Below are 57,671 nucleotides of genomic sequence, written 5' to 3' on the forward strand. Positions count from 1 at the left end.
ACTGATATTTTCTAGCAGCGATTTCGAGAAGCATAAGCTTCGAAAAATCATGTTTGGTGGCGATAGCGGAGGGGTTCCACACGTACCCATCCCGAACACGACCGTTAAGCCCTCCAGCGCCGATGGTACTTGGACCGCAGGGTCCTGGGAGAGTAGGACGTCGCCAAGCAGTCATCCTGAAATACATGTACATACACTTATGTAGGTCATGTTTTACAGAAAGCATTATAACACAATTGCTTATATTCCCTGATAGCTCAGTTGGTAGAGCACTCGACTGTTAATCGAGTTGTCACAGGTTCGAGCCCTGTTCGGGGAGCCATATAAGGCCCGTTGGTCAAGCGGTTAAGACACCTCCCTTTCACGGAGGTAACAGGGGTTCGATTCCCCTACGGGTCACCAATTATATTGTTTTACTCATATGGAGGCTTAGCTCAGCTGGGAGAGCATCTGCCTTACAAGCAGAGGGTCGGGGGTTCGATCCCCTCAGCCTCCACCATAATAATTTTATATGCTTATCAATGACGCGGGGTGGAGCAGCCCGGTAGCTCGTCGGGCTCATAACCCGAAGGCCGCAGGTTCAAATCCTGCCCCCGCAATTAATTTTATTCCATTAAGGAATAGATTACTATGGAACCGTGGTGTAGTTGGCCTAACATGCCTGCCTGTCACGCAGGAGATCGCGGGTTCGAATCCCGTCGGTTCCGCCATTTTTACAATATGAGTCATTAGCTCAGTCGGTAGAGCACCTGACTTTTAATCAGGGTGTCGAAGGTTCGAATCCTTCATGACTCACCATTTCTTTATCAGTGTGCGCGTGTGGCGGAATTGGCAGACGCACTAGACTTAGGATCTAGCGTTTCACGACGTGGGGGTTCAAGTCCCTCCACGCGCACCATATGTTTGCGGACGTGGCTCAGCGGTAGAGCATCGCCTTGCCAAGGCGAGGGTCGCGGGTTCGATTCCCGTCGTCCGCTCCATTTTTTATTCTTGTATTTGCGCCCTTAGCTCAGCTGGATAGAGCGTTTGACTACGAATCAAAAGGCCAGGAGTTCGAATCTCTTAGGGCGCACCATTTTTATTTAGTAAATACATATTCGCCGGTGTGGCGGAACTGGCAGACGCGCACGACTCAAAATCGTGAGGGAAACCGTGGGGGTTCGAGTCCCTTCACCGGCATACAACGGGACGTAGCTCAGCTTGGTAGAGCACCTGGTTTGGGTCCAGGGGGTCGCATGTTCAAATCGTGTCGTCCCGATAAATCTTAAAGACCATCGAAGTTATTCGATGGTCTTTTTGCTGTATAAATCTATCACTCTTCGGTCACAATAAAGAAAAGAAGGCAGATAGAAGGGGATCAATGTGAATGCTTCAAAACTAAAAAAGCAAATTAAAAAGAATTGGAAACAGTGGAAGCGACGTACTGGAACAACCGCATTGTGTGTGATCGTAGTTGGGATGGCTTGGTGGGGATTACATCTCTCTGAGAAAGTTCAATCTTTATTGAATTCAAAACCACAAATTGCGGTCGAAACTCTACAATACCTACAAAATACTAATACTTCGCTTGATGGGGAGTCTAATGACGATCTGTATTTTTTGCAAAGATTAAATGATTCCGATAAAGCTCATAAGGTTATGTTTAGGAGGAGTTATGTTTGTGGTCAAGAAGAACAAGTTCTAGGTAAGATGCGTTTTGAGAGGATCAGTGAGCTGATTCATAAGAACCCCACTTGGACAGGACATCTTGATCATAACGGGGATGTATGGCTAGTAGAATCGATCTCAGACTTATCTCCTGTCTGTAAACAGAAGGCATATATGAGTATGGATGCAGATGGAAATCTTACGTTGTATGAAGGACCACCGAATAAGGAAAAGGTATTAAAAACATTCTTTCAGCTTGATATCAATTCTATGGAATCGGCACTCCCTGAAGGCGTACTAAAAGAATTATACGATGGGATTCGAATTCAGGATATTGATGAGTATAACAGTGTTATATCAACCTTTAGTGACTATGCACGGGAACATAGCGCTAATGTTATGAAGAGAACGAATTAAAGATAAACTGAAGAGAACAAAAATAAATCCTTCTAGTGAACTAGAGGGATTTATTTTAATTACAATATATAATGTTAGACTTGAACTGTCCAATGAAGCGTATCCGGTATCAATCCAGTTTGAATACCAGTAATGGTATCATAGAGTTTCTGCGAAAGTTGACCAATATGCCCTTGATTAACGATCATTTGATGATTATTCCAGAATAATTCCCCAACTGGAGAAATTACGGCAGCGGTCCCGGTTCCAAAAACCTCTTCTAAAGTACCATTAAGGGATGCTTCGTAGACTTCTTCTATAGAAATCTGACGTTCCTCAACAGGAACTCCCCAATTGTTTAATAGCTCCATAATAGAATCTCGGGTTACACCTGCTAAAATGCTACCATTAAGTTCAGGGGTAATAACTTTGCCATTAATTTTAAAGAATATATTCATGCTGCCAACTTCTTCAATATATTTCTTCTCTATAGCATCTAGCCAAAGTACTTGAGAGTACCCTGCATCTTTGGCCTCCGTCTGAGCTTTGATACTGGCAGCATAATTACCTGCTGCTTTAGCAGTACCTAATCCACCACGAACCGCACGTGTATAGGAGCTTTCAACATTAATCTTAACAGGTTCTAATCCTTCGCTATAGTAAGCACCAACAGGTGATAGAATGACGAGAAGTTGATAAGTGTGGGAGGCACGTACACCTAGGCATGCTTCAGTTGCGATAATAAAAGGTCGAATATATAGTGAAGTACCTTTTCCGGAAGGAATCCATTCTTTGTCTACATTAACTAGTTTTTGAATGGCATGGATGATGAAATCGCCATCGATTTCTGGAATCTCAAGACGTCTATTCGATTGGTTGAAGCGCTCCATATTTTTATTGGGTCTGAACAAAAGAATTTGCTCATCCTTCGCTATGAATGCTTTCATGCCCTCAAAAACGGCTTGACCGTAGTGAAATACCATTGCTGCAGGATCTAACACTAAAGGAGCATAAGGAACAATACGAGGCTCATGCCACCCTTGTTCTAAATTGTAGTCTAGTAGAAACATATGGTCTGTAAAATAATGACCAAAAGGTAGATTACTTTGATCTGGTTTGGCTTTGCGGATGTCTGTTTGCTGAATTTTAATTTCTTCCATGTTCATAATCCTCCTATGTCTCAATGAAATATATTATCTTACATTATAAAGAATAAAAAAACAATTGGTCAATCCAATTATGCCATTAAATTAATAGTTACCAATATAGAGTTGAATAATACGTTACTCATAACGATTAGTTATCTTAATTCACTTTTTCAGATAGTCAACTAAATGATAGAAACAACATAATACGTATAAGTTTTATAACATATATAAGAAGAAAAGAGATTTATAATTGAGGAACTAGAGGTTTCATGTCATATAAACTAACGCAAACCGATAATAATTACCAATGATTTCGCTTACATTAGAGTATTTTACCCCTTTTATAGATAAACCTTACCTTGCGAGAATAGAATGCGCTTTCTATAATAAGAAGTGTAATAGAAATCATTATATATGGAGGGTCATAAAAATGAAAAAGAGCATCACAATGATTTTGTCCTTGATTTTCGTTACTTCAGCATTACTTACTGGTTGCGGAGGCAACAATAATGCTACGAACACAGCAAACAAGGGGAAAGATACCGACGTTAAAACAGAAGAGAAAGTAAGCGAAGAACCGTTTGAAATGACGATCCGCCATACACAGATAGGTGCGGACAAAGAGAAACGTTTTGCTATCCTTCAGGATGTTGTGAAAACGGTTCAAACGGAAGTTCCTGGATTGACATTCAAGCTTGATGGGGTAGATTCAGACGTAAACCGTAAAGAGAAACTTCGCGGGGAAATGGCTGCAGGAAGTACTCCTGAAATCTTTGAACTTTTCGGAAGCCCAGATTCCAAAATTTATGCTAAAGAAAACAAATTGCTTGATCTGACACCGATTCTTGCTGAACTAGGCATTGCAGACCAGTTCTCAAACCTAGATCCTTTCACGTACGAAGGAAAAGTATACGGATTGCCAATCGGTGGTTCTGGTGAGGGTTTCTTCTATAATAAAGGTTACTATGAAAGTAAAGGCTGGAAAGCACCAACTACATTTGCAGAGTTAGATCAACAACTAGCTGATATCAAAGCTGACGGTAAAGTACCAATGGCTGGAGCTTCTAAAGCTGGATGGGTACCTCTAATGCTTGCTAATCACTTGTGGTCTCGTTATGCAGGTCCAGACGTTACTAACAAGTTCGCTACAGGCGAAGCTAAATGGAGTGACGCTAACGTAGTTCAAGGTTTTGCTAAGTATAAAGAGTGGGTAGACAAAGGATATTTCAAAAAAGGCGAACTTGGCTTTGAGTATGCTGAGTACACAACTCAATTCACAAGTGGTGAAGCCATTCTTATGTATGACGGAACTTGGAAGTCTTCCGTATTCAAAGCTGGTCAATCCGGTGAAGGTTTGATCGGTAAAGTTGGATTCTTCAATCTTCCAGCAGTTGATGGCGGAGTTGGTGATCAAACTGCACTTATGCGTGATGTAAACAATGGTTACGGATTCTCGGCTACTGTTGCAAATGATCCACGTCAGTTAGCTGCTGTTACATCATTCATTAAGAATTTCTATAATGAACAAATTCAATTACGCGGACTTGTAGAAGATGGTGTTCTTCCTTCTATGAAAATTGATCAAGCTAAGCTTAACGAAAGTATTACAGATGATTTGATGAGTGAAATCGTTGCAGTTCTTAACACTTCCCAATCATCATTCCCTGCATTTGACTCACTTGTTCAAGCAGATGTTACAACTGAAATCAGTAATATTCAGATTCAAAGTTTGATCGGTGGTCAGACAACTCCTGAAAAAATGGGAGCAGCAATACAGAAAGTACAAGAAGAAGCTAACGCAGCAGTGGAATAAGGAGCAGTAAATTGAATGTATCCTGGTTCATTCATTGATCCAGGGTACGTTTTTAAAATCTCCTATTAAACACATCCGCTAATGTCCAACAATCGGAGGTAGTCATGAACAAAGCACTGAGAAATCCCTTGGCCTTTACCCTATTTGTTTTACCGGCACTATTTCTGTTTATGATGTTTTTTATTTATCCCATTTTTAGTTCGATATATTACAGCTTAACCAGCTGGAATGGTGTTTCAGATACGGTTAAATTTGCAGGTCTTGCCAATTTCAAAAAAGCGCTTGGAGATGAGCGTTTCTGGATATCAGCTAAAAACAACGGATTATTTATTTGTTTCTCCGTTTTTATACAAGTACCTTTAATTGTATTGTTTTCACTCTTGATTGCTAACGTTAAAAAACTGAAGGGGCTGTACAAGACAGCTGTATTTATGCCTTCAATTATGTCAACAGCAGTTATCGGTATTCTTTGGGGTTTCATTTATGAGCCAAATATCGGTCTACTTAATAAGTTGATTGGTCTGGTTGGTATAGAACCAATCTACTGGTTATCTGATGAAAGATTCGCAATGATCTCTATTCTGATCACGAATGCATGGCAGTGGACTGGATTTTACATTGTAATGGTATTGGCAGCAATTCTGTCGATTCCAGGTGAACTGAATGAAGCAGCGATGATTGACGGAGCTACTGGAGTTCAGCGTGCAACAAGAATAACACTTCCACTCATCATGCCGATTATAACTGTCGTTATTATGTTATCCATTGCAGGAGCTATGAAAGCTGCTGATATTGTTATCGTCATGACGAAGGGTGGACCAGCTGGTTCTACTGAAGTAATGGCAACTTACATGATTAAATATGCAATCACCAACTTTAAATATGGGTACGGCAATGCAATCGCCGTTCTAATCTTTATGTTTACGCTGTTGGTTACGGCTCTTTACCAGCTGTTGATTGCCAGACGTAACGAAAGGATTGAATACTGATGCTTCGTACCTTGAAAAAGTGTATCCCACATGTAGTTTTATTATCATATCTGCTCGTTATTCTCTTTCCTTTCCTGTTTGTGTTATTCTCATCAGTTAAGAAGAATAATCTTGAGATTGCCTTGAATCCTTTTGGTATTCCGAAGGAATTTGTCTTCGATAATTATATTGAAGCATGGGTAAATGCCAAGATTAGTACGTATTTCTTCAACAGTATGTACATAGCTATTTTTGCATCAGTAGTGACTATTTTGTTGGGTTCGATGTTCGCATTTGCCGTAACTCGTATGCGTCAAGGCAAATGGAACGGTATTCTTTTTTCCTTAGTTCTTATAGGAATGCTAATTCCTAATAATGCACTTATGCTACCTATTTATACTATAGTGCGTAAGCTAGGAATACTTAATACTCACTGGGCGCTAATTATTCCTTATATTGCTAATGCAATTCCATTTACTGTTATTATTTTGGCGGCATTTATGCGTATTCTTCCGAGAGAAATTGAAGAAGCAGCTGTAATGGATGGCTTGAATGCTCCAGGTATTTTTGCTAGAATTATTGTACCTTTAACGGTTCCAGCTATGGTTACAGTATTCATTGTTAATTTCCTGGGAAATTGGAATGAATTCTTACTTGCCAACTATTTCCTTTCCAATGATGAACTACGTACACTTCCGGTAGGAATGGTACAGTTCCGTGATCAATACCAGATGAACTACGCACAAATGTCAGCAGGTATCGTCTACAGTGTGTTACCAGTTGTAATTATCTATGCGTTCCTTCAGGAAAAGATTATCGAAGGTTTAACAGCGGGAAGCGTAAAAGGATAACGTTTCTTCGAAAGTTAGGAGCTTTAGCCCATGAATTTACGCTACAAATTGTTTGCTGCATTTTTGGGCCTAATCATCATCCCATTGTTTATTCTTGGGATGATTATGTTCTTTGTAACTTATAATTCAATTGAGAAGAAGTACAGTGAACAATCGGAGTATTCTCTCAAAGCGATTAGTTACAACATTTCAAATGTATTTAATGAGATGGATAACTTGACAGACAACGGGATTGCTACGTCGGTATTTCATATGGCGCTCAGTGCGGATGATCCCACAAATCAGGATCTGACTGATAGTGAGCAGCTAAGTCTGAATGCCAGTCAACGTAACTTTCGAAGTCTACTGTTTAACCACCCTTCAATCAGTTACGCTTTTTTGTACAACTTCAATGGAAAAGGCGGCTCGGAAATCGTATCGCTATTTAGTAAAGATAATTTCAGTACCCTTCCATATGATAAGTTCAAAGAGAGCGAAATGTACCGTGATGTTTTAACTATGAACGGAGTGCCAAAGTGGTTGGCTCCTCACGAATATCCTGAACTGACAGGAACTGAACCTGTTTTTACGCAAATCCGGCTTGTGAAAGAGCTAAGCTTCTTTCAGAACATCGGTATTCTCGTAGTGCAGATCAAAAATTGGGAGTTCGAATCGATATTTCGTAACCTGAAAGTAGGAGATAGCACTCAAAAGGTTTCTTTCATGCTCGTAAATGATGATGGAATGATTTTGTTCGATCCTGACAAAGATTTAAGTGGACAACATTTTCAATCATTTACGAATAAAGAAATTACCTTTAAGAAAGGCTTCCAAAGTTTCAAAACACAGTTTGAAGGGGAGAAGAGTATTGTCTCGATGTACCACCTGAAGGATCATCCGTGGAGCCTAGTATCTGTGACATCATGGGATTCATTATCACGGGAAGTTACGATTTTTGCTAGATGGTTCGTTTTTGTTATTTTTATCTGTTTTTTAGCAGCTTTGATTTTTAACCTATTCTTTATGAATCGGATTACTGGTGAAATAGCGGTCATTGTTCGGTTCATGCGTCGCGTAGAGGGTGGAGATCTCATTAGCCGAATGGAAGAAAAGGGTAATGATGAACTAACACTGCTGGCTAAAGGTTATAATGACCTCATGGATAAAATCAATAACCTATTTAATCGGATTCAATTGGAGCAACGAAGAAAGAATCAAGCAGAGATGCGTGTTTTGCAGGCCCAGATTAAACCGCACTTTTTATTTAATACGTTAGAATCAATCAATGTGTTAGCTGTGCAGAATGAAGGTCGTAAGGTAAGTGAGATGGTTTACAGACTCGCAAGTATCTTGCGTATCACCATTCAGGATAGGGACGAAATCACACTTGAAGAAGAAATTAAACATCTTCGTGACTATCTCGATATTCAAAAATTTCGTTTTGAGGATTTATTCGACTACGAAATAGATATTCCAAAAGAATTACACGGATGTGGAATTTTGAAGCTTACTCTTCAGCCACTGGTGGAGAATAGTATTCAGCATGGCTTTGAGGGTATTCCCTATAAAGGCAAGCTAAGTATTAAAGGCTTTGAAGAACGTGGTAATTTGATTCTTAGGATTGAAGATAACGGCATTGGCATGAACTCGTCCCAGTTGTCTATGTTTCAGTATATGGTAAGCGAGAGTGCCGATAATGAAGATCAGGGTCATAAGGATGAAGCGAAACGCGGTAACCGGGTTCATCTGGAACGCAGGGGCCTCGGAGTCCGAAGTGTAGCTGATCGTATCCGTATTGAATATGGCTTCAGATATGGAATCTTCATTTGTTCCAGCCAGGATTGCGGGACAATTATTCAATGTGTCATACCTATATACGAGCAGGGGGAAGATCACAATGCTAAAAGTATTATTGGTTGACGATGAGGCACCTATTCTTAATAACTTGAACAGAGTGCTTCCTTGGCAGGAAATGGGGATGACTGTTACCGGCATGGCGCGCAGTGGGATGGAGGCTCTGCTTATTGCAGAGGTGGAGCGTCCTGATCTCGTACTATGCGACATACGTATGCCTGTAATGGACGGATTAACGTTTGTCGGAAAGTTACGCGAGATGGGTCTGAACAGTGAGGTATTGTTAATTACAGGTTATCAGGAATTTGATTACGCACGTGAGGCTATACGACTTGGTGTAAAGGATTACATTTGTAAACCGATTCATTATGAGGAATTAGAAAATAAGATCAGAGATATCGGTGTACAGATCCGAAGTAAACAATTCAAAGATAAGTTGTATAATACAATTCCTCTGTTTAAAGAGGTCCCGACTGATGAGAATGAAAGTACTAAGAAAACAACGGAGCAGCTTATGAATACAGCTGTTCAGTATATTACTGAACGCCTGAATTCAGATATTGGTATCGAAGAGATGGCCGCCATGCTTGGAATTAGTTGTAGCTACTTTTGTTTGTTGTTTAAGAATCGCTTTTCCATGACTTTTGTGGAATATGTGACGCTCCAACGGATGACAGCCGCCAAATTCATGTTGGCTAACAGTGACAAAAGTATCTCAACCATCGGTTCTGGAGTAGGTTATCAGGAACGGCGTTATTTCACAAAGGTATTCCAGAAGCAGACAGGGATGTCTCCCAAAGAATACCGGGACCATAACCGTGCTGATGTTCGTTGAGTTATATGACGCTGAGAAATAGATCTAGTCTAATAGGAAGACTCCTTGTTCTTAGGTTCGAGGAAAGAGACGATTACCCTGTGCTTATGCATGAAGGATGATCGTCTCTTTTTTTTATAATAGAGAGAGCGATCATTAGTCTACATTTTATTAAATATATTTTTACTCAGAGACGGTATTTCTAGCAATCATAGACTTACCTATGAGTTTTTCATATAATAAAGAGACGAATACATATGTTCGCTTTATGATGAGGGAGAGATTGATTTTGCGCATTTTAGGAATTGACCCGGGTATTGCTATTGTCGGATTTGGTGTTGTTGACAAAGAGGGAAGCAAAATCACACCGGTTCAATATGGAAGTATTCAGACGGTAGCTCATACGCCAGAAGAAGATCGATTGTTACATGTGTACGAAGGTATGGTACAGTTGATAGATAAATATAAACCTGATACGGTCGCATTCGAGAAGTTATTCTTTAATCGAAATGTGACAACGGCAATGATCGTAAGTCAAGCACGTGGTGTGATGATTCTAGCGGCTGTGCAAAAAGGACTTCCAATTGGAGAGTATACGCCGTTACAGGTGAAACAAGCTGTTGTTGGATATGGAAAGGCTGAAAAAAAGCAGGTTCAGGAGATGGTGCGTATTTACTTGCGCTTGAAAGAAGTTCCTAAACCTGATGATGTTGCAGATGCCTTAGCTGTCGCCATATGTCATGCACATTCATATACTTTAAATTCAATGTTAAATGAGGTATTGCGGAAATGATTGATTTCTTAACAGGGCCTGTTGTTCATTTGGAAAGTGATTATGTAGTATTAGATGTCCGTGGTGTGGGATATCGTGTGTTTTGTCCCAATCCTTATGTTTTTGCAAAGGCTGAAGGTGAAGTTACGATTTATATTCATCAAAATGTTCGTGAAGATGCAATATTATTATTTGGTTTCCCAACACGTGATGAGCAGAAGTTATTCCGGAAGTTAATTGAGGTATCTGGTATTGGACCAAAGGTTGCCCTTGGCATACTAAGTGGTGGTAATCCTGATCTTGTGGTGTCAGCCATTTTCCAAGAGAATATTACATTCTTAACTAAGCTACCCGGTATTGGAAAGAAAACGGCTCAGAGAATGATTCTTGACTTGAAGGACAAGTTGGAAGGCTTTGGGACAGGTGCAATCTTGGGTGGTTTGTTCACGGTTCCGGAACCTCAAGAGGGAGATGGATCTTCTTGGTCTGAAGCAAGGGAAGGCTTGAAAGCCTTAGGTTATACAGAAACAGAGCTTGATGGCGTATGGTTAAAAATTAAAGATGATGTCTCATATGAAGACACGATTGACGTCTTAATGAAGCGGGCTCTCAAACTGCTCTATGCGGGCTAAGGAATAGGAGCGATAGTGAATGGAAGACCGTATCATATCAGCAAACATGATGATGGAAGATCAGGCGGTGGAGCTCAGTCTTCGCCCTCGATATTTGGCAGAATATATTGGTCAGAATCAAGTGAAGGAAAATTTAAAAATTTATATTGAGGCAGCTAAAATGCGCAAAGAGGCACTGGATCATGTGCTTTTATATGGTCCGCCTGGACTTGGTAAGACTACGCTTGCTAATATCATAGCTAACGAACTAGGGGTGAATTTGCGGACAACGTCCGGGCCAGCCATTGAACGCCCAGGAGATTTGGCTGCATTACTGACGAATCTTCAAGAAGGGGATGTATTGTTCATTGACGAAATTCACCGTCTGCACCGAACAGTAGAGGAAGTAATGTATCCAGCGATGGAGGATTTCGCGCTCGATATCATGATTGGTAAGGGACCAAGTGCGCGCTCAGTTAGATTAGATCTACCTCCTTTCACTTTAATAGGAGCAACAACGCGTGCAGGATTGTTATCCGCACCGCTACGTGATCGATTTGGTGTAGTCAGCCGTCTTGAATTTTATAGTGTGGATGAGCTTAGTTACATCGTGTCAAGAGGTGCTGATATATTTGGAATTGAGATTGTGGGCGATGCTGCCGATGAGATAGCGCTTAGGGCACGGGGGACACCTCGGATTGCCAATCGTCTATTGAAACGAGTTAGGGACTATGCGCAGGTGCGTGGAGATGGGATGATCACAAGAGATATTGCAGATCAAGCACTCCAAATGCTACAAGTAGACCCTAGAGGTCTGGATCTCATTGACTACAAGATACTTCATACTATGATTACCAGCTTTCGTGGGGGTCCAGTTGGATTGGATACGATTGCTGCAACAATCGGAGAAGAGAGTCAAACGATTGAAGATGTGTACGAACCCTATTTAATGCAGATTGGATTTCTACAACGTACTCCACGAGGGAGAATGGTGTCACCTGCTGCATATCAACATTTAGGATTGCCACAGCCCCCTCAGCAGAAGTAAATAATCTATCTCAGAGAGGAGAAATTCAATGTTTCTTCATATGAAAAGTAAAGCGTTGAAATGGTTCTGTAAAGGAATGCTAGTCGCTGCTGTCGGAACAGCTTGTTTACCTTTCCATGATAATAAGGTTATGGCAGCAGGACTCATACCAGATTCCATACGAGTAGCGATGTTTCTGGATTTAGGAAATACGTACAAATCAACGACACAAGCTGTAACCCTTCAGTCTGTAGCTCCTTGGAGTGCAGGATTTAATGGGAATGACGGTTATCATTCTTTGATTAATATCTCGCAATCAACACAAGTGCGTTTCAGTCTTGATTCATTTCGAGTTAAAGTATTAGAGACGAAGGATTGGAAAACAGCGACGGCAGCATCACAGAAGCTGTCTGCAACGAATGATAAACCGTTACTATTCAGTTCAACACTTGGAGGAAGTACGGTATATCAATTGTACACAGGACCTTATGCAACTGAACAAGCGGGTAGAGAGGCTGGAAATCGTGTAACACAAACCGCATCCGCTCAATTGAACGGTCAAGTGCCTTCTCTTAAGGGAAGTAAACATTGGTCTGCAGGTGTTTATAGTACGCAAGCTGAAGCGCAGACTCAGCAACAAACCATTCAATCTGCTGGATTTGATGCCATGACTGTTCTTCAGAGCGTACCTTCTGTCGGAACCCAATATGCAGTATGGGTAGGAGAAGCTGCTAATGATCATGAACTGGCAGGTATTCAACAGGAGATGAGTCAACGTATACCCACCGTGACTTTATCAAATGTAGATTCTTCGATTCCAGCACTTATCATGCGTCAAGATGTTGGAGTAAACCTTACTTCACTCCAAACGATAGATCATTATCAGATAAGTGGTGACACATCGAAACTGTGGATTCCAGAACAATCGAATGGGATACAAGTCACAGAAAGATCCAAACGTATTTATCGTGGTAATTGGGAAATAAGTTCATATAATGGGCAGATCGCTTTGGTAAATGAAGTTCCTCTAGAACAATATTTGTACTCTGTTGTTGGCGCAGAAGTGCCTTCATCATGGCCTAGTGAGGCATTGAAGACACAAGCAGTGGCTGCACGTAGTTATGCTATTTTTCAGAGAAATAAATATAAAGTAGCGGATGTAGTCGATACAACGCTAAGCCAAGTATATAATGGAACAAGTTCTGAAGCAGCCAGTGTTACTAAAGCTGTTGATGATACTCAGGGAGAAATCCTTATGAAGGATGGTAAGGTAGTTGAGGCCATCTTCTCATCCAACAGCGGCGGGGTAACCGCAGATTCTAGTGAGGTATGGAATAGTAACAATAATACCTTTACAACTGTCACAAGTGAAGGTGATTTATCTGCACAAAAGAGTCTTAAAATGTGGTATCATATTTTGTTGAATAATGGACAAACAGGTTATGTTCGTGAAGATAACGTGAAGGAATTGTCCACCACAACAGCCTCAGGACTTGCTCAGTTAACGGTAACATCCACGGATACGAATGTTCGTGTAATTCCGTTAGTTCAATCCAATGTTCCTGCAGTGAGTAAACTTAATCCCGGTAATACGGCAGTTATTCTCGATAAAGTCGCCGAATCTAACACCTATTCATGGGTAAGAGGTCCGTATACTTCAGCCAAACTACTTAAGGCAATGAAGGGGAAGGGTACATTAGTATTACCTTCTACCATTAACTCACTGGATGTTACGAGACGAGGACCATCGGGTCGGGTTGTAGAACTGCAGGTAAATGGACAAATCTTGGATGTGAAGTATCCGGATATGTTCCGATCTGCATTAAATGGATTACCAAGTACATTGTTTGATATTGCATCTACAGGAAGTTATACTGTATTAGGTTCAGATGGCACAACGGTAAAAGCATCAACATCTTCTAAGACTTCTGTGATCTCGGCTTCGGGGACGGTCAGTCTTAATGGTACCGGAATGGTTATCATGAATAGTGAATCTAAGGCAAATGTATTAGATGCTAGTGATAAGTTTATATTTATCGGGCAAGGAAACGGTCATGGTCTAGGACTTTCTCAATGGGGAGCCAAAGGTATGGCAGATGCAGGAAATGGTTATCAGGATATTTTGAAACACTATTATCAAAATGTCACTATCGCTAAGGAATGACGACACATGGATGTAGAGTTATATAATTTTGAACTACCAGATGAATTGATTGCTCAGACACCACTTCTAGAACGAAGCTCATCTCGATTGCTAACGTTGAATAAAGAAGATGGTAAGACGGAACATCATACATTTAAAGACATTACGGAATATCTTAAGTCAGGTGACACACTTGTATTGAATGATACTCGGGTTATCCCGGCAAGATTGTTTGGTGTGAAAGAGGATACGGGTGCTAAAGCAGAGGTTCTACTACTTAAGAATCTGGGAGAAGATCGCTGGGAAGCGTTAGTGAAGCCAGGGAAAAAGCTGAAACAAGGAAATATTATTGTATTTAGTGATGAACTTAAAGCGGTAATTGAGTCTGAAAGTGATATGGGAGGTAGAGTACTCAAGTTTACGTATAATGGAGTATTTCAAGAAATCCTTGATCTGCTTGGACAAATGCCTCTTCCGCCATATATTAAAGACAAGCTTGATGATCGTGAACGTTATCAGACGGTGTACGCTCGTCATGAGGGTTCAGCAGCGGCGCCTACAGCAGGGCTTCATTTTACAGAGGAATTACTCGATGATATTCGTGCTAAAGGTGTTTCGGTAGCCTTTATTACATTGCATGTGGGATTAGGAACATTTCGACCGATGTCGGTGGAGCGTGTAGAAGACCACGTGATGCATGAAGAGTATTATTCACTTTCTCAGGAAACGGCAGATCTACTAAATGATACTCGTCAAGCTGGGGGTAGAATTATTGCAGTAGGCACAACAACATGTCGAACTCTAGAGACGGTTGGGCAGCAATGTGCTGGAGGACCTTTGAAGGAAAGTAGTGGTTGGACTAGTATCTTCATGTTCCCGGGGTATGAGTTTACGGTAGTAAATGCTTTAATTACAAACTTTCATCTTCCGAAATCTACATTAGTTATGCTAGTGAGTGCCTTAGCAGGGCGAGAACATATTCTCGAAGCGTACAAGCAAGCTGTGAATGAGAGATATCGATTCTTCAGCTTTGGTGATGCTATGTTTATTTATTGAGAAATAGGAAACGGTAAGATTAACAGTTCTACTTAAGTTCTAAATGAATGTTATATAAGGAAGGAATACAAATACACTATGGTAGCAGCAATTACTTATGAACATATTAAAACATGTAAACAATCAGGAGCTCGTCTAGGTCGTGTTCATACACCTCATGGTATTATTGAGACACCTACATTTATGCCTGTAGGGACATTGGCGACGGTTAAAACGATGAGCCCAGAAGAATTAAAGCAAATGGATGCGCAGATTATTCTCAGCAATACCTATCATTTATTTCTACGTCCAGGTCACGACATTATTCGCGAAGCGGGTGGGCTTCACAAATTTATGAATTGGGATCGACCTATTTTGACAGATAGCGGTGGATTTCAAGTGTTTAGTCTTAGTGAAATGCGCAAAATCACGGAAGAAGGCGTTCATTTCCGCTCTCACTTGAATGGTGATAAATTATTCTTGTCTCCAGAAGTTGCTATGGAAATTCAGAATGCACTGGGATCAGATATCATGATGGCATTCGATGAATGTCCACCTTATCCAGCAGAATATGATTATCTAAAGAAATCACTTGAAAGAACATCTCGTTGGGCTGAACGTTGTTTAGAGAGTCATGCTCGTCCGAATGATCAAGGGCTATTCGCAATTGTTCAAGGTGGGATGTATGAAGATTTACGTAAGCAGAGTGCACGCGATTTGACTTCCATGGATTTCCCGGGGTATGCTATTGGTGGACTCAGCGTAGGTGAATCTAAGAAATTAATGTATGATGTATTGGATTACACAATTCCATTGCTTCCAAGCAATAAGCCTCGTTATTTGATGGGTGTTGGATCTCCCGATGCTCTGATCGAAGGTTCTATTCGTGGAGTGGATATGTTTGACTGCGTTCTACCAACACGTATCGCTCGTAATGGGACAACAATGACAAGCGAAGGAAGAGTTGTAATCCGTAACGCTAAGTATGCTCGTGATTACGGTCCATTAGATCCAGCATGTGATTGTTATACATGTAAGAACTACTCGAGAGCTTACTTGCGGCATTTGATTAAGGCAGATGAAACCTTTGGTCTGAGACTGACTACATACCATAACCTGCACTTCTTGCTAGAATTAATGCGCAAGGTTCGTCAGAGTATTATGGACGACAGACTACTTGATTTTCGTGATGAGTTTTTTGAACAGTATGGGCTTTATGAGAACCTTAAAGGGTTCTAGAATGCTGTAATTTATTTAAGGGGGAAATAAGATGACTGAAATGATTCAATTACTTTGGCCGTTTGTTTTGATGTTTGCGATCTTTTACTTTTTATTAATTCGTCCGCAACAAAAGAAACAAAAAGCACGTGCTACGATGTTAAGAGCGCTGGGCAAGGGAGATAAGGTAGTAACCATTGGTGGTCTTCATGGCACAATCGTAGAAATCACTGATGATATTATTGTCCTTCTTGTTAATGATGCAACTAAGCTTACTTTTGACCGTAGCGCGATTAGCCAGGGTGTACGTACAGACGTAGAAAGTAAATAAATTGTAATCTAAAATTTTTTGATAAATGTAAAAGAGGTTGTCCATGTTGTCAAATTGACAGTGGGACAACCTCTTTTATGTGTCTATAAGGATAGTTCCACATCTTTAGAACGATTCCTGTGGTGAAGTTTCTCCTCTTTCTTGAGGGTTGATTTAGCCCAATAAATACCTAAGGTAGTTGCTGTAATGCCTAGTAATGATCCAGCAATCATATCTGTTACCCAATGAATACCAAGATAGAAGATACTGAATAATACAATAACTGCACTTGTGGTCGTTATCATTCTCCAACGACGATTGCCCGAACGAACAGCTAACAACATAATCGTCACAGAGATAGATGTATGAAGACTTGGGAAGCAATTGTCTAGACCAGAGAGGGGTCTATAGGATTCCTCGAATCGAGGGAATACATCTAACATATGAAAAGTGACTCCAGAGAGTGGATAAGACCAGACTTCGCTCACTGGAAAAAAGAGATAAAAAGGAATGGCTACCGCATAATTAATAATGATGGCGAAGCATGTAGCATACACGAACAACTTATTCTTATTCAAGAGGTACACCCCAATTGAGGCAATCAACAGGGACTGAAAAACAATAACATAGAAGAACACACATATCTCTGTAATTATGGGATTATAGAAGAATTCTTGTAGATTTCTTACGAAATGACCTTCTATACCGAACACCCAGGGCGTGAAATCGGCTTGATAATTCATGTTTTTCTCAATTGTTAGTTCATATTTATTAATGAAAAGAATGCCTGCTACACTAATAAATAGAAATAGGAATCTTCGAGAATATATAAGGGTATTTGCGAACTCTTTAATAACCTTAAATGGATTGCGAAGAGATCCTAGCCAAATTAGTATAATAACCATTGCTGTTGAAGCTAAAGTAATCGTTGCCATAGACTGGTAAAGCACAAAAATAGCCTCCTCTTTATAAAATGACTGAAACCAGTGTACCACATAAATAAGGAAGAGACTATTGTTGAAAATTACATATTTTGTCTTAAGTTTACGCCAAACATGCCGCCAATCGCACCAATAACAAATGCAATACCTATCCAAAGAATATGCTCTAAACTTATTGAATTATCTAAAGCGAGAAAACCGATAATAACAATAATTAACCCGTAAAATATACCCGTTAAACCCCCGTTATACCATCCTTTTCGTCCTGAACGCTTACCAGAAACGATACCTCCTACTGCTGCTGAGAACATATGTATTAAATAAATATACACACCCAGATCATGTTCCTGCATTCCGCTTAACCATAAGAACAGAGATAGAATAAATGAACCCATCATCATCCAGAAAAATGCATAACAAAGTCCTGCAAGGATTGGGTTGGTAATTCTTAAAGAGATGAATTGACGAATAAATTGCATATAAGAAACCTCCTTTATAGTCCATATGTTACTGTCATTGTATGATGGGGCTTGCCCCAGTAGTACAACAACAAAGCATAGGGGTATTGCATATTAAATTGCCATTAATTAAAGATAGAGACTACTGCATGAGCTTTATCAAAATAGGTGACAATAGCAATACAAACATGTCCAAGCATGACAAGAATAAGGGAGTTTTTACAATGGATTTCACAAATCACATATTGAGAACATTACTGATGTATTTTGTCATCTATATCACGATTCGTATTATGGGTAAACGAGAAATTGGAAAATTATCTGTTTTTGATTTAGTTATTTCTATTATGATTGCTGAAATTGCTGTTTTTGTGGTAGAAGATGTGAAGCGTCCAGTAATGGAAGGAATTATACCTATGGCCACACTGGTCATTTTACAGATTATTATTGCAAAGATTAGTTTGAAGAATCGAAGATTACGTCTGTTATTTGATGGGAAACCGACCGTTCTCATTTCTAATGGTAAAATTCATCGTGAGGCCATGAAGAAGCAGCGTTATAATCTTGATGATCTAATGCTTCAAATCCGTCAAAAAGATATTGATAACATTGCCGATGTAGAATTTGCGATTCTAGAGACAACAGGTCAACTTACGGTTCTTTCCAAAGATTCAAACTCTGCTGAGGAGTCTTCGTTTAAATCTTCACTAGTTAGAAGGAATAGTAGAGTGAATAGCAGGAGAAGAATTTTGGTTCCTGCAGGTAAACTAACTAATCAAGGTGTACCTGTACCTTTAATTATGGATGGAAGAGTCCAAGATGAAAATTTACATTTGATAAAAAAGACACGATTTTGGCTGAAAAATCAGATTTTAGCAAAAGGTGCGAGCGACTTTAAAGATGTTTTTCTATGCAGTATTGATCATAATAATCATATTTATATTGATCTAAAGGAAAAAGTGAGTGGCCAACCGGTTAAGTGAATTTCTGTTTGGAGCGAAACCAATCCCCGATCATTGGTATTTTTTCTAAATCCCTAAAGGATACGAGCTTAATAGTAAATATAATGATGAAGTAAATAATCATACCTACAATACTTGCTGCAATGAATTGCAACCATGTAAGTTGATGAAATGGAAGTTGGTTATATGCAAATTGGGTCCCTCCTGCCATTACGATCATAGCAGCACCCATTTTCACAAAATCGAGAATCTTGTATTTGAAAGATAACATTCTAGCCACACTGAACCCGTGCAACAATGTAACGATGATGCTGTTAGCAATAATGGCAATGACAGCGCCTAGTATTCCATATTGAGGCTGAGATGCTAAGTACCAAATTAGAAATAACTTAATAACAGAACCAATTAATGTATTGCGCAGAGCCTTTCCAGGATGGTCTAGTGCTTGAAGAGCTGCCATTAATGGAGCTTGAACATAAATAAATAAGCCAAAAGGTGCCATGAGTTTTAACATACTTGATATATCGTGGTCGTTGTATAAAAGTAAACATAACGGAGCAGAGAGGACAAACATTAGTACAGAGAATGGTGCTCCAGTTACAAGCGCTAACCTTAAGGTCTGATTGAGTCTTTTGTGAATCGTAACCATATCTTTACGGGTTGCTGCCTCTGATAAGGATGGAACGAGCGAGACTGCTAATGCAGCAGTAAGTGCCCCTGGTAGTAGCAATAATGGGATGATCATACCTTGCAAGGCTCCATACTGAGCAGTGACAACGGAGGTGGCGAAACCAGCTAACGCAAGACTTTGTGCCGTAATTATGGATTCGAATAAATAAGAGAAGGATCCGACAAGCTTGCCTGCAGTAACAGGGATCGTAATCTTCAGTAATCGACGAAGTACCTTTTTTTGAGGAATGCTAACGGGTTCAGTTTCTAAGTTGTTATATGTATCAGGATCGTCTCCCTTTTTATTCTCAGCATGATACTGCCATAACAATATAAGGAGACCAATAAATTCACCGGCCATAACCCCCAACATGGCTCCAGCCGCTCCAAATTCAATTCCTTTGGGCAGAAGAAGGAATGAGAACCAAAGTACACAGACAATCCTAGCCACTGTCTCTACTATGGAAGATAGGGCTGATGGAATCATATTCTGTTTTCCTTGGAAATATCCCCGATAGACAGAGGATACGGCGACAATTACTAGCATGGGACTCATACCTACAAATGTATGATAGACTCTGGGGTCTGTCAGTATGGTCTGGGTTATCCAAGGGGCGAAGAAGATGGACAATAGCATGAATATAATACCTAGTGTAATTGTTAATGCTAGACTTATGCGTAAGACAGTTTGGGAAGCCTTGGGATTATTTGCTGCCTCAGCTTCGGATACAATCTTGGATACAGCTAGGGGGATACCACCCGTTATTATCGTCATCAATACGATGAAAAATGGATATCCGAGTTGGTAAATCCCAACACCTTCCGCTCCAATGATACGGGGTAAAATAATACGAGGGATAAACCCTAATATACGATTAATGATACCTGCTGCCACTAATATTAAGGTCCCTTGTATAAATGTTTGTTTCTGATATTTATTTAGTTGTCTCTTAGGCTTCTTCACCTGCTCACCCCTCTTTTTCGAGTCAAGCTTAGCCGGTTGTCCAGCATGACCATTACTATATGGATATGCTCAACCTGTCCATTCTCATGCGTAAGCTTTGTAATTCATTTCATAGAAAAAGGAAAATCGGGTTTCAAGGTCGAATAACTTGTTAAGAGATACAGACATCATAGAGAGGAGGAGTACGCGTGGGAGTAGAAGATTTAAGTAGCGTCCAACTCAATGAGGATATTCAGATGATGTGTAAGAGCAAAGCCGAAGAATTTAGACTTATCGGATATGAGCACGTGACTGGTAAAGATGTATGGAATTGCGTTAGTTCAAAATACGAAAAGGAAGGCTTTCCTCCGATCTATAAGTTAGTCAACGATATTTTATCTCTGAAAGTAACGGGGTTTATGAATTTTATGACAATGTCGGCCTATAGGGGATCTACTTTTGAATAGAAGAGGTCCTTTTTGTTTTGGAAAGGAAAGGGTAATGATAATGTTAAATTTTGCGGTGACACGAATTTTACAATATTGATAAATTGACTGCATTTTAACGCATGGCTATAATAGGAATATTGAGAACGAAAGGGGAACTAAGATCGGCATGAAAAGAATTATTAGTTTTTTCGTTACAGTGATCGTGTTAGCTGGCGTAATGGCAGTAACAACTCCAGGATTACTCGATAAGGTCCGATTGGGCCTTGACCTTAAGGGAGGATTTGAAATTCTCTATGAGGCTAAGCCATTAGAAGAAGGACAAGCCGTTACTAAAGAATCCTTGAACCGTACAGCCCAGAGTTTAGAGAAGCGGGCAAATGTCTTAGGAACAAGTGAGCCAGAAGTGACAACAGAAGGAACTAACCGCATTCGTCTGAAGATCGCTGGCGTAACCAACGAGGCTGAGGTTAGGAAGAAAATGAAAGAACCTGCGAATCTAACGTTTCGTAGTTCACCGACTGGTGGCAAGGAAGATGCTGATTTCACTAAAATCGAACTCTTAGGAAGCGATTTTAAAGAGAATGGTGCAGAAGTGGGTTATGACTCTCTAAACCAACCTGAAATTAGTATCCAAGTGAAGGATAAAGCTAAATTCACAGAAATTACAACACGTCTTATCGGCAAAGAATTAGGTATTTTCTTAGATGAAACGATGTTGTCTGCTCCGGTTGTAAGATCGGAATTAACTGATGGAAAAGCTTCCATTAGTGGTAACTACACAAATGATGAAGCTAAGAATCTTCGGGATACGATTAACCTAGGTGCGTTACCACTAAGCCTGACGGAAAAGTATTCTCAAAGCGTAGGAGCTACACTAGGTAAACAATCATTAGATCAGACGATTGTTGCGGGTCTAATCGCTTCGGCCTTTATTCTTCTTTTCATGATTGGGATATATCGTTTACCTGGATTATTAGCGAGTTTTGCTCTGATCTTGCACACATGGTTACTTATTTTAGTATTCGTTCTAGCCGATTTCACATTAACTCTGCCTGGTATAGCAGCATTTATACTCGGGATAGGGATGGCTGTAGATGCTAATATCATAACCAATGAACGAATTAGAGAAGAAATGCGTAATGGTAGAAGTGTATTGTCTTCCGTTAAATTAGGAAATAAATCTTCTTTCCGTACGATAATCGATTCTAATGTTACGACAATCATTGTTGCGAGCTTTATGTTTTATTTCGGAACAGGTGCTGTAAAAGGATTCGCATTAGTACTCATTGTTGAAATTGTATTGAGTATTGCAACGAACGTTTACTTCTCCCACTGGTTGCTTAGCCTCTTGGTTAAGTCAGGCCTACTTAAAGAACCGAAGCAATTTGGTGTGAAGGAGAGTGAAATTCGTGAACTTTAAGAAAGAAATTGATTTTGTTCATGTTAGTAAATATTTTTATACGGTGTCCATCATTTTAACCATCGTAGGGATTATCTGTCTTTCTGTCTTTGGTTTGAATTTTGGAGTAGATTTTCGCTCTGGTTCCAATGTAGATATAACGCTCTCTAAGTCGTTAACACAGAGTCAAATTGACCCCATTCTCAAGAAGATTGGGATTGATGAGGGAACCAGTATTACGCCAGGTGAAAAACGGATGAATATTCGTTTCACTGAAAAGCTAACAGAAGAGCATGATAATCTACTAAGAACTGAGATTCAAAAGTTGGATAGTGCAGCATCTTTTGAGGTCAATACAGTAGATACAGAGATGGCTAAAGAACTTGGAAAAAATGCTATCTATGCAGTGCTTCTATCTTTTATTGGTATCGTTATTTATGTGAGTATTCGTTTTGAATGGCGTTTTGCAATAGCAGCTATATTGTCGCTCATTCATGATGCATTCTTGGTTATCACGGTGTTCTCTATATTCCGTTTAGAAGTGGATTTGATTTTCATCACCGCCGTACTGACAATCATTGGTTATTCTATTAATGACACGATTGTTATATTCGACCGGATACGTGAGAATTTACGTTTCGCTAAGCTGAAGACGAACGAGGACCTTGTTCACTTGGTGAACAAGAGTGTGAATCAAATGCTTAAGCGTTCCATTTATACGGCACTTACTGTCTTTATTGCAGCGCTCTTCCTGTTCCTATTTGGAGGAGAATCCATTAAAATGTTCTCCTTTGCTATGGTTATTGGACTTGTGTTCGGAGCTTATTCTTCGATCTTTATTGCAAGCCCATTCTGGTTTTTCCTTAAGACTAAAGAAAAGAATAAAAAAATTGGAAAAACATCATAAGCTTAAGGGAAATTGGAATAAAACAAAGAAAGCCGCGGTCTATGATGACGCGGCTTTCATATTGATTAGATATGTTGGGGTGCACCATTAGACGCCATTGTTATTGTGAGATGGGATGACCACGTATGTAGAGAGAATAGAGTTATCGGCATTGAAGTTGCTAGAGGGGGGCTCATGTGACTATACAACGTTTAGCGCCAACGGAAACCGTAACTTGGACAGGAATTATTTGTGAATTCGGTCTTGCTTTGTTTAAAGGGATTGTTGGATATTTCTCAGATAGCAAGGCTTTACTAGGAGATGCATTGTATTCAGCGACGGAAGCTTCTACTTCATTAGCAGAAAAAATTCCTTTGAAACAACCGACTACGCATAGAGGTAATCGTAAATCTGCTAAAACATCACCTGTAATAGCCATTCTTTTTTCAGTCTTAGTTCTTATAGGAGGATTACAAATTGCTACGAGTGCGATTATGAATCTTTCGAAAGAAGACCTGAAATCACCGGAGCCATTCTCAGTGATTGCTATCTTTGTATCTCTCGCGGTAAGAGAAGCTATCTTTCAATTTCAATATCGTGTATCCAAAAAAAGAAATGAAGGTAAACATACCGTATATGTTGCAAAACACCGTCTAGGTTTATATTCATCTTTTATCGTATTATTAGGTGTTATTCTTTCGTTCACAGGTGATATGTACGGGTGGCCTGGATTATTATACATGGATTCTATTGCAGCTTTAATTGTATCCGTTCTTGTACTAAGAAAAGGGTATCTTATAATCGTGAATTCTGTTTATGGGAGGATTGCTCATCAGGAAATAGAAGAAGAAAATTCCGCTAATTTTATTGATACAGTCCAACGCGTGCACGGAATCATAACAGTGGATGATCTGAAATCACATGAACATGGGCATTATATTATTATTTATGTAAAAGTGAGTGTTAATCCGCGAATTACGGTTTTGGAAGCGCAAGATATTGCTGAGCGTGCGAAGAAACTTTTGATGAATCGGTTTCTACATGTTAGTGATGTGAATATTCAAGTAGTTCCTTATGATCCTGGGTACCCTTACAAGTCTAATCATGAATTAACAAGTCGGGATACGCCGACATTACTCCAGTAGTCACAATGTTGAATGAAATATGAACAAGGTAGGGAAAGAAAGGTGAACACACGTGCTCCATTCGAAGTATAAGTGGCAGCCACAGGCATACGACGCTAATGCTAGTCAACAATTCGCTGAGGTATTGTCTATTTCTCCGATGCTTGCTTCCCTTCTTATCTCAAGAGGAATTTGCACCGTTGAAGAGGCTAACATGTTTATAAAAGGGAATATGGATGATTTACATGATCCTTTCCTGTTACACGGAATGACAGAAGCGGTTCCTAGAATTCTCCAAGCTGTTGATAGTGAAGAACATATTTTAGTATATGGGGACTATGATGCAGACGGGGTATCGAGTACATCATTGATGATCCATCTCATGCGCCACTTGGGGGCATCCTTCGATATTTACATACCACATCGTTCTAACGAGGGGTATGGGCTTCATAACCATGCGATGGATTGGGCTCATCAACAAGGAGTCTCATTAATGATAACAGTTGATACAGGAATAAGTGCGGTTGAGCAGGTAGCTTATGCTAATTCCTTAGGGATTGATGTTATTATTACGGATCACCACGAGCCTCCTGAGGTTTTGCCAAATGCTTACGCCCTCATTAATCCTAAGCTATCTGATTGCTCATATCCATATAAAGGATTAGCCGGTGTAGGGGTGGCATACAAGTTATGTCAGGCTTTATTAGGCAATCCTCCTATCGAATGGACAGAGCTTGTAGCGATTGGAACTGTAGCTGATTTAATGCCACTGACAGGTGAGAATCGTATCTTAGTTCAGACGGGGATTGCATCCATGCGCAAATCGTCTTTTCAAGGAATTAAGGCTTTACTCGAAGTGAGTGGCATTGTTAAGGAGACAGTAACTTCCACCAACATTGCGTTTGGTATGGCTCCTAGAATTAATGCAAGTGGAAGATTAGATCATGCAGGAAGAGCCGTATCTTTATTGACTACTGAAGATTCATCGGTTGCTCTAGGTCTTGCCCACGAGTTAGATCATTTGAATAAACAAAGACAACAGGTTGTAGAAGATATCCTTCAAGAAGCACTTACACAACTGGAGACAAAGATACAGAATGGTGGTCTACCGTCTTGCATTGTGTTGGCAGGTAAAGGTTGGAATGTCGGTGTAGTAGGCATTGTAGCATCTAAAATATTAGAACGTTACTATCGTCCGGTCCTCATATTAGGCATTGATGAAGGGACAGGCACATGTAAAGGTTCTGCTCGTTCAATACCTGGACTTGATATGTATGATGCTTTAACGTCATGCAAACATTTAATGGATCATTATGGTGGTCATCCTGCAGCAGCAGGAATGAGTCTGCCAATAGAACACTTAAGTGAATTTGAAATTGCACTAAATCAATATGCAAAGACCATTCTAGTCACAGAGGATCTCATTCCTGTAGTTGAGGCCGATGGGGAATGGAAGATATCAGATTTATCTATCTCAGTTATTGAAGAGTTAGAGTTATTACAACCATTTGGGATGGCTAATCCAGTTCCACGGTTCATTATCAGGGATGTTGTGTTGCAAGAAAGTCGTACAATGGGACGCGAACATAATCACCTTAGACTTACGATGCAACAAGGAAATAACAGGCTAGAAGCTGTTGCTTTCGGTCAAGGAAATCTTTCTGAGCTACTGACCTCAGGGAGTTCCTTGGATGTTATCGGAGAATTGTCAATTAATGAATGGAATGGTTCCCGCAAACTGCAACTTATGCTTCATGATCTAGCGATATCTGAACCCCAAGTGTATGATTTGCGTGGCGCGAAAGATCCACAGATGGAGATAAATCGTTATCTACAAATGATGGGTCCTCGCTTACGTGGTCAATCTTCACAAGTTGGTGTAATTTTTGAAGAAAAGCGGCTAGCGGATATAAGAAATGATTTGAACGAACTATCCCTTTGGGTATATGATAAGAACGGTGGAATGATAAGCTCTAATTCATTGGCAGAACAAGGGAAGGATGATATAACGACTTTGTTTGTTTTGGACGCACCGCTGTCTCCTCGGCAGTTAGATGAAATGATGACAACATATAAGTCATTACGAAATATCGTCTTACTACATGACATGGATGTCCCAGAGAAACTTCAAGTTCCTGATCGGGAATTATTTAAAAAGTTGTATATATTATTGTCTCGTATTGGATCTGTTCCTGTATCTGAAAGAGATGTATTATCACAGATCAGTCGTCAATCATCAACATCTGTGAGGATGCTCTCTATGATGATGGATGTATTTGAAGAGTTGTCCTTTATTGAACGAAGTCAAGGTTCTATAACGATTGTGTCTAAACCTCCCAAGAAAGACCTGGATGATTCATTACACTTTCGGGAGCTAGGAAAACTTGCAGAAATGGAGCAGAATTTGTTCCATACGAACACAATGCAATTGACAAATTGGATGATAACCCTGTTAAAGGCTATTTCATAATACCCAGTTGTATCGCTCAAAACATTGGTTTATGCTTTGGAAGTATGTTTTTAGAAGTAAACCCAAGAAGTATCGCTCAAAACATTAGTTTATGCTTTCGAGGTATGCTTTTCGAAGTAAACCAAGAAGTATCGCTCAAAACATTTTAGGAGGAAATTAACTTGAATTTAAAAGATTCTATTCGTGTCATTCCTGATTTTCCAGAACAGGGAATTAGCTTTAAAGATATAACAACGTTACTTAAAGATGGTGTGATGTACAAGAAAGCGATTGATGAACTTAAAGAGCTTATTAAGCATCTTGAAATAGATCTTATTGCTGGTCCAGAGGCTCGCGGTTTTGTCGTAGGAGCACCTCTTGCTTACGCATTGGGCGTTGGTTTTGTTCCGATTCGTAAAAGCGGTAAACTTCCTTATGAGACTATCGAATTGGGATATAACTTGGAATATGGTAATGACAGTCTAGCGATGCACACGGATGCTATTGAGAAAGGTCAAAAAGTATTAATTGCTGATGATCTTCTTGCTACGGGTGGAACGATCTCAACTTCAGTTAACTTAGTTCGCCAACTAGGTGGGGTTGTAGTGGGGGCTGCTTTCTTAATTGAGTTAGATCCATTAAAAGGACGCGACAAATTGACGGATGTTGAAGTGTTCTCACTTCTATCTTACGAAGACTAGAGATTACGTTCTAGCTTTAAGGGCTTATTGATACGACAAAAGACCTCTTCCTACTTTTTAGGGAAGAGGTTTTTTGTTCAGCAATGACAAATTAGGGATTTATTTCTCGCCAATCGAAGCTTCTTCTTTTTCATTAGATAATCCAAGTACTTCTAATAATTTGATGAATAAACTAAGGGCAATCCCGACGATGGTTGCTAAGGCCATACCTTTAAGTTCAATACCGTAAATATGAAGAGTAGCTCCACTTAGACCAATAACTAAGACAAGAGTAGCTAGAATCATATTCGATGCTTTAGAGAAATCAACTTTTTGTTCTACAAATATACGAAGACCAGAAGCTGCAATAACACCGAACAACAGAAGAGACACGCCCCCCATTACAGCAGGAGGTATTTCTGAAATCACAGAGGAGAAGGTTCCAGAGAAAGATAGGAGAATAGCAATAATAGCAGCTCCACCAATGACAAAGACGGAGTATACCTTTGTGAGTGCCATTACACCGATATTCTCCCCATAGGTCGTATTAGGTGTTGAACCAACAAATCCGGAGACAATAGTTGAAATCCCATTCCCAAGTAGTGAGCGGTGAAGACCGGGATCTTTATTGAGATCTTTCCCAACAATATTACTTGTCACAAGTAAATGACCTATATGTTCTACAATGACCACTAGAGACACTGGAATGATCGTTAGGATGACAGATAAGTTAAAGCTTGGTGTTGTAATATGTGGGGTTGCGAAGAAATTAGCGTTAGCAATTGCGGAACTGTTAACTTCACCCATGAAGTATGCCAGCATATACCCTGTTACAATACCTATCAAGATATGGATGATCTTGGGGAATCCTCTGAAGACGAGCGCACCAATAATGGTAACACCTAGCGTTGTCATGGATATAATGATGGTAGGCATATCGGGAGTCCAACTGGCCGCTGCTACCGCATCCTCAGGACCAATAAGACCTGCCATCCGTGCGGCTACAGGTACAATCTCGAGACCAATGGTTGCTACGATAGCACCCATAACTGCTGGAGGGAATACGACATTAATCCAAGCCGTACCTACACGTTGGACAATCAAGGCTACGATACAAAAAATAACTCCAGTAACAATAAATGCCCCTAGCGCCAAGGAATAACCTTGATCAGGGTCCTTGAGTATTAGTGAACTAACAGGCGCTATAAATGCAAAGCTGGAGCCTAAGTATGCGGGGATTTTCCCTTTACAAATTAAGATATAGAACAAGGTACCGATACCATTCATTAATAGAATCATACCTGGATCGACTCCGAACAGATTAGGTACTAACACAGTGCTTCCAAACATGGCGAATAAGTGTTGTAGGCTTAGTAGGAAGCCGGGGCCAAGAGGCAATCGCTCATTTACTTGAATTTCTCGTTGCAAAGATTTTCACTCCTAATTGATTTAGTGTTTTTCCTGTATAAAAAATGATCTTATATAGATTAATTAGATTTGCTGAATATTACAATAACATTTTCGAAATAATCACTTATAAGCCACTTTCATGTTGAAAATGGCACTTCATTGTCAACCCATGCTTTGGATTAGCTGAAGTGTTGACGTATTACGTCACAAGCGTCATAATTAATAAAAAATCACACGGAGGGAACCTGCACAGATTATTGGAAATGCGGGTTCCATTTTATATAGAAGGGAAACGGCATAAACTAGATGGGCATAGAGCGATTACTTGAAAAGGCTGAAGCCTATATAAAAGAAAATGATCTTATCCGCATCCAAGAAGCATACGACTTCGCGGAACAAGCTCATCACGGACAGGTTCGGAAATCAGGCGAACCCTATATTCTGCATCCGCTAGCGGTTGCAGATATTGTCGTGAGCATGCAGATGGACTCCTTGTCTGTTATAGCGGCTCTCTTACATGATGTCGTTGAAGATACGACAGTCTCTTTAGTTGATATTCGTAACCAATTCGGAGATACCTGTGCGATGCTTGTAGATGGACTTACTAAGCTAGAACGCATTAAGTTCCGTTCTAAAGAAGAACAACAAAATGAGAACTATAGAAAAATGTTTATTGCGATGGCACAGGATATTCGTGTCATTGTGATTAAATTAGCAGATCGCCTTCATAATATGCGTACATTGAAGTTCCAATCGGAGGAAAGTCAGCGCCGAATTGCATATGAAACATTGGAGATTTTTTGTCCTATTGCAGATCGGTTAGGTATTTCTGCTATCAAAGGAGAAATGGAAGACCTTTCTCTAAGATATTTAAATCCTCAACAATATTATCGTATAGCGAATCTGATTCACAAAAAACGTGCAGAACGTGAAGAATTTGTCGACAGTGTTATTCTGAGAATTAAAGAAAAGTTGGACGAAATGGGTATCGAAGGTGAGCTTTCTGGGCGTCCTAAACATATTTATAGCGTATTCAACAAAATGACGACTAAAAACAAACAATTCAATGAAATCTATGATTTGCTTGCTATTCGTATCATTGTAGACAATATCAAAGATTGTTATGCCACATTAGGGATTATCCATACGTTATGGAAACCGATGCCTGGACGCTTTAAAGATTATATAGCTATGCCAAAAGCGAATATGTATCAATCACTTCATACAACCGTGGTTGGTCCTAATGGGGAGCCTACAGAAGTCCAAATTCGTACCCTCGATATGCATCGTACAGCAGAATTTGGTATAGCTGCACATTGGGCGTATAAGGAAGGCACATCTGCTGTGGGTACCTTTGAGAATAAAATGACATTTTTCAGAGAGATCCTTGAACTTCAACATGAGGCCAAAGATGCTTCTGAATTTGTAGAATCACTTAAGATGGACTTTTTCTCTGATCTAGTCTTTGTGTTTACCCCTAAAGGGGAAGTTGTTGAACTTCCATCAGGGTCTGTACCGTTAGATTATGCTTATAGAATTCATACTGAAGTTGGGAATCGCACCATTGGTTCTAAAGTCAATGGTCGAATCGTACCGTTGGATCATAGGCTGAAGACCGGGGATATTGTCGAAATCATGACTTCCAAACACTCATACGGACCCAGTCAGGATTGGCTTAAGATCGCTCAATCTTCTCACGCCAAAAGTAAAATTAAACAATGGTTCAAGAAGGAACGACGGGAAGAGAATGTTGAAAAAGGACATGATTCCATTGAACGAGAACTCAAGCGCCTTGGATTGGAACCTTCGGAATGGATGACAGATGATAAGTTAATGGAAGTAGCTAAGAAGTTTGCTTTCAATGACCCTGAAGATATGCTCTCTGCTGTAGGATTTAGTGGTATAACCGCCTCTCAAATTGTTACACGTCTGACGGAGAAGTTACGCAAAGAGCAAGAAGAAGCAAACATGATTGAATTGACCTCGGAAATCAAAGAAATCAAAGCACCTACCGTAGAAAAGAAAAATCGCCCTACGAACGGCGTTCGCGTTAAAGGGATAGATAATTTATTGATACGATTTGCAAGGTGCTGTAATCCAGTACCTGGCGATGAAATAATCGGTTATGTTACACGTGGAAGAGGTGTGTCTATACATCGTATGGATTGTCCGAATATTCCTACTGAAGGTGATGGTGAGGAAGCGGCACGGGTTATCGAAGTGGAATGGGAAGGGCAGCTTGAAGCGAATTATAGTGTCGATATTGAGATTACCGGTCATGACCGTAACGGACTCTTAAATGAGGTATTACAGGCGGTATCCGAGATGAAGACGAATATATCTGCGGTTACCGGACGTTCTGATAAGAATAAAATGGCACAGATGCACATGACCATCCTAATTCGTAATACGGATCACCTTCATTCTGTTGTTGAGCGGATTAAGAGGGTGAAGGATGTGTACACGGTACACCGAATTATCCAGTAATCAGGGATATGTGATAAAGGAGCGAGTACGTTCATATGAAAGTGGTTGTACAACGCTGTAAAGAGGCTTCTGTTACCGTTAGTGGTGATATCGTTGGTAAGATAGATCAAGGTCTAATGGTGCTCGTAGGGGTCACTCATGAAGACACAGAGAAGGACGCTAAATACCTGGTTGAGAAGATAGCAGGCTTGCGTATTTTTGAAGATGATCTTGGTAAAATGAACCATAGTGTCGTAGATATGGGTGGAGCTATATTATCGGTATCTCAATTCACGTTATATGGTGATTGCCGTAAAGGCAGACGACCGAACTTTATGGCTGCAGCGAAACCTGATATAGCAAAAGATCTTTATGAATACTTCAATCGTGAATTGATAGCTAAAGGGATACATGTCGAAACAGGTCAATTCGGTGAAATGATGGATGTTTCCTTTACAAATTGGGGACCAGTGACCTTGATTATCGATAGTCGTGTAGACGCATAGAAGGTCTGCTTGAAGGGAATGGTAAGAATAGAGCTCAAGAGATATTCTTATCTATATAGATCGAACTAAAGTATATTGTCTGTGGTTCGATTTATTTACCAAAGGAGCGCTTTATCACATGCGTCAGTCATCCAAACAATGCTCATCGCAAGTGTTACCGACGATACCGATAGGTCATTTTAATGAAATCCTTCAAAGTGATCGTGCTTCAAAGTGTGTGTCATATCCAATGTGGGCGGTATGCCCTAAGGGAAACCATCGAGATGATATACCTAGAATGTAGATCCATGAATATGATAATTATTGTGAACTGGGACAACCTTTGAGGGTTGTCTTTTTTTAATATGATAACTTATATCAATCGAGTGCGGAGAGCTCAACCTGTTTACTTGATTTAGTGTGTTATAAAATACGCTAGTTAGGGTAATAACAAGTACACCCTAAAGAAAAAGGAGCGCGATACTATGAGTAAAGTAGTTGCTTTTCTATTAGCAAATCAATTTGAAGATTCCGAAATGAAAGAACCATACGATGCTGTAATAAAAGCTGGACATAAGGCTATTATTATTGGACTGAAAAAAGGTGAAATACTTAAAGGTAAAAAAGGACAATCTACCTATACAACAGATCAAGCTATAGCAGATAGCAAAATAGTAGATTATGATGCCATTGTTATTCCTGGGGGTTCTTCCCCTGAGGCATTACGCTTGAATTCAAATATATTAGAGTTCGTTAAAGAGGCTAACGATAAGAAGTTACCCATTGCTGCGATCTGTCACGGACCACAGATACTCATTAGTGCAGCCTTGCTTAATGGACGCACGATTACTTCGTATCAGGCACTACAAGATGATGTGGTCAACGCAGGTGCTAAATTCAAGGATGAGGAAGTTGTGGTCGATGGGAACTTCATTACTTCGCGTACACCTGAGGATGAACCCGCGTTTATTCGTGAATTATTGAAGGTACTCTGACTTATAAATGTTCTATGATTTCTATGAGAAAAAGGAGGTTTTATCATGTCTAAGCAAATCCAAGCGTATTTCCAGACAGAAGATCAAGCTGAAGGTGCCAAAACGACCCTTCTTACGTATAAAACAGAGCATTTAGAAGTTAGCAAGTTAGCAGATTCGATTAATCGCGATAGTAATCTTATATTTCCTTTAGTTGGGATTAATACATCGGGGAATATCAATACTTCTGGAGCAGTAGGAATTATGGGAGCGGGTGGCGTGGCAGGAATCAATATTGTGCCTACCTTGAATAACAATATTGATGAGCGCGATATGGATGTCGAGTCAAATGTAAATGATGAAGGAGTGTTATGGAACACTACTGAGGTTACCTCTGATGATGTTGAGAATCTTAATTATGTTCTTGTAGCAAAAGTTCAGGATGAGGATTATGAAGAGGTTGTCCAAAAGCTTCGTGAACATCAAGCCTTTGTTGAGAAAGTGGACTAGACAGCGCTTAAGTAAAGCGCTTTCCAAAATGTAATATAAATGTAATATAGAATTCATGTTCTCTTAACATAGTCTGACTATAATAAACCTATGACCCCCTTTTTTAATATAACTTTTGACCTACAATATCGATTGTGGGTCTTTTTTTGTCGTAAAATGAATGTCCGCTATTGACTTTAGTACGCTAGTTCATTACAATCTAAAAATAGTTGAAAATCGATTCAATGACAGGATAAAGTAATCTAGGCCCCACAAGATCAGAGAAGAGTCCCTTGGCTGTAAGGATTCTCTTGATGACCGGATGAATGACTTCCTCGAGAACAGTTGGTGAAACAATCGACTCTCATTTGAGAAATCGTATGTTGTAGTAGCCGTACTGCGCTGAACGGGCGTTAATCGTATAAGCGGATGGCTATTACAGTCTTATGGACTGTGAGTTATTCGAAATGTGGGTGGTACCACGGGTGATTACTTTAATTATAATCTCTCGTCCCGGTTCTTTTTGAACAGGGCGGGAGATTTTTTTTGATTCAAAAAAATGGTTATATATGTAAAAGGAGGTAGTTGTAATGGCCTTTCAAAAACCGACAGGAACGCAAGATCTATTGCCGGGTATGGTAGAAAAATGGCAGTATGTTGAACAAAAAGCAAGAGATCTATGCAGACGTTTTAATTATCGTGAGATACGTACGCCACTTTTTGAACAGACGGATTTATTTGTACGTGGTGTTGGGGATACAACTGATATCGTTGAGAAGGAAATGTATACGTTCAATGATAAAGGTGATCGCAGCATGACGTTACGTCCGGAAGGAACAGCAGGCGTAGTCAGAGCGTACGTGGAGAATAAGTTATACGGTGAACCTGACGTTAGCAAGCTGTATTATATTGGACCTATGTTTCGGTATGAACGCCCTCAAGCAGGACGGTATCGTCAATTTCATCAGTTCGGGGTAGAAGCTTTTGGAGCGGTAGATCCTGCAATTGATGCGGAAGTGATATCACTGGGGTATCAATTTTGTAGGGAGCTAGGAATGCAGGGTGTGAAAGTAGAAATTAACTCTGTAGGTACACCTGAGACTCGTACAGCATATCGAGAGCAATTACTTGCCTATCTAACACCAATGAAGGACAGCCTTTGTAAAGATTGTAATTCTCGGATGGAGCGCAATCCTATGCGTGTACTGGATTGTAAAGTGGATCAAGATAAATTCCATGATGCTCCTTCTATTTTGGGAAGTTTAGATGAAGAATGTAGCACTCTTTTTGAGAAGGTAAAGCAGCATTTGGATGTTATGGAAGTGGACTATGTTGTCAATCCAAGACTCGTTCGTGGATTGGATTATTATACGCATACCGCTTTTGAATTCAAAGCAGAAGGTATTGGCGCTATTGATACCATTGGTGGTGGAGGGCGTTATAACGGTCTTGTGAGTGGTATTGGCGGACCAGACCAACCCGGAATTGGTGTAGGTATTGGTTTGGAGCGTATTGTACTCATTCTTGAGAAACAACAGATCGAACTAAATGCACAGAAACCTTTGGATGTTTACTTCGTCGCTTTAGGCGAACAAGCAGACATGGAAATTACCAAACAAGTATTTAAACTTCGTCAACTTGGATTCTCAGTAGAACGTGATTATTTGGGACGCAAGATGAAGGCTCAGATGAAGTCCTCAGATCGTCTGAAGGCGCGTTATACTGCGATTCTTGGTGATGATGAGCTCGAACGTGGTGAAATAGCTCTGAAATCGATGGAGACGGGTGAACAGCTTACCGTGAAATTGGATGAGATCCATCTGAACCTTGTTTAAAATGCCTATTAGGCTAACTATAGAAAAAGGGGATTGATTAAGTATGAGTAGAACACATCAATGTGGAAAACTTACGACAGCACATATAGGCGAGACAGTTACGCTGAATGGTTGGGTGCAGACACGTCGCGATTTAGGAGGCGTTATGTTTATCGATTTCCGCGATCGTAGCGGGATCGTACAGATCGTATTTAACCCAAGTTTCTCCGGTGATGCACTTGCTATAGCGGATAAAGTTCGTAGTGAATATGTACTGACTGTAACAGGTGAGGTAGTACTACGTGATAAAGAGACCGTTAATGCCAATCTCCCTACAGGAGAAATTGAAGTACGTATTACAGAAATTGAAGTGTTAAATGCAGCTAAGACACCTCCATTCTTTATTGAAGATGGTGTTGAAGTTGATGAGTCACTTCGATTGAAATATCGTTACTTAGATTTGCGCAGACCTGAAATGCAGAAGACACTTATGTTGCGTTCCAAAGCAACTAAGATTTTCCGTGATTTCTTGGATGATGAAGGTTTCATCGACGTGGAGACACCAATCTTGACTAAGAGTTCTCCAGAAGGTGCACGTGATTACTTGGTTCCAAGTCGTGTGCATGCTGGCGAGTTCTTTGCACTACCGCAATCCCCACAAATTTACAAACAATTATTAATGGTAGGTGGAATTGAACGTTATTATCAAATCGCACGTTGTTTCCGTGATGAAGATCTTCGTTCAGACCGTCAACCTGAATTTACGCAAGTCGATATTGAGACTTCTTTCATAGATCGGGACACTCTTCTAAATATGATGGAGCAACTTATGGTTCGTCTATTTAAGGAAACGGTGGGTGCGGAATTGCCGACACCATTCCAACGTATTAGTCATGCAGACGCGATGAGCAAGTATGGTTCCGATAAACCGGATCTACGTTTTGGATTAGAACTCGTAGAATTGAGTGATATCGTAGCTAATAGTGGAGCTAAGGTATTCGCATCCGTTATTGGAAATGGTGGACAAGTGAAGTGTCTTAACGCTAAAGGATGCGGAACATGGAGTCGTAAAGACATCGATGAGCTCGGAACATATGCGAGTCGTTATGGCGCGAAAGGACTAGCTTGGGTCCAAGTGAAAGATGGCGAATTTAAAGGTCCAATCGTTAAATTCCTTTCTGAAGATGAAATTATAGCAATCAAAGAACGTACAGGAGCAGAAGATGGCGACCTTCTCCTATTCTCTGCGGATAACAGTAAGATTGTTGCTGATGTTCTAGGTGCGTTACGTCTTAAGATTGGTCGTCAATTAGGATTAATTAACGACAAAGAATTTAAATTTGTTTGGGTATTAGACTTCCCATTGCTTAGCTATGATGATGATCAGAAACGATATATTGCAGAACATCACCCGTTCACACGTCCTAAGGATGAGGATTTGGAATTGTTCGATACAGATCCTTTGAAGATGCGTGCTGAAGCTTATGATATCGTATTAAATGGCTATGAAGTTGGTGGCGGTTCGATGCGTATCTTTAAACGTGAAATTCAGGAGAAAATGTTCAACGCGCTCGGTTTGTCACCTGAAGATGCATATGATAAGTTTGGATACCTACTGGATGCCTTTGAATATGGAACTCCACCTCATGGTGGTATTGCCTTTGGATTGGACAGACTGATTATGTTATTGGCTGGTCGTACGAATCTTCGTGAGACGATTGCGTTCCCGAAAACAGCTAGCGCAACGGATCTGTTGATGGATGCTCCTTCACCAGTAGAAAATATTCAACTTGAACAACTTCATATTAAATTGTCGAAAAAACCAGGTGAAGAAAAGAAAGCTTAAAGGAGGCATCTGTACATGCTGCATCAATTTTCGCGTACAGAACTCGCGATAGGATCAGAAGGCCTTGAGATCATGAAGAATAGTACGGTAGCCGTCTTGGGTATCGGGGGAGTGGGCTCCATTGCGGTGGAGGCCCTCGCTCGTACTGGGGTTGGACGAATCATTCTGATTGATAAGGATGTTGTGGATATCACGAACATTAATCGACAAATTCATGCTTTAACTACGACTGTAGGTCAGGAAAAAACGGAATTGATGGTCGATCGAGTGAAGCTAATTAATCCTGACTGCGAAGCTATCGCACTCAATATGTTTTACACGGATGAAACGTATGAGGAATTGTTTAAATATGACTTGGATTATATATTGGATGCGTCGGATACCATCATTTATAAAATTCATATCATTAAAGAATCTCTCAAGAGAAAGATTCCGATGATTTCTAGCATGGGTGCTGCGAACAAGATGGATCCAACACGGTTCCAAGTAGCGGATATATCGAAGACAACCATGGATCCTATTGCAAGGGTCATTCGAACAAGACTTCGTAAAGAGGGAATTAAGAAGGGTGTGAAGGTGGTATTCTCAACAGAGACACCGATGAAACCCCGTGAGGATATCACACAAAAGATTGTACCTGACAATGCGCCAGATAGACGTAAAGCTAAGCAACCTCCTGCGAGCAATGCTTTTGTACCGCCAGTAGTAGGCTTAATTATGGCTAGTGTTGCAGTGCGTGAGTTACTTGCTAACAAAGGGATTATTACATGAGTGAAATTTAAAAATAGAGGTGCGGGGTGGCCGAACTTTCGGTGCCGCGCCCTTTTTTTGTCATTATTGGATATGCTACATAATGGATCTGAAAAGTGAACACAGAATGGGGATTAATTGATGAAATCAGGATTTTGGCACCGAAGTCTGGGTCTTACGCCACAAGATGATTGGAAGAAAGAAATGATTGCAGGAATGGTGTCCTACTTTGCAGTCGTTTATATTGTTATGGTCAACGCGACGATTCTTCATGATGCAGGGATGCCGCTAAAAGCTGCAATGGTGGGTACACTACTGACATCAATTACAGGTTGTTTACTTATGGCATTTGGTGGGAAGTCGCCTATCATTGTTGTTCCGGGTATGGGGATTAATGCATTTTTCACATATACACTCGTTCATTCCATGAAGCTTAGCTGGCAGGAAGCCCTTGCGGTTGTAACCGTAACGGGTATTTTGTTCTCCATCGTAGCCTTTACTTCGCTTTATCGAATCATTAGTGAAGCTATTCCTAGAAATCTTCAACACGGTATTACGGTTGGAATTGGATTATTTCTGACATTTATCGGTTTGCAAAAAAGTAGTATCGTGGTTGCCCATCAAACGACATTTGTCGCTATTGGCCATTTCTCAGATCCATCCGTCATCGTTTCTTGTGTAACGTTACTCCTAGGATTGGTTCTATTTGTACGAGGAGTACCAGGAGGAATGCTTATAACGATGTTGACAGGAACAGTACTTGCTTATCTACTGGGTGCAGGTCCAACTGCTCCTAAAGCCGAGTCGGGGCGTACTTTTCAAACCTATGGTGAGGTATTTGGTGGGTTATCATGGTCCAATATGGGTAACATCGTGTTTTGGATCGCTGTATTTCTTCTGTTGCTGATTGTTGTTTTTGAGAATATCGGATTAGTGGCCTCCCAGACTGCCATGAGTGGTCGCCCGGAGAACTTTAAGGGAAGTCTCCGTGCCTTGTCAATAACGAACATATTTGCAGGTATATTTGGTTCAAGTCCAGTGGTCGCTGCTGCGGAGTCTAATGCTGGAATTGCAGCTGGTGGACGTACTGGACTAACTTCATTAGTGTCTGCTGTTTTGTTCGCTGCAACGTTTTTATTTATCCCCTTACTGACATGGATTCCCGATAGTGCAATTGCACCTATACTGATCATCATCGGTGGGTTAATGGTACAAAATGTACAAGAGATGGATTTCTCAGATCTGACAGAAGCATTTCCTGCCTTCTTGGTCATGGTCATGATTCCGTTTACCTATAGTATTGTAGATGGCATGGCTTTTGGTTTTATTGCGTATCCGGTTGTGAAGCTAGCACAGAATAGAGGGAAAGAAGTTTCTCCGGTACTTTACGGCATTGCAGCTTTGTTTATAGCTAACTTCGTTCTGAATTCATTGTTATAAAAGACTCGTGGTTTCTCTAATACCGTTATGATATACTTGATTTCCTTTGCTGTAAGGAAATATTTAGTAGCGAAGTAACACTAAGATGCTTAAGCACCAAAAAACTAAGTTAATGCTTACGAAGCAAGTTTTTGTTGGAGAAACAACAGGAAGTAACGCATCACAAAAACTTTTAGGAGGTAACTGAAAATGGAGGACAACTTTCAAAGTGCCTATCAAGAGGAAGAGAAAAGGCTGAATGATGCGATCACAGAAATTGATCGTCAACTGCAATGGTTACAAAGTGTTGATGTCTATACTGGGCATGATTTCACCGAGCAGGTCCTCGAAGAGGCACGCAAAGAGAAACGTATAACACTAGCCAAAAGCGTACAGGAGCCCTATTTTGGACGCTTGGATTTCCAAGGTACAAAGGATAAAGACAGAAAACCACTTTATATTGGTAAGTTAGGTGTGGATCGGGAAGTCGTAACAGATCAGCCGCTTGTGATTGATTGGCGTGCACCCGTTGCAAGTCTTTTTTACTCTTTTACCGGAGGTGATGAGGCAACATCCTATGAAGCGCCTGAAGGGTTGATCGAGGGGCTCGTATTCCTGAAACGAAACGTCGTTATTCGCAAGCAAATCTTAGAAAGAGTCTCGGATACCTATAACAAAGAGAATGAGCAACCGGCAGTATCAGATGAATTTCTAGTCTATCGTCTTGGGGAGAACAAGGATAATAAGCTACGTGACATCGTATCTACGATTCAAGCTGAGCAGGATCAAATTATTCGTGCCGCCAAGAATACAGCACTTATCATACAAGGCGTAGCAGGGAGCGGGAAAACGACCGTTGCACTACATCGTCTGGCTTATTTGTTGTATCAGTATAAAGAGCAGGTTACAGCAGAAAAAATGATTATTTTTGCACCGAACCATATGTTCTTAGATTATATTTCTGATGTACTTCCTGAACTAGGTGTGGGAGATATTCAACAGAGCACGTTTGCGGATTGGGCGTTGGAAGTGCTTGAACTGAATATGCCTCTTGCAGATGCGGCAGAGACACTTGATTATTGGTTCGAACACACGGGTGGAACTCGAGAGATAAATGATGAGGTTCCAGGCCGATTTAAAGGATCTTTGACACTCATGAAGATGATCTCAAGTATAATTGAGTCTTTGGAAATGTCTTCTGTTCCAGAAGGCAATTTCAGTCCATGGGATGGCAAGGTGTTATCGGGGGACAAGATCCTATATTGGTATAATGAAGAATACAAACCGTATCCTCTTGCCAAAAGAAAAGAACGAGTCATGGCGAGAATTCATCGCTGGGTGGAAATGGAACTCAAAAAATCCCCATCTGAAGCCGTGTTCAAAGATCGTAAGAAAAAGGCAACACAACGTGAAAAAAGTTATGCTACCAAGTGGCCTAAGTATGAGCCTTTGACATTATATAAACAAATGTTTCGTGCTATAAAAGCACCAACCGGATGGTCGGATGATTGCTTACAAGGAATTCCGGCTAGCGTGTTGAAATCAACACAATCCGATCTTAAGAAGGGCATTATCCGTGAAGAAGATCTTTCGCCACTTCTGTATATTCATTATTTATTGAATGATGTAACTAGTGAACAACGGTTTGACCATATTGTCATTGATGAGGCACAGGATTTCTCACCATTCCAGGTAGCCGTATTGGATTTCTTTGTTCGTGGACATTCTTTCACGATTCTAGGTGATCTTTCACAAGGTATTCATGCTTACCGGGGCGTTCATCAATGGGAAGAGATGAGTTCGTTATTCCAACCAGAACATACCGCATACTTTGCATTAACCCGAAGTTATCGCTCTACGATGGAGATTATCGAATTTGCGAATGGAATTTTGGAAAAGGGTGTTCAAAGTGATCTAATGGCTGTTCCCGTATTTCGTAGTGGAGATACTGTTCGTTTAATTCCTTATGGTAAGGATGAAGGAGCGAGAATAGACGATCTACAAACGGCTTTAAATCGATTATCCTCTAAAGAATATCGGACGGTAGCCATTCTGACGCGAACCCTAAGCGAAGCTAGAGAACTGCATCATCAATTAGTAAAAGTAACAGCAGATTTACATCTAATCGATGGAAGCAAACAAGCCTACCAAGGTGGACTATCCATACTTCCAGTGTATCTTTCTAAAGGATTAGAGTTCGATGCTGTTATTGTAGCAGATGCTGATCTAGATCATTACGGTCCCAAACCATGGGATGCAAAATTGATGTATGTAGGATGTACCCGCGCATTGCATGAGTTATGGATTATGCATGGTGAAGGGGTTCCAGATTATTTGGTGAACTCGGAAGAGGATATAGCTGTTCAAGGTTGGCCTACAGTTGAATGAAATGATAATGATGAGGAATACAGGTAAACAATAGTTATAACTATTCTTTCACTTGTTACCATCCGTGATAATATGAGTTAATAAGGATGTCGGAACCGACTAATATGCCATGGAAGGAGGCTGATTGAATTGATCAAAGCATACGAGGTGGTTTCCGCGTAAGCGGAAGCCTTTTGAAGAGGGGGATCGCGACAAGCGATCTCCCTTCTTTTTTTTATAACTATGAGGGTATTAAATGAGGTATAATAAATCCAGTTGGGAAAAAATTCAAAAAGAAAAGGAGGCGAAATCAATGGTATTAAATAAAAAAGTCTTAAACGTAGCTGTAGTTGGACAATGGTTTAAGGAGGACGTTGGTTATCGCAAATTACAAAAATGGCAAGGATGTGCTTCCACCTAATTTGTTGAAAGAGCTTCAACAGTATATCCATGGTGAGCTGATATACATCCCGAAGAAGAACAAACAGCGTGTAGGTTGGGGAGAACTTAGCGGAACACGGAAGCTGATCACCCGCAGGAATGAAGAAATTTATGGTTTATATTCAGAAGGTCATTCTGTTGAATATTTGCAGCAAGCGTATCATTTGTCCGAAGACAGCATTCGTAAAGTCATTGTTAAAATGCGGATGGCGCTTAGCAAATCTTCAGTACAGAGTTAGCATAGCGTGTTCAAGAAATGATAAGTTTCACGGTATATTCTAACTTCATACTTCTCGTAGAAACGGGTGCTTTCCTTTAGGGGCGGTAGCCGTTTTTACTTGTCTTGATTACGATTGTGATATGATAGACGAAGACATATCTAATTTTGATGGATAGTTAGGACGTGAATATATAATGGATTTATTCTCTTTTCAGCAGGAATCGGACCACGGTTCGAGGCTGCTTGCAGATCGGATGCGTCCTGTAAATCTGGATGAATATATTGGACAAGAACATATTATTGGACAAGGAAAGTTATTACGACGCGCAATTGAGGCAGATCAAGTCTCATCAATTCTTTTATATGGCCCTCCCGGATCGGGTAAGACAACGCTAGCGCATATTATTTCACATCATACGAAGGCTACTTTTGTACGATTAAATGCAGTAGAGGCCTCTGTGAAAGATGTGCGAGAAGTGATTGATCAGGCGCACACCAGTAAGTCTTTATATGGCACTAAGACGATTCTTTTCTTAGATGAGGTACACCGCTTTAACAGTTCTCGGCAAGATGCATTGTTACCAGCTGTTGAGAAAGGTACCATTGTATTTATTGGGGCGACAACTGAGAATCCATTCCATTACGTCAATGGTGCCTTAATGAGTCGATCAACATTATTTCAATTAAACGCGCTCACGAAGGAACATTCCTTAATTGCCATGAAACGCGCACTTCTAGATTCAGAAAAAGGGCTTGGTTATATGAAGCTCAATGTGGATGAAGATGCACTAGAGCATATCGCAACGATGGCAAATGGCGATATTCGCAGAGCGCTTAATGCGTTAGAGCTCGCAGTGTTGACGACTGCTCCAGAGAATGATGGTACGATTCACGTTACGATTGAAGTGGCAGAAGAATCGATCCGTCGACCTATCGTAAAAGCGGATGAATCCACGCAGTATGATATCATTTCGGCGTTTCATAAGAGTATCCGGGGGTCAAGTGATGCTGCTCTATTCTGGTTTCTGTATGGGGTGGAGAAGCTTGGCATGGATCCCATGGTGTTCATCCGACGTCTAATTGCAGCTAGTAGTGAAGATATCGGTCTTGCTAATCCGCAGGCGCTAGTACAGGCTGTGAGTGCACTTGATGCTTATCGAAATAATGGCTGGGCTGAGGGGAAGTTGAATATCTCGCAGGCGATTCTATTTGCAGTTGAAAGTCCGAAGTCCAATGCCGTATATCTTGCAATTTCCAAAGCGATGACGGCTATGGACGATATCAAGTCAGCGGAAGTACCTTTGCACTTAAGAGATACCCACTATAAGGGTGCTATGAAGCTTGGACATACAGGATATAAATATCCACATGATTTCCCTAATCATTATGTTAAGCAAGATTATTTGCCTAAAGAAATCTCACGTCGAGTATTCTACCAAGCGACTGAACAAGGGAATGAATCTAAAATCAGGCTGAATCAAGAGCGCAGGCGTGAATTGTAGATTTCGTTTTTTATGGATGGGATAAAGCAGGCTATCTACAACGACTTTTTTTATAAATACAAAATGCCCCTCTCATCTATGACGAGAAGGGCATTTGTTTATTTTGTTCGAATTGGAGGTATTGTGTAAGGAACCTTATCGACTTTGTCGATGGTGCCACCGCCGAGGCATTCTTCACCTTGGAAGAAGACGACAGCTTGTCCTGGTGTAATTGCTTTTTGTTGTTTATCAAAAACGACGTTAACCGATCCATCGGCAAGCCAGTTCAGCGTGACAGCTTGATCCGGCTGACGGTAACGGAACTTGGCTGTACAAGTAAAAGGTCCTTTGGGCAAAGATCCTTCTCCTGCAATCCAGTTCACATCCGTTGCTATAAGCCCATTAGAATAAAGACTAGGATGACTATCACCTTGCACGACATATAGAATGTTATGCTCTAGATTCTTATCAGCTACAAACCAAGGCTCGCCATTACCTGATCCACCAATGCCAAGACCTTGACGCTGACCAAGGGTATAATACATCAATCCATCATGATCGCCTTTAACTTCACCGGTTGCAATATCAACCATTTTACCAGACTGAGCAGGTAAGTATTGGCTAAGGAACTCTTTGAAGTTACGTTCACCGATGAAACAGACGCCTGTGCTGTCTTTCTTCTTGGCAGTATATAGACCAGCTTCTTCAGCAATGCGTCGTACTTCCGGTTTAGGAAGATGTCCGATGGGGAACATCGCTTTGGAGAATTGTTCTTGATTTAAGGCGTTTAGGAAGTAGGTCTGATCTTTATTACTATCAATACCACGTAACAGTTTATAAACACCATTCTCTTCAATTACTCTGGCGTAATGACCTGTAGCGACGTACTCGGCGCCTAAATTGAGAGCTTTATTCAAGAATTCGCCGAATTTGATCTCTCGATTGCACATGACATCAGGATTGGGCGTTCTACCGGACTTATATTCATCAAGGAAGTAGGAGAATACTTTATCAAAGTATTCCTTCTCGAAATTGACCGTATAGTAGGGAATATCAATCTGTTCACAGACACGGCGTACATCTTCCGCATCATCTTCAGCCGTACAATTACCGAATTGATCGGTGTCGTCCCAATTCTTCATAAAGATCCCGATTACATCATAACCTTGCTGTTTCAGAAGCAGCGCGGTGACAGAGGAATCGACACCTCCAGACATGCCGACAACGACACGTGTGTTGCTATTATCTATTGACATCAGAATCACCATCTTTATATTAAAATTGTGCCCATATTGTATTTTAACATAATCAAGATGAGATCACATACTGAGTTATGTCCACTCGGGACGAACATTTCTTCTATTTGTAACGGTTTGTTTTCCATATAGGAACTGAATATGTTACCATAAGCAAAGGGTAATGATCGGAATAGGTTGGAATAGTGTGAATTAACACCCCAACGTACCGATTACACTAACCATACAGATGAAATCAACAGCAAACAATCATACAAGATTTTTATAAGAATAGAAAGAGGTGCTAGGAATGAAAATATCAACAAAAGGACGTTACGGCTTAACGATTATGATGGAACTATCTTCTAAGTTTGGTGAGGGACCAACTTCACTGAAAAGTATTGCTGAGAAGAATCAATTATCAGAGCATTATCTTGAACAATTGATTGCACCACTTCGTAATGCAGGATTGGTAAAAAGTGTCCGTGGGGCTTATGGGGGTTATATTTTATTTCGTGACCCGTCAACGATTACAGCAGGCGATGTTATTCGCGTTCTTGAAGGGCCTATTTCCCCAGTGGACTTTACAGAAGAAGATGATCCAGCGAAGCGGGATTTATGGCTGAGAATTCGCGATGGTATTGCTAGTGCACTAGATTCTACAACATTGCAAGATCTTATTTCTTTTGAAGAGAAAAGTGCTGCTGACAATTACATGTTCTATATTTAATTTCAATAGGCGGTGGCTATATAATGAATTCAATTTATTTGGACCATGCGGCTTCTACACCTATTCATCCAGAGGTAGCTAGTGTCATGATGAAGATTATGACTGAACAATATGGTAATGCATCAAGTGTACATACCTTTGGACGAAGTGCAAAGCGTATATTGAACGGAGCACGGGATCAAGTTTGTACATTGCTTGCTTGTTATCCAGATGAACTTGTTTTTACAGGTGGAGGAACAGAAAGTGATAATTTAGCCTTGTTTGGGGTATCTTCATTATTAAGCCATAAAGGTAAACATATTATTACTTCTTCCATTGAGCATCATGCAATCTTGCATACATGTGATCAACTGGAACGCGAGGGTTTCAAGATTACGTATCTTCCTGTAGACACAACAGGTCGTATTAGCCTAAGTGATTTAGAGGAAGCAATCACGGATGAAACCATACTTATCAGTATAATGTATGGTAACAATGAAGTAGGTACAGTCCAGCCTATTAAAGAGATAGGTGAACTAGCACGTAGTCGAGGTATTCTGTTTCATGTAGATGCGGTACAGGCATTAGGAGCTGTTCCGATTTCATGTAAGGAGTTGGCTGTTGATCTTATGAGCTTCTCAGCACATAAGGTTAATGGCCCCCAAGGCGTAGGTGCTCTTTATGTTCGTCGTGGTTTACAATTGAATGCTCGGTTACATGGAGGCCTTCAGGAGAAGAAACGTCGTGCAGGTACGGAGAATATTGCTGGTATTGCAGGATTTGCCAAGGCAATCGAGATTATGTGTGACCAATTAAAAGAACGATCTGATTACTATGTACTTCTCAGAAGTACATTGCTTGAAGCATTAGAGCGGGAAGTGGGTCGTGATTTCTTTATTGTGAATGGCCATTCATCGGAATTTCTGCCTCACATTCTCAATATTAGTTTTCCTGAAATTGATTCAGAGACGCTTCTTATGAGTATGGATATGGAAGGGATTTCTGCATCTAGCGGTTCGGCATGTACTTCGGGTTCATTAGAATTATCGCATGTTCTTAAAGCTATGAATCTCCCTGAGGAAATATTGAATTCGGCGATTCGTTTTAGCTATGGTTTGGGTAATACTACTGAAGATATGGAATGTACTGCTCGAATAATTGGAACCATTCTTCAGCGTATACGTAAAAGAGAGCATAGATAATTCTCCGATGGATAAGGAGGTATGAGGGTACTCCATTACATCCTGAAATCATGTGACAGTTCTTGTATAGCAAATGATGCTCGAAATAGGGCTGGTGTGGTTTCAAATTGATGATGGTGAGGAGGTTCTTGCCTTGAAGCTTCAAGAAATGATTGGAATTTCCGTATATGATGTAGAAGAAGGTAAGGAAATCGGCAAAGTGTGCGATTTCATATTAGATGCTCATTGGACAATTGTAAGCTTTGAGCTTGAACGTAAAGCGTTATTCTCCAAGATGGTAAACACCATTGATTGGAGCGATATTGTCGCTTACGGTGAAGATGCCGTAATGATTCGTAATCAACAGGCTGTTCGTAAGACGAAAGCCGACAACATACAGTTAACCTATTCTCTTGGGAAGAAGAAACTGAAGGATTTACCTGTCATAACGGAAGATGGTCTCACACTTGGCAGGATATCCGATGTTTACATTGACCAAGAAGTGGGCAATACAATAGTAGGTCTGGAAATAAGTGATGGTTTTGTCACAGATATAATTGAAGGACGAAAGTGGCTACCGTGTACGTCCGATATGGTTGTTGGAGAAGATGCTGTTATAGTACCTCCAATGAGCGAGGAACGTTTAGTGCAGCCATTTATTCTGGAAGCGGATAGGTGAAAATAATGAAGTGTCCTAATTGTAGTTCGAAAGATATCGGAAAGATTGGATCTCACCAGTTCTATTGCTGGGGTTGTTTCATCGAACTGACGGTTAACGGAGAGAAAATGTCCGTATACCAAGTGGAGGAAGATGGAACATTAAGCTCACTTGATGATTTATTCTTTGGTGAAGAAGTTCCTCAGGACTTTCCTCACATACATGTCTCCTCTTAATGTATGAGGTAAATGTTCGTGATTATGTATTTCGTACATACCCTTAAATACCTCTGATTCATGGCCTGAAACGTTGGCTATGAATTAGAGGTTTTTCTGTTTTAACATTGTTAATATGGATTTCAGTTTAGTGTCCTTCTTTAGATTATTCTGCAAGTTCTGTACATATACTACTTGTAGAAGCTAGTCCGAGAAGGAGGATGAACGGTTGGAATCGATGTCACACAATAAATGGTTTCGGTCCTTGATTTGGGTACTCCTGAGTCTTATTATTATCTACTTCATATGGTTGTTACGGCCATTATTTATGAATGTCTATCATTTTCTTAAAGTTATTCTTGCGCCATTCATGGTTTCGATGATCATTTCATATGTTCTTAATCCGGTCGTAAGTATGCTTCAGAATCGAAAAGTACCACGTATTATAGCTGTCCTTCTCATTTATGCGGTATTTATATCATGTCTTGTTGTCATTCTCATGAATATGATTCCCATGTTTATTGAACAGTTGGAAGAACTCAATGAACATTTACCAGAGATGACCATGAATGCTCAAAGTTTCGTAACTAATTTAGATTCTAATCTTCTTCCTTCGGGAGTTAGGGCAGGTGTCATGGATTGGTTCTTTCAATGGGAGGATCGGTTCGCACAAGGTATATCTTCTTTCATGAATAATATTGGCAGCACAATTAATGTGGTACTTAACATTTTTATTGTCCCTTTTCTAATATTTTATATCTTAAAGGATTTCGATGTGTTTGAACGGACAGTGGTATCCTACTTACCAAGGTCAGGGCGGAAAACCATCGTTGTTGTGTTAAAGGAAATTGATAGTGCTCTGGGAAGTTATGTCCGTGGTCAGTTCATGGTTTGCCTTATTATTGGGGTACTTGCTTATATCGGGTATATGATTATCGGTATGCCCTACGCGCTATTATTAGCGAGTGTCGTCGCTGTATTTAATGTGGTTCCTTATTTGGGGCCGTTCTTGGGTGCCGCACCGGCGGTAGTTATGGCATCTACGGTATCTATCAAAATGGTACTGCTAGTGGTTGTGGTCAATACCGTTTGCCAAGTGATGGAGAGTAATGTCATTTCACCTCAAGTTGTTGGAAGGAAGCTGCATTTACATCCTGTACTGATCATATTTGCGTTATTGGTAGGGGGAGAAATTGCAGGGATTGTAGGACTGATTCTGGCTGTTCCTTTATTAGCAGTTATTAAAGTTATTATTCAGCATCTCTTTGCTTATTATATCAAGCGAAAGACAGTGTAATGCTGGATTGACAGAAGCAAGGGACCTCTATATACTTGTACTGATAATGAGCAATAAATGACAAATCGAGGATGAAATGAAGTACGACGGTGTTCCTTAACCAGAGAACAGACTCCTTTATGGCATATAGTCATGAAGGCTGAGAGAGTCTGAAAGTGTAGCCCGTCAGAAAGCTAATTTCGGAGTGTGACCTAAATTCACCGGGTGGACCCCGTTAGCAGCCGTAACAAAGGCGATCGCAAGAATGGACAAGTGGATGACTTGGACTAAGGCGATAACCAGGGTGGTACCGCGATGATAATCGTCCCTGAATATTCAGGGGCGTTTTTTGTGTTTAAAGGCATGAATATGCCAGACTTATATAATGGAGGCGTTTGATATGAAAGCAAGTGAAATTCGTTCCAAATGGTTGGAGTTTTTCGCGGAAAAGGGACATAAAATTGAGCCCAGCGCTCCTCTAGTTCCACATAATGATCCTTCTCTATTATGGATTAATGCAGGTATGGCACCACTGAAATCCTATTTCGATGGACGTGAGAAGCCGGATAATCCACGGATTGCTAATTCGCAGAAATGTATACGGACTAATGATATTGAGAATGTAGGTAAGACACGCCGTCACCATACATTTTTTGAAATGCTAGGTAACTTCTCTATTGGTGACTATTTCAAGGAAGAAGTTATTACATGGGCGTGGGAATTTCTTACGGATAAGAAATGGATTGGCTTCGATCCAGAGCGCTTATCTGTAACGGTATATCCTGAAGATGAGGAAGCTTATAAGTTCTGGCATGAGAAGATTGGACTCGCTGAGAATCACATTGTGAAGCTGGAAGATAATTTCTGGGATATTGGTGAAGGTCCCTGTGGTCCTTGTACTGAAATATTCTATGACCGCGGAGAAGCTTACGGAAGTGATATGTCAGATCCTGAGATGTTCCCAGGTGGCGAGAATGAACGTTACTTAGAAGTGTGGAATCTGGTCTTCACACAATTCAATCATAATAAAGATGGTAGTTATACGCCATTGCCTAATAAAAATATTGATACGGGTGCAGGTCTTGAACGTCTCGCTTCTATCCTACAGGACGTAGACTCTAACTTCGATACAGATTTGTTTCAACCTATTATTCAACAGACGGCTTCATTAACGAAAGTGAAGTACAACGATAGTGTAGAGCAGGATGTTGCTTTCAAAGTGATTGCCGACCATGTTCGTACTGTTGCATTTGCTATCGCTGATGGCGTATTACCTTCAAATGAAGGTCGCGGATATGTTATTCGTCGTTTGCTTCGTCGTGCAGTCCGTTACGGAAAAGTGTTAGGTCTAGATCGTCCATTCCTATACACGTTAACGGAGACTGTTGGAAATGTTATGGGCGTTTATTACCCTGAAGTTGTTGAGAAACGTGAATTTATTGAAAAAGTGATTAAAACAGAAGAAGAACGTTTCCATGAAACATTGTCCGATGGGTTATCTATACTAGAGGAAATGAGTAATCAAGCTAAGCAACAAGGGCAGGCTACCATTAGTGGGAGTGATGCATTCAAGCTCTATGATACGTATGGCTTCCCATTCGACTTAACGGAAGATTACGCAACAGAACATGGACTTACGGTGGATAGAGAAGGCTTTGATAACGCAATGCAAGAACAGCGTACGCGGGCACGTGCAGCAAGACAAGATAGCGGCAGTATGCAAGTTCAAGGCGGGATTCTTTCTGATTTAACGATTAAAAGTGAATTTGTTGGATATAATGACTGCGTAACCGAGTCGAAAGTTATGGCGATCATTGTAAATGATGCCTTAGTAGATAGTGTATCAGCTGGAGAAACGTGCCAGGTTATACTCGACATTACGCCGTTCTATGCGGAAAGTGGAGGACAGGTCAGTGATCAGGGACTGTTGCGAGGAGGCAAAGTTACGGCTAAGGTTGAAGGGTTATTTAAAGCACCATTAGGTCAACCTGTACACAGAGTGATTGTAGAAGAGGGAGAACTAAAGGTCGGCGAAACACTCAAAGCAGAAGTTAGTCGTGAGAAACGTTCTGATATTGTGAAGAACCATACGGCAACGCATTTACTTCATAAAGCGCTTAAAGAAGTGTTAGGAGATCATGTTAACCAAGCAGGGTCTTTAGTAGATACGCAACGATTACGTTTTGACTTCTCACATTTCGGAAGTATTACGCAAGAAGAGCTTACGGATATTGAGCGCCGTGTAAATGAACAAATTTGGAATGGTTTGGATGTCAATATTGAACTTAAATCAATTGATGAAGCAAAATCTTCAGGCGCTATGGCATTATTTGGTGAAAAGTATGGAGATATTGTAAGAGTTGTGCAAGTCGGAGAGTACAGCTTAGAGTTATGTGGTGGATGTCATGTGAGTAACACTTCACAGATTGGTATTTTCAAATTAGTTAGTGAGAGTGGTATTGGATCAGGCGTAAGACGTATTGAGGCTGTGACTGGACGTTTAGCCTACCTGTATATGGATGGACAACTAGATGTTCTGAAACAATCTGCAGAGATGCTTAAATCCAATCTACATGATGTTCCAAAACGTATTGATGCATTACATGTACAGCTTAAAGATGTAAGTCGCGAGAATGAGTCACTGCAAAGTAAGTTAAGTATTATTGAAGCAGGTAAACTCAGTGACCAAGTGAAAGTTGTAAATGGTGTGGAGTTACTAGCGGTTCGAGTGAATGCTGGAAGTATGGATGGTCTCCGTTCTCTTGCAGACGAGCTTAAAGAGAAACTTCCGAATGCAGTCTTAGTTCTAGGTGCAACGATGGAAGATAAAGTGAACTTTGTCGTAGCTGTACCGCAAGCTTTAGTGAAGTCAGGTCTTCATGCCGGTAAGCTTGTAAAAGAGATTGCTACTGTATGTGGTGGTGGCGGTGGCGGTCGTCCTGATATGGCTCAAGCTGGAGGTAAAGATGGAAGTAAGCTAGATGAAGCTTTGAAATTAGCAAATGAGCTAGTGGCTCAAAGTCTAAAGGTATAAAGTAAGGAGAAATTTCGGTAATTTTTCACATGGGGATTTCCTTACAGCACAATGAATATGTTATGATAGTGACAGGTAATAAATATTTCAGATTGTATTCGCTAAAACATGCTTAATATGTTTTAAAGAAGCGAGGTGTCGTGAATGGATTCCATGGATAAGACAGTCAAATTTAATGTTAATGGCGATGAGTTAGAGGTATCTTCAAAGGAGATTCTTCTGACGGTATACGATGCTTTGGCAGAGAAGGAATATCATCCGATCAACCAGATTGTCGGCTATCTTTTATCCGGAGATCCTGCTTATATACCGCGCCATAAAAATGCTAGAAGTCTCGTGAGAAAGAAAGAGCGAGATGAATTGATTGAAGAGTTGGTAAGATTTTATTTAGCCAATCACCGTTAGGAGAACTTGATGAGAATCATGGGGTTGGATTATGGGGATCGCAGAATTGGAGTGGCAGTTAGCGATATGTTTGGCTGGACTGGTCAAGGGCTTGAAGTTATTGAACGTCGTCGCGAAGGGATTGAGTTCGAACGAATTACGGCTCTAGTCCGTGAGTATGACATTGCTGAGATCGTGGTTGGCTTACCCAAGAATATGGATGGTACAGTAGGGTTCCGAGGAGATATTTGCATCGAATTCGCAGATAAGCTCAAGGAAATTCTAGACTTACCCGTTCATTTATGGGATGAGAGGTTAACAACAGTATCTGCAGAACGAACACTAATTGAGGGCAACGTCAGCCGAAAGAAACGTAAACAGGTCATAGACAAGATGGCAGCCAGTTTGATTTTGCAAAACTATTTAGATTCTAAGAGTATAAGGTGAGGGTGATATAAATGGCTAATGACAATATGGGTAGAGAAGAAGAACCGGAAATTATATATATTCCCGATGATGAAGGTAATGAAGAAGAGTTTGAAGTGATTATGAAGTTCGAAGTAGATGATTCTGATGCGAGATATATGATGGTAGTACCTATGGATTCAGAGGATGAAGATACTGATGAAGTATATGCGTTCCGTTATGAAGAAGATGAAGTTGGGGACGATATCAAGCTTTATATGATCGAAAGTGATGAGGAATGGGCAATCGTTGAAGAGACCTTCAATACGCTTGTAGCTGAACTCGATGGAGGAGAATTAGATGACTGAGATTTCAAGTAGTCAGGTTGAATGGAGTAATCGTCTAAAAGAAGCTTTCGGTCCCACAGTGGAATTGGAAGATGAAGATGGCACAACATCTGTATATGATCTAACAGCTGAGTTTGTAGTTGGGGATCAAAGTTATGCTGTTCTACTAAGAGTAGATGATGATAGTGACGAATATGACATCCTCAAAATTATCACTTCTGCTGAAGGGAATTTAGAGCTTGTTACGATTGACGATGATGAGGAATGGGAGAACATCGCTGAATTATATGATGAATTAACATTCCCACAAGACAACGATATTTAGTACGTTACGCTACTAGTATCATATTGTACAACTCATTCCAATAGGAAATGCTGGAAGGGTGGATTATTCCGCCCTTTTTGGCTGTGAAGGGACGGGAATCTCCATGAAAAAGGGAATGAAAATACTTGGTATTATACTATTATTCTTAGTATTGGCTGTAGGCGGCGTGGTTTGGTATATATGGAGTGGCTTGCAACCCGTTAATAAATCCGATGAGGTTGTACAGTTTACAATTGAGCAAGGCATGGGTACGACTCAAATTGCCTCGCTGTTACATGAGAAAGCATTGATCAAGAACGAACTGATATTCATTGGATATTTGAAATGGAAAGATCAAGGAAGTCGGTTTCAAGCTGGAATTTATGCAACTACACCTGGAAAGTCAAACGATGAATTAATAGCAATGCTAAATAATGGTGATGTCGTAAAAGAGGAAATGATCCGCTTCACGATTCCTGAAGGATATACGGTTGTGCAAATCGCAGACAAGCTTGCTAAAGAAGGATTTGTAGATGGTCCAACCTTTCTGAAATTAGCTAACCAATCTTCTCAAGCTAATGAGACCTTAGCTGCAGTCATACCAAAGAATGCTGAAATTAAGCATGCGCTGGAGGGTTATCTCTTTCCGGAAACCTACGAATTGAAAAAGGGAATTACAGAAGCCGAGATTATTAAGACGATGACTTCTCAACTAGAGCAAAAGTTGAATAGTATTGAGAATTGGGAAGAAAAGATGAAGCAACGTGGGCTTACACTACATGAATTGTTGACCATTTCATCTTTAGTGGAACGTGAAGTTGTGGTGGATACGGAGCGACCACTAGTCGCAGGTATTATTTATAATCGATTGAACAAAGGACAAAAACTTGAAATTGATGCAACAGTGCAATATTCGCTTGATAAACCCAAGGAACGTCTCTTCTATAAAGATTTAGAAGTTGATAGTCCTTATAATACTTATTTGAAAAAAGGGCTCCCACCGGGTCCTATAAGTAACCCAAGCCTGGCTTCAATTAAGGCAGCACTAGAGCCACAAACTTCTGAGTATTTCTTCTATGTGACGAAGAAAGATGGAACTCAAACGCATTTATTTGCTAAGACGTATAAAGAACATTTGGTCAATATTGAAAAAAGTAAGAGTATGTCAAAATAAAAGAGGTGCAACCATGGTTAACAAACCAGAGCTTCTGGTAACGGCGGGATCTTTAAATGAGATCGAACCTTTGATAAATGCTGGGGCAGATGCCCTACTGGTTGGAAATGATCGATTCGGGATGAGGTTAGCAGGAAGTTTCTCGATCGAGGATATTCAAGAAGCGGTTGCGAAAGCACACGCTCGTCAAGTTAAAGTGTATGTTAGTCTCCAGAATTTGATGTCCAATGATCTATTAGACTCTCTTCCTGATTATGTGTTGGCATTGGGAGATGCAGGCGTGGATGGCGTCGAATTTAATGATCCATCTGTCTTAATAGCTGTCAAAACACATGCTCCACAGATGAAGTTGCATTGGAATGCAGAGATGACGACTACAAATTATGCAACAGCGAACTATTGGGGACGCCGAGGTGCTAAACGTGTCGTGTTTGCCAGAGAACTAAATATGGATGAGATTACAGGAATGAAAGGTCACCTTGAAGTAGAGTCGCAGGTTCAAGTTCATGGTATGACGAATATCTATCATTCTAAGCGAAGTCTAGTCGGAAGTTACATGTTACACCAAGGTAGACCTTTAGATGGAGGTAGTCTTGGCAAAGAGAGAGGGTTATTCCTACTTGAGGCTGAGCGACCAGGTGAGAAGTATCCCATATACGAAGATATTAATGGTACTCATATCATGAGCTCAGACGATATTTGTATATTGGAAGATTTACATTTTCTTTTAGAAGCAGGTGTGAATAGTCTTAAGGTGGAAGGGTTGTTAAAGCCCTTGTCTTATAATGAGACCGTTGTAAGAACATACAGACAGGTAATTGATACTTATATGACTGATCCAGCGAACTATAGCTATCAGGAGCAGTTTATGGATAACATTCGGAAGATTCAAGATCCGGATCGAGAATTAACTTTTGGATTCTTTTATAAAGAACAGGTGTATTGATTATAGATATTGTGAGGTGGAACGAAAAATGGAAGTCATGTCTCAACCTAAGTATACGGGTAAGCGATATCGTCTAGATAAACCCGAACTTCTGGCTCCAGCAGGTAACTTAGAGAAATTGAAATTCGCGATACATTACGGTGCTGATGCAGTCTATATTGGTGGACAGGTGTATGGTCTTCGCTCTAACGCGGATAATTTCAGTTTTGAAGAGATGCGTGAAGGTGTAGAATTTGCTCGGAAGTATGGAGCTAAAGTATTTGTAGCGACAAACATTTATGCTCATAATGAAGATTTAGAGGGTATAGAAACCTATTTGCGAAATCTTCACGAAGTCGGTATTGCAGCTATTATTACAGCAGACCCAGCAATTATTGAAATCGCACAGCGGGCTGTTCCTGAGATAGAAGTACATTTAAGTACGCAGCAATCCACGATGAATTGGCAATCAGTTAAATTTTGGAAAGAAGAGGGTTTGCCACGCGTAGTATTAGGGCGTGAAGTAAGTTTTCAAGAAATAGCTGAAATTAAGAAAAATGTGGATATTGAGATCGAAGCATTTGTTCATGGTGCGATGTGTTCCTCGTATTCCGGTCGTTGTGTATTATCTAATCATTTCACAGATCGAGATTCTAATCGCGGAGGTTGCTGCCAATCCTGTCGGTGGAGTTATGATCTATTTGAAGAGGCGCCTTCGAATGATGTATGGGTCTCCGAAGAAGATATTAAAGATTATGAAGAAGTAAAATCATCCGAGAAGGTTAGCGTTTCAAATCCATTGTTTCAGCCTGAAGATAATGCATTTACTATGGGTTCCAAAGATTTATGTATGTTGGAAAGTATTCCTGAACTTATTGAAGTCGGAATTGACAGCTTCAAGATTGAAGGGCGTATGAAATCATTGCATTATGTAGCTACAGTCGTTAATGCGTATCGTCAAGCGATCGATTCCTATATGGCAGATCCAGAAAATTATGTGCTGAAGCCTGAATGGGTTGAGGAGATTAATAAAGCGGCAAATCGACCTGTAAATACTGGGTTTTTCTATGATACTCCTGATCATGAAGATCATATCTATGAGCCTGAGGAGAAAGCCACTCCGTTCGATTTTGCAGGATTAGTATTAGAATATAATGCAGAAGACGGCAAGGCACTCATTCAGCAGCGTAATCACTTCAAACCTGGACAAGAGATAGAGTTCTTTGGACCAGGAGGAACCTTTTTCAAACAACGTGTAGAAACGATCTGGGATGAGAAGGGTAACGTATTAGATGCCGCTCGCCATGCGATGCAACGAGTTGTTATTAAGGTGGATCAACCCGTACAATATTTTGATATGATGCGTTGTAAGAAAAATAAGTAAGTAACATACCTAATAAATCAATAGTAGAGGCTCTTTCTCCAAATGGAGGAAAGACTCTACTTTTTTTTGTAAACATAACGTAAATTTTTTTGCTATTATAAAGGATTTTCAAGATATATTGTCGAATATTAACATTTAACATAACGTGATCGCTTTCAGGGTACGTCATGTACTACATACTGGCAGGTGAATATTTATGGGAACAGATCGTAATAGCAAAAAAAGCCAAGATCAGCAAGCGAAAACGGAGTCTCAAAAGTTTGGAGTCTTTTTTAAAGGGAAAGATAGAAAAAAAATAGAATCAAATTCCCCAAAAGAGATTAAAGAAGGTTTAATCTGGACAAAATTTAATCCTGCGCATTCTGTAGGAGTTAAGTTATTTTTAATCTTTTTCATAGCCATTGTGGCATTTGTGTTGCTAGTTGGAGTTATGTCATACAAAAAGGCGAAGAGTACGATTGAGGACACGGCAGCCAATGCCAATCGACAGACGATCATTCAAACGTCCGAGAAACTAGACATTATTCTGGGACAATATGATGACATCGTGCTTCAATTATTCTTTGATACGGATATGCAGACTAGTATGTCGGAATTAATCCAAACTGGACGATCAGATTACGAACTGTTTATGACAAATAAGAAAGTTAACGACAAATTGAATGCATATATCAATGCAAACGACAATATTAAAGGGATAACGATCGTTCCTCCTGATCCAAATGCGAAGCC

Annotated in this window: 52 protein-coding genes, 11 tRNA genes and 1 rRNA gene (1 of these 64 running past the window's edge); 58 read left to right on the top strand and 6 right to left on the bottom strand. The window is 40.4% G+C overall.

Translation table 11 applies throughout. The annotated features are described in order from the left end of the window. The first annotated feature begins 52 nt into the window (after positions 1–52). From rrf to PBAT_RS22495, 13 genes are all read left to right on the top strand, one after another. A 5S ribosomal RNA gene (gene rrf, locus PBAT_RS22435) occupies positions 53–169 on the top strand. 77 nt (positions 170–246) lie between these two features. Further along, positions 247–322: transfer RNA gene (locus tag PBAT_RS22440), tRNA-Asn, on the top strand. A gap of 5 nt (positions 323–327) precedes the next feature. Beyond that, positions 328–402, top strand: a tRNA-Glu gene (locus PBAT_RS22445). A gap of 21 nt (positions 403–423) precedes the next feature. Further along, a tRNA-Val gene (locus tag PBAT_RS22450) sits at positions 424–499 on the top strand. A 26-nt stretch (positions 500–525) separates the two neighbouring features. After that, positions 526–599: transfer RNA gene (locus tag PBAT_RS22455), tRNA-Met, on the top strand. A 33-nt stretch (positions 600–632) separates the two neighbouring features. Next, positions 633–710: transfer RNA gene (locus tag PBAT_RS22460), tRNA-Asp, on the top strand. Positions 711–722: 12 nt separating this feature from the next. Further along, positions 723–798, top strand: a tRNA-Lys gene (locus PBAT_RS22465). Between the two features lie 15 nt (positions 799–813). Continuing rightward, a tRNA-Leu gene (locus PBAT_RS22470) sits at positions 814–898 on the top strand. A 7-nt stretch (positions 899–905) separates the two neighbouring features. Continuing rightward, positions 906–980, top strand: a tRNA-Gly gene (locus PBAT_RS22475). Between the two features lie 18 nt (positions 981–998). Further along, positions 999–1,075, top strand: a tRNA-Arg gene (locus PBAT_RS22480). 24 nt (positions 1,076–1,099) lie between these two features. Further along, positions 1,100–1,179, top strand: a tRNA-Leu gene (locus PBAT_RS22485). A gap of 5 nt (positions 1,180–1,184) precedes the next feature. Further along, a tRNA-Pro gene (locus tag PBAT_RS22490) sits at positions 1,185–1,258 on the top strand. A gap of 104 nt (positions 1,259–1,362) precedes the next feature. After that, positions 1,363–2,064, top strand: coding sequence for a BofC C-terminal domain-containing protein (locus tag PBAT_RS22495; protein ID WP_068652912.1), 702 nt, complete (start codon positions 1,363–1,365; stop codon positions 2,062–2,064). Positions 2,065–2,138: 74 nt separating this feature from the next. Here the strand turns inward: PBAT_RS22495 and PBAT_RS22500 are convergent, their stop codons facing one another. Continuing rightward, the gene (locus PBAT_RS22500) at positions 2,139–3,209 is read right to left on the bottom strand and encodes a branched-chain amino acid aminotransferase (RefSeq protein WP_068652913.1); all 1,071 of its coding nucleotides are present in this window, start codon (positions 3,207–3,209) and stop codon (positions 2,139–2,141) included. 412 nt (positions 3,210–3,621) lie between these two features. Here PBAT_RS22500 and PBAT_RS22505 point away from each other — a divergent pair, with 412 nt between their 5' ends. From PBAT_RS22505 to yajC, 12 genes are all read left to right on the top strand, one after another. After that, the gene (locus PBAT_RS22505; protein WP_068652914.1) at positions 3,622–5,004 is read left to right on the top strand and encodes an extracellular solute-binding protein; all 1,383 of its coding nucleotides are present in this window, start codon (positions 3,622–3,624) and stop codon (positions 5,002–5,004) included. 104 nt (positions 5,005–5,108) lie between these two features. After that, positions 5,109–5,993 carry a carbohydrate ABC transporter permease gene (locus tag PBAT_RS22510; protein WP_068652915.1) on the top strand — a complete coding sequence of 295 codons (885 nt, stop codon included), beginning with the start codon at positions 5,109–5,111 and terminating at the stop codon, positions 5,991–5,993. Further along, positions 5,993–6,823 (top strand): carbohydrate ABC transporter permease, encoded by an 831-nt coding sequence (locus PBAT_RS22515; RefSeq protein WP_068652916.1) that lies wholly within the window; start codon positions 5,993–5,995, stop codon positions 6,821–6,823. The genes PBAT_RS22510 and PBAT_RS22515 overlap by 1 nt, the downstream gene beginning before the upstream one ends. A 30-nt stretch (positions 6,824–6,853) precedes the next feature. Beyond that, complete coding sequence (locus PBAT_RS22520) at positions 6,854–8,722, top strand: cache domain-containing sensor histidine kinase (RefSeq protein WP_068652917.1); 1,869 nt, start codon at positions 6,854–6,856, stop codon at positions 8,720–8,722. Beyond that, a complete protein-coding gene (locus PBAT_RS22525) occupies positions 8,700–9,491 on the top strand; it encodes a response regulator transcription factor (protein ID WP_068652918.1) in 792 nt (263 codons plus the stop codon). The genes PBAT_RS22520 and PBAT_RS22525 overlap by 23 nt, the downstream gene beginning before the upstream one ends. 268 nt (positions 9,492–9,759) lie before the next feature. Further along, complete coding sequence (gene ruvC, locus PBAT_RS22530; RefSeq protein ID WP_068588071.1) at positions 9,760–10,263, top strand: crossover junction endodeoxyribonuclease RuvC; 504 nt, start codon at positions 9,760–9,762, stop codon at positions 10,261–10,263. After that, positions 10,260–10,874 (top strand): Holliday junction branch migration protein RuvA, encoded by a 615-nt coding sequence (ruvA, locus tag PBAT_RS22535; RefSeq protein WP_068652919.1) that lies wholly within the window; start codon positions 10,260–10,262, stop codon positions 10,872–10,874. The genes ruvC and ruvA overlap by 4 nt, the downstream gene beginning before the upstream one ends. Before the next feature lie 19 nt (positions 10,875–10,893). Next, positions 10,894–11,901 carry a Holliday junction branch migration DNA helicase RuvB gene (gene ruvB / locus PBAT_RS22540; RefSeq protein WP_068588065.1) on the top strand — a complete coding sequence of 336 codons (1,008 nt, stop codon included), beginning with the start codon at positions 10,894–10,896 and terminating at the stop codon, positions 11,899–11,901. A 28-nt stretch (positions 11,902–11,929) separates the two neighbouring features. Then, positions 11,930–14,044 carry a SpoIID/LytB domain-containing protein gene (locus PBAT_RS22545; RefSeq protein ID WP_068652920.1) on the top strand — a complete coding sequence of 705 codons (2,115 nt, stop codon included), beginning with the start codon at positions 11,930–11,932 and terminating at the stop codon, positions 14,042–14,044. A gap of 6 nt (positions 14,045–14,050) precedes the next feature. Beyond that, the gene (queA, locus tag PBAT_RS22550) at positions 14,051–15,079 is read left to right on the top strand and encodes a tRNA preQ1(34) S-adenosylmethionine ribosyltransferase-isomerase QueA (RefSeq protein ID WP_068652921.1); all 1,029 of its coding nucleotides are present in this window, start codon (positions 14,051–14,053) and stop codon (positions 15,077–15,079) included. A 78-nt stretch (positions 15,080–15,157) separates the two neighbouring features. Beyond that, on the top strand, positions 15,158–16,297 hold the full coding sequence (gene tgt / locus PBAT_RS22555; protein WP_068588057.1) for a tRNA guanosine(34) transglycosylase Tgt: 1,140 nt from the start codon (positions 15,158–15,160) through the stop codon (positions 16,295–16,297). A 31-nt stretch (positions 16,298–16,328) separates the two neighbouring features. Beyond that, complete coding sequence (gene yajC, locus PBAT_RS22560; protein WP_068652922.1) at positions 16,329–16,607, top strand: preprotein translocase subunit YajC; 279 nt, start codon at positions 16,329–16,331, stop codon at positions 16,605–16,607. A gap of 83 nt (positions 16,608–16,690) precedes the next feature. Here yajC and PBAT_RS22565 read toward each other — a convergent pair whose 3' ends face one another. Together PBAT_RS22565 and PBAT_RS22570 are read right to left on the bottom strand one after the other, a co-directional pair. After that, entirely contained in the window at positions 16,691–17,536 is an 846-nt protein-coding gene (locus PBAT_RS22565; protein ID WP_246168290.1) for a phosphatase PAP2 family protein, read from the bottom strand. A gap of 74 nt (positions 17,537–17,610) precedes the next feature. After that, positions 17,611–18,006, bottom strand: coding sequence for a TIGR04086 family membrane protein (locus PBAT_RS22570; RefSeq protein WP_068652923.1), 396 nt, complete (start codon positions 18,004–18,006; stop codon positions 17,611–17,613). A 203-nt stretch (positions 18,007–18,209) separates the two neighbouring features. On the opposite strand from PBAT_RS22570, the gene PBAT_RS22575 reads away from it, so the two are divergent. Further along, positions 18,210–18,968, top strand: coding sequence for a YetF domain-containing protein (locus tag PBAT_RS22575; RefSeq protein ID WP_068652924.1), 759 nt, complete (start codon positions 18,210–18,212; stop codon positions 18,966–18,968). Here PBAT_RS22575 and spoVB read toward each other — a convergent pair. After that, positions 18,961–20,580 (bottom strand): stage V sporulation protein B, encoded by a 1,620-nt coding sequence (gene spoVB, locus PBAT_RS22580; RefSeq protein WP_068652925.1) that lies wholly within the window; start codon positions 20,578–20,580, stop codon positions 18,961–18,963. The two genes, PBAT_RS22575 and spoVB, sit on opposite strands and share 8 nt — an antisense overlap. 188 nt (positions 20,581–20,768) lie before the next feature. Between spoVB and PBAT_RS22585 the strand changes: the two genes are divergently transcribed. The 6 genes from PBAT_RS22585 to PBAT_RS22610 all read left to right on the top strand — a co-directional run bounded on the left by PBAT_RS22585 (position 20,769) and on the right by PBAT_RS22610 (position 27,567). Beyond that, on the top strand, positions 20,769–21,026 hold the full coding sequence (locus PBAT_RS22585; RefSeq protein ID WP_068652926.1) for a post-transcriptional regulator: 258 nt from the start codon (positions 20,769–20,771) through the stop codon (positions 21,024–21,026). A gap of 148 nt (positions 21,027–21,174) precedes the next feature. Continuing rightward, positions 21,175–22,428 carry a protein translocase subunit SecD gene (gene secD / locus PBAT_RS22590; RefSeq protein WP_068652927.1) on the top strand — a complete coding sequence of 418 codons (1,254 nt, stop codon included), beginning with the start codon at positions 21,175–21,177 and terminating at the stop codon, positions 22,426–22,428. Continuing rightward, on the top strand, positions 22,418–23,314 hold the full coding sequence (gene secF, locus PBAT_RS22595) for a protein translocase subunit SecF (protein ID WP_068652928.1): 897 nt from the start codon (positions 22,418–22,420) through the stop codon (positions 23,312–23,314). Before secD ends, secF begins: the two co-directional genes overlap by 11 nt. A 176-nt stretch (positions 23,315–23,490) precedes the next feature. Further along, positions 23,491–24,438: a cation diffusion facilitator family transporter gene (locus PBAT_RS22600; RefSeq protein WP_068652929.1), complete on the top strand. Its 948-nt coding sequence runs from the start codon at positions 23,491–23,493 to the stop codon at positions 24,436–24,438. 52 nt (positions 24,439–24,490) lie between these two features. Beyond that, positions 24,491–26,887: a single-stranded-DNA-specific exonuclease RecJ gene (recJ, locus tag PBAT_RS22605; RefSeq protein ID WP_068652930.1), complete on the top strand. Its 2,397-nt coding sequence runs from the start codon at positions 24,491–24,493 to the stop codon at positions 26,885–26,887. 161 nt (positions 26,888–27,048) lie between these two features. Continuing rightward, positions 27,049–27,567, top strand: coding sequence for an adenine phosphoribosyltransferase (locus PBAT_RS22610; RefSeq protein WP_068652931.1), 519 nt, complete (start codon positions 27,049–27,051; stop codon positions 27,565–27,567). Between the two features lie 99 nt (positions 27,568–27,666). Here PBAT_RS22610 and uraA read toward each other — a convergent pair whose 3' ends face one another. Next, on the bottom strand, positions 27,667–28,974 hold the full coding sequence (uraA, locus tag PBAT_RS22615) for a uracil permease (RefSeq protein ID WP_068652932.1): 1,308 nt from the start codon (positions 28,972–28,974) through the stop codon (positions 27,667–27,669). 288 nt (positions 28,975–29,262) lie between these two features. Here uraA and PBAT_RS22620 point away from each other — a divergent pair, with 288 nt between their 5' ends. The 12 genes from PBAT_RS22620 (at position 29,263) to PBAT_RS22670 (ending at position 43,729) form a co-directional block, all read left to right on the top strand. Beyond that, on the top strand, positions 29,263–31,443 hold the full coding sequence (locus PBAT_RS22620) for a RelA/SpoT family protein (protein ID WP_068652933.1): 2,181 nt from the start codon (positions 29,263–29,265) through the stop codon (positions 31,441–31,443). Positions 31,444–31,478: 35 nt separating this feature from the next. Beyond that, a complete protein-coding gene (dtd, locus tag PBAT_RS22625) occupies positions 31,479–31,928 on the top strand; it encodes a D-aminoacyl-tRNA deacylase (protein WP_068652934.1) in 450 nt (149 codons plus the stop codon). A gap of 464 nt (positions 31,929–32,392) precedes the next feature. Further along, a complete protein-coding gene (locus tag PBAT_RS22630) occupies positions 32,393–32,902 on the top strand; it encodes a type 1 glutamine amidotransferase domain-containing protein (RefSeq protein ID WP_068652935.1) in 510 nt (169 codons plus the stop codon). A gap of 45 nt (positions 32,903–32,947) precedes the next feature. Beyond that, positions 32,948–33,391, top strand: coding sequence for a hypothetical protein (locus tag PBAT_RS22635; RefSeq protein ID WP_068652936.1), 444 nt, complete (start codon positions 32,948–32,950; stop codon positions 33,389–33,391). 569 nt (positions 33,392–33,960) lie between these two features. Continuing rightward, on the top strand, positions 33,961–35,205 hold the full coding sequence (gene hisS, locus PBAT_RS22640) for a histidine--tRNA ligase (RefSeq protein ID WP_068652937.1): 1,245 nt from the start codon (positions 33,961–33,963) through the stop codon (positions 35,203–35,205). 43 nt (positions 35,206–35,248) lie between these two features. Continuing rightward, on the top strand, positions 35,249–37,030 hold the full coding sequence (aspS, locus tag PBAT_RS22645) for an aspartate--tRNA ligase (RefSeq protein ID WP_068652938.1): 1,782 nt from the start codon (positions 35,249–35,251) through the stop codon (positions 37,028–37,030). Positions 37,031–37,045: 15 nt separating this feature from the next. Further along, positions 37,046–37,801: a tRNA threonylcarbamoyladenosine dehydratase gene (locus PBAT_RS22650; RefSeq protein ID WP_068652939.1), complete on the top strand. Its 756-nt coding sequence runs from the start codon at positions 37,046–37,048 to the stop codon at positions 37,799–37,801. A gap of 120 nt (positions 37,802–37,921) precedes the next feature. After that, positions 37,922–39,220 carry an NCS2 family permease gene (locus PBAT_RS22655; protein ID WP_068652940.1) on the top strand — a complete coding sequence of 433 codons (1,299 nt, stop codon included), beginning with the start codon at positions 37,922–37,924 and terminating at the stop codon, positions 39,218–39,220. Between the two features lie 189 nt (positions 39,221–39,409). Further along, a complete protein-coding gene (locus PBAT_RS22660; RefSeq protein ID WP_068652941.1) occupies positions 39,410–41,587 on the top strand; it encodes a HelD family protein in 2,178 nt (725 codons plus the stop codon). A 235-nt stretch (positions 41,588–41,822) separates the two neighbouring features. Next, complete coding sequence (locus PBAT_RS25715) at positions 41,823–41,987, top strand: hypothetical protein (RefSeq protein WP_169810164.1); 165 nt, start codon at positions 41,823–41,825, stop codon at positions 41,985–41,987. Continuing rightward, a complete protein-coding gene (locus PBAT_RS22665) occupies positions 41,974–42,246 on the top strand; it encodes a CD3324 family protein (protein ID WP_248912455.1) in 273 nt (90 codons plus the stop codon). The genes PBAT_RS25715 and PBAT_RS22665 overlap by 14 nt, the downstream gene beginning before the upstream one ends. Positions 42,247–42,421: 175 nt before the next feature. Continuing rightward, on the top strand, positions 42,422–43,729 hold the full coding sequence (locus tag PBAT_RS22670) for a replication-associated recombination protein A (RefSeq protein WP_068652942.1): 1,308 nt from the start codon (positions 42,422–42,424) through the stop codon (positions 43,727–43,729). A 98-nt stretch (positions 43,730–43,827) separates the two neighbouring features. Here PBAT_RS22670 and mnmA read toward each other — a convergent pair whose 3' ends face one another. Beyond that, a complete protein-coding gene (gene mnmA, locus PBAT_RS22675) occupies positions 43,828–44,964 on the bottom strand; it encodes a tRNA 2-thiouridine(34) synthase MnmA (RefSeq protein ID WP_068652943.1) in 1,137 nt (378 codons plus the stop codon). Between the two features lie 289 nt (positions 44,965–45,253). On the opposite strand from mnmA, the gene cymR reads away from it, so the two are divergent. The 14 genes from cymR to PBAT_RS22745 all read left to right on the top strand — a co-directional run. Then, the gene (gene cymR, locus PBAT_RS22680) at positions 45,254–45,673 is read left to right on the top strand and encodes a cysteine metabolism transcriptional regulator CymR (RefSeq protein ID WP_068588001.1); all 420 of its coding nucleotides are present in this window, start codon (positions 45,254–45,256) and stop codon (positions 45,671–45,673) included. Between the two features lie 23 nt (positions 45,674–45,696). Then, positions 45,697–46,854 (top strand): cysteine desulfurase family protein, encoded by a 1,158-nt coding sequence (locus tag PBAT_RS22685; protein WP_068652944.1) that lies wholly within the window; start codon positions 45,697–45,699, stop codon positions 46,852–46,854. A 133-nt stretch (positions 46,855–46,987) separates the two neighbouring features. Beyond that, positions 46,988–47,512, top strand: coding sequence for a PRC-barrel domain-containing protein (locus PBAT_RS22690; RefSeq protein WP_068652945.1), 525 nt, complete (start codon positions 46,988–46,990; stop codon positions 47,510–47,512). A gap of 5 nt (positions 47,513–47,517) precedes the next feature. After that, the gene (locus PBAT_RS22695) at positions 47,518–47,727 is read left to right on the top strand and encodes a hypothetical protein (RefSeq protein WP_068652946.1); all 210 of its coding nucleotides are present in this window, start codon (positions 47,518–47,520) and stop codon (positions 47,725–47,727) included. A gap of 217 nt (positions 47,728–47,944) precedes the next feature. Continuing rightward, on the top strand, positions 47,945–49,003 hold the full coding sequence (locus tag PBAT_RS22700; RefSeq protein ID WP_420848823.1) for an AI-2E family transporter: 1,059 nt from the start codon (positions 47,945–47,947) through the stop codon (positions 49,001–49,003). 379 nt (positions 49,004–49,382) lie between these two features. Beyond that, on the top strand, positions 49,383–52,016 hold the full coding sequence (gene alaS / locus PBAT_RS22705) for an alanine--tRNA ligase (RefSeq protein WP_068652948.1): 2,634 nt from the start codon (positions 49,383–49,385) through the stop codon (positions 52,014–52,016). Positions 52,017–52,160: 144 nt separating this feature from the next. Then, positions 52,161–52,421: an IreB family regulatory phosphoprotein gene (locus PBAT_RS22710; RefSeq protein ID WP_068587989.1), complete on the top strand. Its 261-nt coding sequence runs from the start codon at positions 52,161–52,163 to the stop codon at positions 52,419–52,421. 9 nt (positions 52,422–52,430) lie between these two features. Continuing rightward, on the top strand, positions 52,431–52,847 hold the full coding sequence (gene ruvX, locus PBAT_RS22715; protein ID WP_068652949.1) for a Holliday junction resolvase RuvX: 417 nt from the start codon (positions 52,431–52,433) through the stop codon (positions 52,845–52,847). A gap of 11 nt (positions 52,848–52,858) precedes the next feature. Then, positions 52,859–53,173: a DUF1292 domain-containing protein gene (locus tag PBAT_RS22720; protein ID WP_068652950.1), complete on the top strand. Its 315-nt coding sequence runs from the start codon at positions 52,859–52,861 to the stop codon at positions 53,171–53,173. Next, a complete protein-coding gene (locus PBAT_RS22725) occupies positions 53,166–53,477 on the top strand; it encodes a DUF1292 domain-containing protein (protein WP_068652951.1) in 312 nt (103 codons plus the stop codon). The genes PBAT_RS22720 and PBAT_RS22725 overlap by 8 nt, the downstream gene beginning before the upstream one ends. Positions 53,478–53,580: 103 nt before the next feature. Beyond that, positions 53,581–54,630 (top strand): endolytic transglycosylase MltG, encoded by a 1,050-nt coding sequence (mltG, locus tag PBAT_RS22730; protein WP_188016970.1) that lies wholly within the window; start codon positions 53,581–53,583, stop codon positions 54,628–54,630. A 13-nt stretch (positions 54,631–54,643) separates the two neighbouring features. After that, complete coding sequence (locus PBAT_RS22735) at positions 54,644–55,576, top strand: peptidase U32 family protein (protein WP_068652952.1); 933 nt, start codon at positions 54,644–54,646, stop codon at positions 55,574–55,576. Between the two features lie 28 nt (positions 55,577–55,604). Next, positions 55,605–56,939, top strand: coding sequence for a peptidase U32 family protein (locus PBAT_RS22740; protein ID WP_068652953.1), 1,335 nt, complete (start codon positions 55,605–55,607; stop codon positions 56,937–56,939). 196 nt (positions 56,940–57,135) lie between these two features. Next, a protein-coding gene (locus PBAT_RS22745) for a methyl-accepting chemotaxis protein (RefSeq protein ID WP_068652954.1) crosses the window boundary here: on the top strand, positions 57,136–57,671 show its 5' portion. 1,630 nt of this gene lie beyond the right edge of the window; only the first 536 of its 2,166 coding nucleotides appear in the window; the start codon lies at positions 57,136–57,138; its stop codon lies off the right edge, out of view.

The organism is Paenibacillus antarcticus (assembly GCF_001637225.1).
Lineage (GTDB): Bacteria > Bacillota > Bacilli > Paenibacillales > Paenibacillaceae > Paenibacillus_AQ > Paenibacillus_AQ antarcticus.

Bases quoted from the DNA above. Each gene is read 5' to 3' on its own strand.
- PBAT_RS22500 (WP_068652913.1), bottom strand. From the start codon at position 3,209: ATGAACATGGAAGAAATTAAAATTCAGCAAACAGACATCCGCAAAGCC.
- PBAT_RS22505 (WP_068652914.1), top strand. From the start codon at position 3,622: ATGAAAAAGAGCATCACAATGATTTTGTCCTTGATTTTCGTTACTTCA.
- PBAT_RS22510 (WP_068652915.1), top strand. From the start codon at position 5,109: ATGAACAAAGCACTGAGAAATCCCTTGGCCTTTACCCTATTTGTTTTA.
- PBAT_RS22515 (WP_068652916.1), top strand. From the start codon at position 5,993: ATGCTTCGTACCTTGAAAAAGTGTATCCCACATGTAGTTTTATTATCA.
- PBAT_RS22520 (WP_068652917.1), top strand. From the start codon at position 6,854: ATGAATTTACGCTACAAATTGTTTGCTGCATTTTTGGGCCTAATCATC.
- PBAT_RS22525 (WP_068652918.1), top strand. From the start codon at position 8,700: ATGCTAAAAGTATTATTGGTTGACGATGAGGCACCTATTCTTAATAAC.
- ruvA (WP_068652919.1), top strand. From the start codon at position 10,260: ATGATTGATTTCTTAACAGGGCCTGTTGTTCATTTGGAAAGTGATTAT.
- ruvB (WP_068588065.1), top strand. From the start codon at position 10,894: ATGGAAGACCGTATCATATCAGCAAACATGATGATGGAAGATCAGGCG.
- PBAT_RS22545 (WP_068652920.1), top strand. From the start codon at position 11,930: ATGTTTCTTCATATGAAAAGTAAAGCGTTGAAATGGTTCTGTAAAGGA.
- queA (WP_068652921.1), top strand. From the start codon at position 14,051: ATGGATGTAGAGTTATATAATTTTGAACTACCAGATGAATTGATTGCT.
- tgt (WP_068588057.1), top strand. From the start codon at position 15,158: ATGGTAGCAGCAATTACTTATGAACATATTAAAACATGTAAACAATCA.
- yajC (WP_068652922.1), top strand. From the start codon at position 16,329: ATGACTGAAATGATTCAATTACTTTGGCCGTTTGTTTTGATGTTTGCG.
- PBAT_RS22570 (WP_068652923.1), bottom strand. From the start codon at position 18,006: ATGCAATTTATTCGTCAATTCATCTCTTTAAGAATTACCAACCCAATC.
- PBAT_RS22575 (WP_068652924.1), top strand. From the start codon at position 18,210: ATGGATTTCACAAATCACATATTGAGAACATTACTGATGTATTTTGTC.
- secD (WP_068652927.1), top strand. From the start codon at position 21,175: ATGAAAAGAATTATTAGTTTTTTCGTTACAGTGATCGTGTTAGCTGGC.
- PBAT_RS22620 (WP_068652933.1), top strand. From the start codon at position 29,263: ATGGGCATAGAGCGATTACTTGAAAAGGCTGAAGCCTATATAAAAGAA.
- dtd (WP_068652934.1), top strand. From the start codon at position 31,479: ATGAAAGTGGTTGTACAACGCTGTAAAGAGGCTTCTGTTACCGTTAGT.
- PBAT_RS22630 (WP_068652935.1), top strand. From the start codon at position 32,393: ATGAGTAAAGTAGTTGCTTTTCTATTAGCAAATCAATTTGAAGATTCC.
- PBAT_RS22635 (WP_068652936.1), top strand. From the start codon at position 32,948: ATGTCTAAGCAAATCCAAGCGTATTTCCAGACAGAAGATCAAGCTGAA.
- hisS (WP_068652937.1), top strand. From the start codon at position 33,961: ATGGCCTTTCAAAAACCGACAGGAACGCAAGATCTATTGCCGGGTATG.
- aspS (WP_068652938.1), top strand. From the start codon at position 35,249: ATGAGTAGAACACATCAATGTGGAAAACTTACGACAGCACATATAGGC.
- PBAT_RS22650 (WP_068652939.1), top strand. From the start codon at position 37,046: ATGCTGCATCAATTTTCGCGTACAGAACTCGCGATAGGATCAGAAGGC.
- PBAT_RS22655 (WP_068652940.1), top strand. From the start codon at position 37,922: ATGAAATCAGGATTTTGGCACCGAAGTCTGGGTCTTACGCCACAAGAT.
- PBAT_RS22660 (WP_068652941.1), top strand. From the start codon at position 39,410: ATGGAGGACAACTTTCAAAGTGCCTATCAAGAGGAAGAGAAAAGGCTG.
- PBAT_RS25715 (WP_169810164.1), top strand. From the start codon at position 41,823: ATGAGGTATAATAAATCCAGTTGGGAAAAAATTCAAAAAGAAAAGGAG.
- PBAT_RS22670 (WP_068652942.1), top strand. From the start codon at position 42,422: ATGGATTTATTCTCTTTTCAGCAGGAATCGGACCACGGTTCGAGGCTG.
- mnmA (WP_068652943.1), bottom strand. From the start codon at position 44,964: ATGTCAATAGATAATAGCAACACACGTGTCGTTGTCGGCATGTCTGGA.
- cymR (WP_068588001.1), top strand. From the start codon at position 45,254: ATGAAAATATCAACAAAAGGACGTTACGGCTTAACGATTATGATGGAA.
- PBAT_RS22685 (WP_068652944.1), top strand. From the start codon at position 45,697: ATGAATTCAATTTATTTGGACCATGCGGCTTCTACACCTATTCATCCA.
- PBAT_RS22695 (WP_068652946.1), top strand. From the start codon at position 47,518: ATGAAGTGTCCTAATTGTAGTTCGAAAGATATCGGAAAGATTGGATCT.
- PBAT_RS22700 (WP_420848823.1), top strand. From the start codon at position 47,945: ATGTCACACAATAAATGGTTTCGGTCCTTGATTTGGGTACTCCTGAGT.
- alaS (WP_068652948.1), top strand. From the start codon at position 49,383: ATGAAAGCAAGTGAAATTCGTTCCAAATGGTTGGAGTTTTTCGCGGAA.
- PBAT_RS22710 (WP_068587989.1), top strand. From the start codon at position 52,161: ATGGATTCCATGGATAAGACAGTCAAATTTAATGTTAATGGCGATGAG.
- ruvX (WP_068652949.1), top strand. From the start codon at position 52,431: ATGAGAATCATGGGGTTGGATTATGGGGATCGCAGAATTGGAGTGGCA.
- PBAT_RS22720 (WP_068652950.1), top strand. From the start codon at position 52,859: ATGGCTAATGACAATATGGGTAGAGAAGAAGAACCGGAAATTATATAT.
- PBAT_RS22725 (WP_068652951.1), top strand. From the start codon at position 53,166: ATGACTGAGATTTCAAGTAGTCAGGTTGAATGGAGTAATCGTCTAAAA.
- mltG (WP_188016970.1), top strand. From the start codon at position 53,581: ATGAAAAAGGGAATGAAAATACTTGGTATTATACTATTATTCTTAGTA.
- PBAT_RS22735 (WP_068652952.1), top strand. From the start codon at position 54,644: ATGGTTAACAAACCAGAGCTTCTGGTAACGGCGGGATCTTTAAATGAG.
- PBAT_RS22740 (WP_068652953.1), top strand. From the start codon at position 55,605: ATGGAAGTCATGTCTCAACCTAAGTATACGGGTAAGCGATATCGTCTA.